The organism is Sphingobacterium bambusae (assembly GCF_033955345.1).
Taxonomy (GTDB): domain Bacteria; phylum Bacteroidota; class Bacteroidia; order Sphingobacteriales; family Sphingobacteriaceae; genus Sphingobacterium; species Sphingobacterium bambusae.
Map to the genome: position 1 here is coordinate 4,612,671 of NZ_CP138332.1, position 57,671 is coordinate 4,670,341.

A 57,671-nucleotide genomic window follows, 5' to 3' on the forward strand; every position below is an offset into this window, starting at 1 on the left:
CTGAAGAATGATTTCCGCTATACCGCACAACAGCTCTCGCCGCCTGATGTGGATGGCATGGGCTCTGCAGAATTTCTAGCCATCTTGGCGGAAGCGGCGGTGGAAGGTAGTGGTGGTGCGCGCTTTCCGACACATCTAAAATATAATATTGCGCCAGGGACGTTAGATACCCTTATCGTTAACGGAGCGGAGTGCGAGCCTTATCTCAGCGCCGACTACCTGCTGATGAAAACTGCCTGCGACAATTTGATGCGGGTCTTGCAGCTTGTTCAGCGTGTGTTGGCGTCACGCAAGATAGTATTTGCCATTGAGCGGCAACATCGCGAATTGGAAAAGCTGCTTCTACAGGCTGCAAAAGCCTTTAGCTTGACCGTCAGCGTAACCCTATTGCCCAATGCCTATCCGCAAGGGGGCGAATTGCAAGTGATCAAATCCGTTACCGGACTGGAAATTGCCAAGGGAACAATCCCAGCAAAGCATGGACTATTAGTGAGCAATGTGGGAACATTGTGGGCAATGCACGATGCCTTTTTTGACGGAAAGCCTTATACGGAACGCATAGTTACCCTGTCGGGAAACCGTAGTAAGACCTTGGGCAATTACCTTGTCAAAATCGGGACGCCCGTGGGGCACCTCTTGGTCGAGACGGGTAACGCTTGGGACAGCGATCGACATAGCGTTATTATAGGCGGGCCGATGATGGGCAGAGCTGCCCAAAGCCCTTTAACGCCTATCCACAAAGGAGTAGGAGGTGTGCTGTTGCTTGAACATACAAATCCCAAGGCGATGAACTGTATTGCTTGCGGCTACTGTGTGGATGTGTGTCCACAGCGGCTTATGCCTTTGGAGTTCGTACGGCATAATCAGGAAGGAGATCTCGCACAATTAAAATCTTATCACTTGGACGATTGCATCGCCTGTGGCGCCTGTGCCTATGCCTGTCCGAGCGATGTTCCTTTGATGTATCATATACAATCGGGTAAAGCTAAATTGCAGCAGGAAAGGAGGAACGGTCAGTCGTGAAGTTAAATCCGCATATTACACAAGGAAGCAATACGGTGCAGCTGCTGATGCTGGATGTGCTTATTGCGCTATTGCCGGTGCTATTCGTTGCTTGGTTAGCCTATGGGCAGTTGGCCATCGTTATTTTTGCTGTAGCCTCGGCAACGGCTATCTTGACCGAGCTGCTGTTTTCTGGCTTTATCCTCCATAGGTGGCGTAGCATATTCGATGGCTCGGCGCTGGTAACGGCTCTACTGCTCAGTTGCACCCTGTCGCCGTTAACACCTTGGTATGTCGTTGCTTTTGGAGCTTTTTCGGCCATCGTGTTTGGAAAGATTGTGTGGGGTGGTTTAGGTAAAAACCGCTTTAATCCGGCTCTCGTGGGACGTGAATTTATGAGCGTTTTCTTTTCTTCCATCATGCTTTCTCCGCATATCTGGACCACGGGCGGATTGGTGCATACATCTACGGACGTGCTTTTTCCGCAGGCTGCGGAGCGCTTTTCGGAAAGCTACATGCAAGGGCTCGTTTATAAAACCACCGGTGCTCTGGGCGAATATTCCCTATTGATACTATGGCTGGGAGGTCTTTACCTCTTGCTTCGCAAGCGCATTTCTTGGCATATCCCCTTGGCACTGTTGACTGTTTTTATCGGCTTGTTTTGGCTCGTTCCGGATGGAGATGATCTTTCTTTTTCCATGGGCGGACTGCTCCTCGGCACACTGTTTATGGCCACAGATATGCCCTCGAGCCCTACCAATGCACAGGGTAAACTGTATTATGGGGCGATGATCGGCTTGCTGGCCTTTATCTTTATTTTGGGCAATATCCGGTTTGAATACATGTCTTATTCCATACTGCTACTAAATGGCTTTTCCGATCGCATCAGTGCTACCTTTCGGCCTCGCGTTTGGGGCCACACCATCGATTGGAAGCAACAGGTGGAGTCTATCGTTATGCTTACCCTCAGCATACTGGCGGTTGGCTTGGCCATCCTTAGCCTGTATTATTACCAGCTGACCGACTACTTGGTCTATCTGTTTATTTTGTATATCATCTTTAAATTCAATTTCTCATTTCATAAAAAGGTAAATAATCCGGTTTAATTAATAACATATGAAAAAGTTTACGGCACTAATGGCCATAGTATTGTTCCTGTCTGCTTGTCAAGAAAAGGAAATCAAGCAGGTGGTTTATGAAGGCACTGCGAAAGAGGCTATTCTCGATAATATCCACTCCCGCCGTGCAATTCGGCAGTACACCGAGCAACAGGTCAGCAAGGAGCAGATCGATACGGTGATGAAAAGTGCTATTTTCGCACCCAGTGGCTTGAATAAGCAACCTTGGGAAATACGGGTGGTGCAAAACCCGGATATCTTGAAGGAAATCAATCAGCGTTTTCTAAATTTCGCAAAGGGCAAGGAATTTCAAGGTAGTGCTGCACGTTACCGCGAGGCCGATTTCAGTATTTTTCACCATGCACCAACGCTGATCGTGATCGCAACGGACAAGGCTAATCCCGGAGCAAAGCTTGATGCCGGTATCGCGCTCCAAAATATCTTGCTGAGTGCGCATGCGATTGGCTTGGGTACCTGTCCGCTGGGTACCTTGGTGGCGACCATGAACCTGCCCGAGAATCAGGATATCCTGAAGCTCCTTAATATTCCCGAAGGCTATGAAGTAACGATCAATGTTTCCTTGGGCCACCCTGCAGAAAGCCCCGATGCACCCATCCGCTACACGGAGAAAGTGAAGATCATAGAATAATAGAAAAAGCGTGTCTGTGTTTCCAAAACACAGACACGCTTTTTAGGATATAAAGGTACACCGCTACGTTAACGGAGTAGCCCTGCACGCTGGAGTAGGGCGTCCACCTGTGGTTCTTTTCCGCGGAAGCGTTTGTAAAGTACCATCGGGTGCTCACTACCTCCCTGCGACAGAATATGATCCTTAAATTTGCCAGCTACCTCTGCGTCGAAGATGCCTACTTCCTGAAAGTAAGCAAAGGCATCGGCATCCAACACCTCCGCCCATTTGTAGCTGTAGTAGCCTGAGGAATATCCACCATTGAAAATATGGGAGAACGAGGGACTCATGGCATTTTCCTGTACGTCTGGATAAAACTGCGTCGAGGTAAAGCAGGTCGTCTCAAAGGCTTTTACGTCGGTAATTGCACGAGGATCGGCGCCATGCCAGCCCATATCCAAGAGCCCGAAGCTCAGCTGCCGTAATGTAGCCATTCCTTCCAAAAAGGAAGCCGAAGCTTTTATTTTTTCAACCAAATGCATAGGGATAGCTTCATTGGTTTCGTAATGACGGGCAAATAAGGCCAAGGCATCTTTTTCGTAACACCAGTTTTCCATGATCTGGCTAGGCAGCTCAACAAAGTCCCAATATACGGAGGTGCCCGAAAGGTTGGGATAGGTGGTATTGGCGAGCATGCCATGCAGGGCATGTCCAAACTCGTGAAATAAGGTCGTCACCTCGTTAAAGGTTAACAAAGAGGGTTTTGTCGCGGTGGGTTTCGTGAAGTTACAGACGATGGACACATGCGGGCGCTCGTCTACGCCATCTTTCCGAAATTGCGGCTTGAAGGAAGTCATCCAGGCACCATTTCGTTTTCCCTTGCGTGGAAAAAAGTCAGCATAGAAGACAGCAACAAGCTTTCCTTCGTCGTCGCTTACTTCGAAGGTATGCACTTCATCGTGATACTTGTCTATCGTTTGTACCTCGGTGAAGTGTAGCCCGAATAGCTTGTGGGCTACCGTGAATGCACCATTCAGCACTTTTTCCAGCTTGAAATACGGTTTCAGCAGTTCGTCGTCTAGGTTAAACTTTTCCTGTTTCAGCTTCTCGCTGTAGTAGGCGCCGTCCCATTTTTCGAGCTGCTCCAATCCGTCGATTTTCTTGGCAAATGCGCTAAGCTCTTCAAACTCCTTTGTCGCGGCAGGTTTTGCCTTTGCCAGTAGGTCTTGCAAAAATGCATTTACCTTGTCTGGGCTTTGCGCCATGCGCTCTTCCAATACGAAATGGGCATGGCTGTTATATCCCAATAGTTGGGCGCGCTCGAAGCGCAGTTTGACGATGCTTAAAATATGTCCGCTGTTGTTGTGTTCATTATCCAGAAAGGCCTTGCTACCTGCCGCTAAGCTAATCTCCTTGCGCCTTTCGCGGTTGTCTGCGTAGGTGACAAAAGGGATGTAGCTTGGATAATCTAAGGTAAATATCCAGCCCTCTTTGTCCAAGGATTCGGCAAGCCCCTTGGCCGCTTCAATGGTGCCTTCCGGCAGCCCCGCCAAATCGTTCTCATCCGTTAAATGCAGTTGGTAGGCATTCGTCTCTGCCAATACGTTTTCGCCGAATTTTAACTTGAGCACGGCAAGCTCGGCGTCGATTTTACGCAGCTTCTCCTTTTTGTCTTCGTCCAGTAGCGCGCCGTTGCGTACAAAGCCTTTATATGATTTTTCCAACAGGGTGTGTTGCTCCGCTGTAAGGTCTAACGAATCTTTTTTGGCATATACGGCTTTTACTTTTTCAAACAAGTCAAGGTTGAGGTTGATGTCGTTGGCCAGTTCGGAAAGCTGTGGCGCCACTTCCTGCGCGATGCTGTCCAGCTGATCGTTGGTCTCTGCCGAGTGCAGATTAAAAAATATAGACGATATACGATCCAGTTCCATACCCGAGTAGGCCAAGGCCTCGACGCTGTTGGCAAAGGTCGGTGCCGAAGGATTGTCGACGATGGACTGTATTTCTGATTTGGCCTTTGCTATAGCTTGCGCAAAGGCTGGAAGATAATCTTCCGTTTGTATCTGTGCAAATGGAGCGGTATCATGTACCGTGTTAAATTGTTGATTTAATATACCCATAGGTATAAAAATACGTTTTTTTATGCGCGTTGCACAGCCTATTTTTCAGGCGAGGTATGCGCGCTGCCATTTTCGTTGAAAAATGATATTCCCGTTATAGATCAGCCCTCGCATCGTGCCTTCTTGGTTAGGGCTGCTTTTTGAAATCCGTTGGGCTATATCCTGTCTGACTTTTAAAAAATTTTGAAAAACTGGCGTGGTCGTAAAAACCGAGCTCGTAAGCAATTTCTTTGGCGCTGCGGTCGGATACCTTCAGCAGTCTTTTAGCTTCTAGTAGGATCCGATCTTGGATGATTTTTGAAGCGGGAACCTTGCTGTACTTTTTGCAGAGCACGTTGAGGTAGTTGGCAGATATATGGAGTTTATCAGCATAGTAGGATACCGCTCTCGCGGTGCGGTAGTGGCTTTCGATAAGTTGTACAAATTTTGTCAATAGCGGATGTACGCTAGGGTGGTCGTGCTTTTCGGCTTCTCCCGCAAGCAGTTTGCTGACCAATAGACCAATCACCTGGCAGCGTAGGTAAAGCAGCTCCCAGTAAGTTGGTTTTAGCGCTAGCTCAGCTTTGATGCAGAGAAACTCATGAAGCAGGGTTTGCCAAAGATCGGTTGGTAGGTTCAGCACGGCAGCTTGCTGTTGTAGAACGGGAACACGATACCAAGGAGATACTTGTTCAAAAAGATGGTGACTCAGCATCAGCTGATGAACGATGGTGTCATCCGAAAAATCCCATTGATGCACCTGATGAGGGAAGACCAAATGCAGTTGATAGGCCTGTATCGGATAATCAACAAAGTCTACTTGGTGCTGCCCCGTTCCTTGTTCAACAAGCAGCATAATAAAGAAATCGTGCTTATGTGGACTGTCTATCTGCCTTGCGCCGCGGAGTTCGTGGAAAAGAAGAGGGCTGTCGTCGCTCGCAATAGGATTGAAACGGTTCATCGCTAATGTGGGAACATCAACTTCAGGAACTTCTTTTAACCTCGATTTTCTCATGCGATCTGCTTTTGTTTATATCGTATTTTGATAGCCTAAAATACGATATAAACAATGCAAAACAGCTTACAGTGATAATTTGCTTTGGATAACCGCTTAAAACTGTTCTTCAACAAGATCCCTATTGACCATCGCTCCGGTTAGATTACCCGTGTAGACGGCTGTAGCGACGGAACGCATCATCGATGAATTATCTCCGCAAGCATAAACACCATCCACATTGGTTTTCTGCATACCATCTACCTTAATGTAGCCATGCTCATTTAAGGCACAGCCGAGTTGTTGGTAGATATCATCCCGCTGCTGGAAGGGAACGGCCGCGTACAGCGCATCTACAGCAAGTGTCTCTCCATTGGATAGTTGCAGGCTGTGTATCGTTCCGCTCTCATGATCGATGGCGTTGATACCCACATCCAGCAAGGCCACCTCATTGCGATGTAGGGCAGCGAGTTGCGTGTCGTTGAAATTTTTGGGCGAGCTAATCAGTGTAAGCTTGTCCGTGAGGTTACGCACCATGCCCGCCAGATGATACGCTCGATCGCCCTCCGCTAAAATAGCGGTCGCTTTTGCCCGAAACTCATAGCCGTGGCAGTAAGGACAATGGATGGCTGTTATTCCCCAGCACTCGGCAAAGCCAGGAATAGCGGGAAGCAGATCGTGGATGCCGCTGGCTAGAACCAGTTTTTTCGTTCGGAAAATTTGACCCTCGGCCAACGTTACCGAGAATCCGTATACTTCCTTGTTTACCGTTATTGCCCTTCCATCCAACCAAGAAACACTGGGGTAGGCCAATACCTGCTCTTTAGCTATCGCGGCTATTTCTTTGGGCGTATGGCCATCATGCGTCAAGAAATTATGCGAATGGGGCGTTTGCCTGTTACAAGGTTTGCCATCATCGATGATTAATGTATGACGTAAAGAACGCCCCAATGACATTGCTGCAGCTAAGCCTGCATAGCTTCCGCCGATAATCACGGCATCCAATATTGTTTCTTCGATCATGGGTTTTGTGCTGTTGGTACGGCTCAAAAATACATGCTCAAATTACAAGTTGCAATAGTGTTGCGTTTGTATTGACTCTTATGGCATTTTAATGACTTAAATTGTTATTCTAAGTCGCTCATTTATTCTAACCGTCGTCTTTCCCATCGAAACTTTCCAACTCTTTATTTAATTCTTCCAAAAGTTGTTTGTACTGCCAACACTTAAAAAGCAATTTGTACTGTGTCCAACTCAATTGTGCACGCAGTGCGTGCACATTCTCAAATGTTCGGTAAAACTGTCTGTAAAGGTATATTCAATATCGCATGCTAAGGCGTCGCTATTCTTTTTCGTCTATAATGACCCACTGGCCGCATCAAAAAACACTTAGACGTTACTTGTTTCAATCTCTTGCTGAAAAATTATTTTAAAAAAAATGAATTTTTAGAAATCCAAGCACAAAGTATCCTCGTAAGTAGGGTTAAAGAATGATTATAAACATAAAAATAAAAAGGTTATGAAAGAAACAACCTCTACTAATGAAAACTTGACTGCAGCGGAACAGCAATTGTCAAGTAAGCAACTTCAACGAAGGAATTTTTTGAAGCTTGCAGGCGCAGGTGCTGCCGGCGTTGCCTTTTTGGGCATGGTTGGTTGTAGTAAAGATGATGACAATGGCCCTGATCAAGGGGGAGATGGATTATATTTTGGGAGTGGGGACATTGCGATCTTAAACTACGCCTATGCCTTGGAGCAACTTGAGGCAGCGTTTTACATTGAACTGGCTAATAAGCCTTACACCGGCATCACCGACTGGGAGAAAACGCTTTTCACCGATATTCGGGATCATGAAATTGCGCATCGTGAATTTTTCAAAGCAGCCTTGGGCACCAACGCCATCGCAAACTTAGAGTTTAACTTCTCTGCTGTAAATTTCTCTAGTCGTGAAAATGTACTGGCCACAGCGAAGACTTTCGAGGATCTGGGCGTCTCAGCCTACAATGGCGCAGGCTGGTTGATCAAGAATGAAGCTTATCTAGGGCTTGCCGGAAAGATTGTTTCCGTAGAAGCGCGTCATGCTGCGCTCGTACGCGACTTGATTAGCAACGGTAGTTTCGCCAACGACGAAGTTGTCGATAGTAATGGCCTAGACGTGGCAAAAAGTCCGACCATCGTGTTGCAGGCTGCTGCTCCATTTATCAAGTCGAAAGTGGACGTGCGTGATTTACCAACCTATTAGTTTTATCTTAAATTTTAGACGATCATGAATTTATTCAATATATTCGATTCCATCACGCAAGTAGATCCTGAATTCAACGAGCGTGTTAGTCCTCGCCGCGACGCCATCCGTAATATGATGTCGTTTGGCAAGAAAGTTTCTTTGGCGGCTATGCCTTTTGTGTTGAGCGACCTTTTTAAGAAGGCTTATGGCCAAACGCCTACTGATGTAAATGGTGTTTTAAACTATGCGCTGACCTTGGAATACCTAGAGGCTGAATATTACACTATTGGCGCTTCTACATCCGGTTTGGTACCTTCGGGGCCACCTGCCGGCGCTATTGCCACTATCCGCGATCACGAGGTTGCTCACGTGGCCTTCCTGAAGCAAGTGTTGGGCAGCAATGCGGTAGCAAAACCTACCTTTGACTTTACAGCAGGCGGTGCTTTTTCTAATGTATTTTCCAACTACGATACGTTTTTGGCATTGGCGCAAGCATTTGAAGATACGGGTGTGCGTGCCTACAAAGGGCAGGCTGGCATATTGAAAGGAAACCAAGTGGTGTTGACGGCAGCCCTACAGATTCACTCGGTAGAAGCCCGACATGCTTCGCACATTCGGCAGATGCGCCGGGCACGCGGCGGTGCAGCAGCCAATCAAAAACCATGGATTACCGGCGCCAACGATTCTGGAATCGGGGCGGCAGTAGATCCGATCTATGCAGGTGAAGATAATAAAGTACAAGCAAATGTGGACATTACCACACTGAATGGCGTAAGTGGCAAGCTTTCTGTTGCTGCAGCAACGCAGTCTTTTGATGAGCCTTTGACTGCTACAGCGGTGCTCGATATTGCAAAGCTTTTCATAAAATAAGATTTGATGGATAAGTGAAGGTTGATGTAAGCAGGCCTGTTCCGTAAGGAGTAGGCCTTTTTTGGCTCCATCCCGATAAGTGTGTAATCACAGTTTTTCAAGTTTTCTAACTATTGTAAAAATTCATACTTTGTAGATAGAAAAAAAATGAAAAAAGAAAAACACATTACCGATGATTTATTGAGCCAGTTCAGCACAGGAGAGGAATTATTCAGCTTTTTAGGCGAGCTCCAAACCAGAGGTATCGAAAAGCTTTTAGAAGCCGAGCTCGATGGTCACTTAGATTATGAGAAAAACGAAAAATCGGACAACCCGAATTTCCGGAACGGGCATACAAAAAAGACGATCAAGTCCAAGTTTGGAGAATCGGAGATCAAGGTTCCCCGAGATCGTGATGCTTCATTTGATCCGATCATTGTACCAAAGAGACATAACATGCTTGAGGGGATAGAGAAAGTTGTTATTTCTCTATATTCTCGGGGGATGAGCACGACAGATATTGAAAACCAAATATTGGATATCTACGACATCAAGATATCCCCGACTGCCATCTCCAGAATTACCGATGCTGTTAACCAGGATATTGTGGCCTGGCAGAACCGACCGTTAGAGCCTATATACCTAGTGGTCTGGATGGGCGGCATTGTTTTCAAGGTCAGGGAAGGCTCCAAGGTGGTCAATAAGACCATTTATCTGGCTATTGGCCTACGTCCCGACGGACATCGAGAAATCATGGGACTATGGTTGGGGAAAAACGAATCTGCATCCTTTTGGCTAGGTGTATTGACCGATATGAAATCGCGCGGAGTAGAGGATGTGATGATTACCGCCACAGATAATCTCAAAGGGTTCACCGAAGCTATTATCAGCGTGTTCCCGCAATGTCAAACACAGATATGTGTCGTACACCAAGTTAGAAATGCCTGTAAATTTGTGCCCTATAAAGATAGAAAGCTTTTCGCAGCGGATATGAAACCGATTTATAATGCACCAAATGAGCAGGCAGCAAGGCTTGCCTTGCAACACCTTTCAGATAAATGGAAGCACAAATACCCTTATGCCGTGAAAGGTTGGGAAAACAATTGGGAGAATCTTACAGTCTTTCTAGGGTTTCCTCTAGAAATAAGAAAAATTGTGTACACAACAAACCTGATAGAGAATCTAAATGGACAAATCAGAAAATATACACGAAATAAGATGTCCTTTCCAACAGATGCAGCAATTACTAAATCTGTATTCCTGGCCATACAACATGCTACAAGGCAATGGACAAGACCACTAAAAAACTGGGGAATGTTGTACGGCCAATTTTGCCTTATATTTGAAGAAAGGATCTTGAAAAACTAAAACCCTTTTACACACTTTAAGGGATACTGCCCCTTTTGTTTTAGTCCTTTTTGAAGTGTAAGAAACGCTTATTGTTGCTCATTTACGCCGCAGCGATAGCGTTGGAAATCGTTGCACTTTTCCAACGCACGTAAGCTGGATGCTAGGTGAAGCAGTCTGCCTGCATATGCAGTAGACAGAAAACTTATGGGAAATGCCTCGACTGCATAGTGAAGTGCCTCGACTGCATAGTGAAATGGCTCGATTGCATAGTGAAGTGCTTCAACTGCATAGTGAAATGCTTTAAAACCCTTTGCTTACAGAATTTTTCAGGTGGCAGCAGAGGCAAAACTTATGGGAAATGCCTCAAATGCATAGTGAAATGGTCCACTTCACAAGTGAAGTAAGCCATTTCCCAAAAGAAATAAGCATTATACTATCGTAAAGATGTTTTGTGAGCAGCCTTTCCGGGCTATGGAAAGGCTGTTTATGGGGTTAAATATTGCCGATAACGTATAGGTCGCTGAGCGTCGGAGCCGGTTTACCACCCTCGTCTTCCAAGGTGATAGCGAAGGCCTGCGCGTTCGGAATATTATTCATTTTGTACAAATTGTCTGCGGAGGCCAAAGGCAATAGGCCGGCATCTACAGGCTGTCCATCTACAATGGCCCAAAGTTGGTATTGTTTGCCTGTTGGCGCAGCAGGCAACTTATCGGCCGTTAAATAAACGCTTGCATTTTTGGTATCCCAAAAAACAACAGCTTTCAGCTCTGGGAATTTCTCGACGCCAGCTAAGGCTACCGTTTTCACGCTAGGTCGTTGCAACATTTCCCAATGGCTATTGGCAGCGCTCAAAAGCGTCTGTGCCGAGTCACGTTCGGCAATACTGCTGGCCAATATATCTTCACTTTCTCGTTTCTGTTGAAACAGCAGAATGTTTCCGCCTATGCTCAAGGCAAGTAATACTGTCGCGGCAATGGCCAAGGTTTGGTTGTCGCGATGAGCAGGTAGCTTTACTACTTTTTCCTCGATTTTCGCTGGCTCGGCCTTCGGCGAAGAGGTTGCTGTAAAATCGCTGTTGCCGATCATAGGCTCGTCCGCTACGGGCTCCAAGTTTTGCGGGTTCTCGGCTATTTTTGCCCAAATCTGATCTCTCAGATCCGGCGCCGGACTAACGGCCTGCGACTCGGTAAAATCTTCCAACAGCAGCTGTGCATCCAGGATTGCCTGTTGCACTTCAGGATGCTTTTGGCGCACGCATTCCAAGATGCTTGCTTCCTCTTCGGTAGCAAGGCCTAGAACGTAGGCTTCAATAATCCCTGATGATATGTATTCCTTGATATCCACAGCTATTGTTCATTTAATATTCCACGAAGCTGCAGTAAAGCAGCCCGAATTCTTGTTTTCACCGTTCCCAAAGGTATCTGCAGGTTGTCTGCAATTTCCTGTTGGGTATAGCCTTCGTAATAGGCCATCTGCACTAAACGTTGCAAATCGGGCTTTAACTTGCCCAGCACGTTATTCATCCCAATAAAATCTACACGTTCCATTTGATTCATATCCGCATATAGATGCGTCTCAGCACTATTTACGATATCTGGAAGCGATTGGTTTTTTTGTTCGTTCTGAACACGCTTCGATTTTATATAATCGATGGAGGTATTTCGCGCAATATTGATCATCCAGGTATATAGGCGCCCTTTTTCATGATTGAACAATTCCACATGATTCCAAACTTTTACAAAAATATCCTGTATAACTTCATCCGCATAGTTCTTATGCAGGACGATTCGGATGACCACGCCATACAATGCTCCCGAATAATTATCGTAAAGATAATTAAACGCACGCTGATCTCTTTTCTTCAATAAAGATATCAGGTCGTCTTCGGAAAGGTAGTGTATTGGACTCAATCAGTTACGTGTTTGCATCAAATATAATGATTTACTACAATAAAAGATCATAAAGTGATTTTTTATTCTTTTATCAATCCATTGTTTTTTTTCTCTCGTAGATAAAATAAAAAATCATGAAGCAGTATGTATATCGCTACCACTATCTAGCGATGGCTCTTGTAGCCATGCTAATAGCATCTCAACCAAGCGCTGCACATGCGCAGGGTATGAAAAATCCTTACTACAGCAGGACGGATACCACAGAGCTGCAGGTGAGTAATGCAGTATGGAAGAAAATATTGCCGAAGGAGCTGTATCTCGTGGCACGAGAAGGGGCTACTGAACAGGCTTTCACCGGAGAGTTTACGGATTTTGATGGCATCGGAACCTATTACTGTGCGGTATGCGGTAATGCGCTCTTCCGGTCGACGGCGAAATTTGCGTCGACCTGTGGTTGGCCCTCTTTTTATGAGCCGTTGCGCGACAGGTCGGTATATTATAAAGACGACTACAGCCATGATATGCATCGGATAGAGGTGCGTTGTGGGCGATGTGATTCTCACCTAGGCCATGTGTTCGATGATGGGCCGGTAACAGGAAAACGCTATTGCATGAATTCGGTGAGCTTGCATTTTGAACCGGATAAAAAAGAAATAAAATTCAAAAAATAAAACCAAGAGAAGCAAAGCATCGTAAGTGCATACAAATAACAAACATAAAATATCAACAACATGAAAAGAACATCAATTTGGGCCGCAGCCCTATTCGCCTTAGCCCTATCGTATCAAACAGGTGTTGTCAAAGCACAAGAAAAAACAGTGGTAGTAGGTGGTGCACCTATGTATCCGTCTAAGAATATCGTCGAAAATGCAGTCAACTCAAAGGATCATACCACACTGGTAGCTGCTGTTAAGGCCGCTGGATTGGTAGAGACACTTTCGGGTAAAGGACCATTCACGGTGTTTGCACCTACAAATGCCGCTTTTGACAAATTGCCAGCAGGAACGGTAGAAACATTGGTTAAACCGGAAAACAAAGCAATGCTTACAGGGATTTTAACCTACCACGTGGTAGCTGGAAACCTTAGCGCCGAAGATCTGTGGAAGCTCACCAAGAAAGGAAAGGGAAAAGCGGAATTGACAACTGTGCAAGGTGAAAAGCTAACGCTATGGACCAAGGGTGATAAACTATATGTCCGTGACGCAAAAGGCAACGATGCTTTGGTAACTATTGCGAATGTGCATCAATCCAACGGGGTGATCCATGTGATTGATACGGTCTTAATGCCATAACTTTAACAACAATGTGTAATTCTTTAGTTCCCCGCACTGAAAAGTGTGGGGATTTTTTATTTAAATAAGTATATTTATAAACTATTTATGTGTATTAATGTTTATTATTAAACTTGTTTTTTATGCGGTATAAGTTGTTAAAGGATGTCGTTGATTTATTGGGGCAATTTGAAGACGAAGCTTCGGCGGCTGGTGCACAAGCTGATATCGAGGATTTCAAGCTTTGGTTGGCCAAAAGCGCGCATAAAAGTGACGCGAAAATCATAGAGCCGGATTGGGAGGGTAAAAGTGAAGGACGATCTGCCGAGAGTGTGATCAGTACGCTATTTGTGCATCTTAATAGGTATGCAAAGATGTATTCGAAGGCAGCAATGCAGGGCTCTTTATTCTCTACACAGGAAGAATTTATCTATTTGATCAACCTTCGAGCCTTTGGCCCGATGGCAAAAATGGAGCTGATCAAGCGTAACATTCAAGAGAAACCAGTGGGTATGCAGATTATCCATCGGCTGTTAAACCAAGGCTGGGTAGAGCAACGCAATTCGGAGCTGGATAAGCGCAGTAAGATCATTGCTATTACCGAAAAGGGGCTGGGCGCATTGGAAATACAGATGCCCAAGATTCGACAGGCTACGCAGATCGTTACTGGGCGTTTGGTATATGAAGAGAAGCTGGAGCTTATTCGGCTTTTAACCAAGTTGGATCATTTTCATAAGCCAATTTTTGCGTCTAATGTGCTGCCTGCGAACCTGTTGGATATGGTATCCGAAGAATATTTAACAATTAATAATTAGTTCATGGCGAATAAGGTGATCATCATCGGATCAGGTTTTTCAGGGCTATCGGCAGCCTGCTACCTCGCTGCGGCCGGCTATGAAGTGGAGGTCTTTGAAAAAAATGCACAGCTGGGCGGACGGGCACGGCAGTTTACTACAGCAGACGGATTTCGCTTTGATATGGGACCCAGCTGGTACTGGATGCCGGATGTGATGGAGGACTTTTTTCGCGATTTTGATCAGCGGGTAGACGATTTTTATAACCTATTGCCGCTTAATCCGCAGTTTGAAATGGTGTTTGCGGAAGATAGTGTTGCGGTGCCTGCGGGCATGGCCGAGTTGCGCAGCCTTTTTGAAGAAATCGAGCCTGGATCTGGGCAGCAGTTCGACCGCTTTATGGAGGCTGCACGTTTTAAGTATGAGGTAGGGATGAAGGATTTTGTGACCAAGCCCTGCCATTCTTGGTGGGAATTTGTCGATCTAAAGATTGTTAAAAGTGCGCTAAAGCTCAATTTGTTGACGGACTTCCGCAAGTATGTGCGTCAATATTTCAAGGATCCAAGGCTGGTGGCGCTGATGGAGTTTCCGGTTATCTTCTTGGGCGCAGCGCCAAAAGATATCCCTGCAATGTATAGTTTGATGAACTATGGCGGCTACGGTTTAGGCACTTGGTATCCGGAAGGTGGTTTTGTGAAAATTATAGAAGCGATGGTCACCGTGGCCAAAAATTTAGGCGTAACGTTTCACGTACAACGCCCAGTAAAGCGTATCCTACTAGAAGGCGGGCGTGCAGTGGGTGTGCGGCTTGATGATGAAACCCAATATTGCGATATCGTGGTTGGCTCGGCAGATTACCAACACGTGGAGAGCCTCCTGCCCATGGATGCGCGCAATTATCCGCTTTCTTATTGGGAGAAGCGGACATTTGCGCCGAGCTGTTTGATATTCTACTTGGGTTTTCAGACCAAGATCCAGGAGCTTAAGCACCATACTTTATTTTTTGAAAACGAGTTGGAGAGGCATGTTGCGGATATATACACACATAAAAAATGGCCCGAACAACCCTTGTTCTACGTTTGCTGTCCATCGAAGACCGATGCAAACGTTGCTCCTGAGGGATGTGAGAATGTGTTTCTGCTGATGCCAATTGCCACGGGATTGGCCGATGGGGAAGAGGTGCGCGAAGAATATTTCAGGCAAATGATAGCACGGCTAGAAAAACATACCGGCAGCCAAAATTTGGTAGACAGCATCATCTTTAAACGCAGCTATTGCGTGCAAGATTTTGTGCAGGACTACAATGCCTACGAGGGAAATGCCTATGGCTTGGCAAATACGTTGAAGCAAACAGCTGTTTGGAAGCCATCTATTCGAAACAAGAAGGTGGAGAACCTTTTCTATACAGGACAGTTGACGGTTCCGGGGCCGGGCGTGCCCCCGGCCATTATATCGGGTAAAATTATAGCACAGGAAGTTATTGGTAAAAAAGATCTCAGTCATGAAGAAATTGTTTGATGAACTCGCGTTTCACGTCAGTAAGGAAACGACGAAAAAGTATAGTACCAGCTTTTCGTTGGGTATATTGGCTTTGGAAGCTTCCATTAGGCCGGCGATATATGCCATCTATGGATTCGTAAGGCTGGCCGACGAAATTGTCGATAGTTTTCATGGCTTTGACCGTGCCGTGCTGCTTGAGCGCTTAAAAGATGAAACCAACTATGCCCTGGAGCACAGAATATCTGTCAACCCTATTTTGCAATCTTTTCAAGATACCTATCATCGTTATGGCCTGCAGCGGTATTTGGTAGACCGATTTTTGGAAAGTATGGAGATGGACCTGCATAAGATTGATTACAACGACGCACGATATAAGCAATATATTCTGGGCTCGGCAGAGGTTGTAGGCTTGATGTGCTTGCATGTGTTTGTTGGGGGCGATAGCGAAAAATACACGGAATTGAAGCCCTACGCTATGAAATTGGGATCAGCCTTCCAAAAGCTCAACTTTCTGCGCGACATGCGCGATGATTATTGCGCGCTAGGGAGAACCTACTTTCCCAATGTAGATATGGCTTGCTTTGACAACGATACCAAAGAGACCATCGAGGCCGATATCGCAGCGGAATTTCGCGAGGCCTTGGTTGGCATAAAACGATTGCCTTCCTCTTCGAAATTTGGGGTGTATTTGGCCTACCGCTATTATCTATCGCTGTTTCGGAAAATTAAAGCAGCATCGGCACAGCGGATCCTGCAGGAACGCGTGCGGATTCCCAATGGACGCAAGCTGTCCCTCATGATGAGTAGCTATGTGCAGTACAAAATGGCCATCCTGTAATCTTTCCTATCAAACTGTTTTTTATCATGGTATATACGCTTGAACGTACCCAGTTTTTTAAATGTAGCTTAGAAGAAGCTTGGTCTTTCTTTACCAACCCACATAATTTGGCCACCATTACCCCCGATGCGCTGGATTTTAAGGTGCTGGATACTTTTGATACCAACGAAATTTTCGAAGGCATGTACATCAACTATCATGTGCGACCACTTTTGGGTATTCGACTATCTTGGCGAACAAAGATCATGGAGGTGATCCCACAGCGTAGTTTTGTGGACATGCAAGAAAAAGGACCGTATAAGCTATGGCGGCACCGCCATGAGTTCTTTGCCGAAGATGGCGGTGTGCGTATGACGGATAGGGTGGAGTATGAGCTTCCTTTTGGTATATTGGGCACCTGGGCACATGGACTTATCGTGAAAAACAAGCTTAGAGAGATATTCGATTACCGCTACAAGACACTTGAAAAAATATTGAACGATGCACATTATAATTAACATACTGATTGTGCTGGGGGTTATCATCCTCATGGAAGGATTCACTTGGGTAGTGCATAAATATGTCATGCACGGCTTTATGTGGCGTTGGCATGCCGATCATCACGATCCGAAGCATGCCAAGCCATTGGAGAAGAACGACTATTTCTTTGTGGTGTTCGCCCTGCCCGCTATTGCGTTGCTGTATATCGGCACACTACAAGGCTATTCCATTACCTTTTACATCGGTTTGGGCATTGCGCTCTATGGGATGGCCTATTTTTTTGTGCACGATATTTTTATTCACCAGCGTATTCCGCTGTTGAAGCAAACGAAAAACCCCTATTTAAAGGCTATCCGTCGCGCGCATAAGCAGCATCATAAGCACGTGACCAAGTATGATGGGGAATGTTTCGGTTTCCTGTGGGTACCGGTACAGTACTTTAAAATGTATTTCAATAAAAAGTAAAGCATGGAAGCATACACTTATCTGTTGATCAATTTCTTCACTATCATTATTTGCTTTATTTTCTCCTTTCACCCGAAGATTAAATTTAACAGGTATTTCTGGGCCTTTCTGAAAGCAAGTAGCTTGGTTGCGGTGTTCTTTGTCGCTTGGGATATCTGGTTTACGGCGCATGGGGTATGGTGGTTTAACGATCGTTACCTCCTGGGATTTCGAATCGGAGGACTGCCGATCGAGGAGATTCTCTTTTTTATCTGTATACCGTTCTCCTGTGTGTTTACCTACCATTGCTTGACCCGCTTTTACGATTTGGAATGGTCGCGCAGGGCATCTTCGCTATTTTCTATCACATTTGTGCTGCTTTGTGTGGTGTTGGCCATCATATCTTGGGGGAAAATCTACCCCTTTGTTACTTTTGTGCTGACCGCCGCTACCTTGGTTTACTTGATGGCCGTTGCGAAGATACGCTGGTTGGGGCGGGCTTCTACCCTATACGGGGTATTGCTTATCGGTTTCTTCTTAGTAAATGGGGTGCTCACCGGGACGGGGCTGGAAGAAGCGGTAGTAAATTATAATCCAGATCATTTTTGGGGAATACGGATATTGACGGTGCCCGTCGAAGATGCCGTTTATGGGTATAGTCTGTTTTTGTGGAACATTTATTTCTTTACCCTGTTTAAGAAGCACGAAGAAGTGCCGCAACAGGCGTTGGAAACAAGATAATATAATTATTGATGAAAGATAAAGTAACTGTTTTTTGGTTTCGTCGGGATTTGAGGCTGTCGGATAATAAGGGCTTGAGCGCCGCTCTACAGAGCGGTTTTCCGGTTTTGCCGATCTTTATTTTTGATCCCAATATTCTAGAGAAACTTACTGATAAATATGACCGACGGGTAGACTACATCCATCAGGCGCTGCAAGCGCTACAAAAAGATCTTGTTGCCAAAGGTGGGGATATCCGTGTGTTCCATGCCGATCCATTAGAGGTTTTCAAGCAGCTGCATAAAGACTACGAAATAGCTAGCGTTTATGGTAACCGAGATTATGAACCCGAAGCAATTAAACGGGATGAGGCTGTGGAGCGTTGGTTGAACTCGAAGGATATCCCCCTCGTAACGGCCAAGGACCAGGTGATATTCGAACGTAACGATATCTTGAAGGCCGATGGTACGCCTTACAGCGTGTACACGCCCTACAGTCGCAAGTGGAAGGAAAAGTTGGAGGATAAGCATCATCGGGCGGCTATCATGAAAACGGATCATTTGTTGCCACTGGATAAAAAGCAACTACCCAGCTTGGCGTCGATCGGCTTTGAAAAAACAGATATGCGCTATGAAAAACCGCAGTTGGACGCGGGAATTATTGATGATTATGGAGAACAGCGCGATTTTCCGGCAAAGGATCATACGACCCGCTTGGGGATTGCATTACGATTTGGTACCATTTCGGTGCGTGCCTGCGTGCAATTTGCGCTGAAACATAACGCTACCTGGTTGGGCGAGCTCATCTGGCGGGAGTTTTTTATGCAGATTTTGGCACATTTTCCACAGGTAGTAAAGCAAAGTTTCAAGCCACAGTATGACCACATCGCGTGGCGCAATGACGAGGATGATTTTCAGCGTTGGTGTGCTGGTGAAACGGGCTATCCCTTGGTCGACGCGGGTATGCGCCAACTGAATGAAACCGGATTTATGCATAACAGGGTACGCATGGTGGTGGCCAGTTTTCTGACCAAGCATCTGTTGATCGATTGGCGATGGGGAGAGGCATATTTTGCCGAGAAGTTGCTGGATTACGAGCTATCGTCCAATAACGGTAATTGGCAATGGGCAGCAGGCTGCGGTTGCGATGCGGCGCCCTATTTCCGGATTTTCAATCCTAGCGAGCAGACGAAAAAGTTTGATAAGGATTTGGCGTATATCAAAGTTTGGAATCCTGATTTTGAATCGTTAACCAAAGAACCAGTGGTGAAGCATGAATTCGCACGCGAGCGTGCTTTAAAGATATACAAAAAGGCTTTGGACAAAAATAGGGAGGGCTAATAGTGAAAAGAGATAACGTGATATTGGTCGATCGTCAAGACCGCGCGATCGGCGAAATGGAGAAGATGCAAGCACATCGAGAAGGGGTGCTGCATCGCGCATTTTCTATTTTTATATTTAACGGTGCGGGGCAGATGCTGATTCACCAACGGGCAGCCAGCAAATATCATGGCGCTGGTCTATGGACGAATGCCTGTTGCTCGCATCCACAAATGGGAGAAGGCTTGGCGGCAGCAGCAGCCGAACGCCTTGATTATGAGATGGGCATCCAATGTGCCCTAGCATGGACGTTTTCCTTTGTCTATTGTGGAAAGGTGGAAAATGATCTTATTGAACATGAATTTGACCATGTTTTTGTAGGCTTGTTTGATGGCGAGCCCAAGCTCAATAGCGGGGAAGTGGCGCAATATCAATGGATCGATATGGAAACCTTAAACGAATGGATCGCTACTTCACCCGAAGACTTTACCATTTGGTTTAGAGAGGCGCTACCAATGCTGCTCGAAGAGATGTCGAATAGCTTAGGTGTTTAGCGCGATCGCTTGCTGGAAAGCTACCGAAGCAGCCTTTTATAGTGCTTCGTTAAACGTAGCGTTCTAGCAAAACAAAAAGTATGGCCAACAGGGCGGGCAGGGCTTGCACGAAAAATATCTTTCGCGAGGCGCTCAGCGCACCATAGATGCCGGCTACAGCAACGCAGCCCAAAAAGAAAAGACGAATGTTGCTGCTCCATCCTGCGTCATCGATGAAAAACGACCAGATTAGGCCCGCAGCTAAAAAGCCGTTGTAAAGGCCTTGGTTTGCCGCCAATCCCTTGGTCGGTGTAAAAAGATGGTCGGGAAGTGATCCTTTAAAGGTTTCGCGACCTTTGGTTTCCCAAGCAAACATTTCCATCCACAGAATATAGATATGCTCCATGGCGACAAGCGCCGTACATACAAGTGCTAAAATGGCTATCATAACTTTTCATTGATAAGTGTATAAATATACATACAAAACATCGGTTTGATGGATATGTTGCAGAATTCTTGTGCAGCCGTTAGGATCGATCCTTGATGAGTAGCGTCGATGGGATAAACTTCAGCCAAGGATTTTTTGTGTCAAAGAGCTGCTTCCAACTTTCCGTGCTCAAGAGGATGAGGTCTTGGTTTGTGAAGAGCGCTTGGTTGATATCGATGTTTTCCAAACGGCTGATGTGATTAGGTGCGACCTGTTCAATCGATCGGATAAGTTCCAGCGTCTCGGTACTTTTGGATACGAGTTTTTGGCGGTCAATGATCATTACCTGTGCATTGGAGTTGTGGATAAATTTCTGCGCATAGCGGATCAGCTTGAGGTCGTGCTTGGTGAAGATGAATAGCAGGATATGGTCGGCCTGCTCGAATCCCTTGTCAAAGAACACGCCCACGGTGATACGTGATTTATATAATATCTGTTGGGTACTGTCCGAAAAAATAGAAGCCTCCAAAGGATTTTCTTTTTCCATCACGCGGTAGATTATTTTTTCGGGGTTGATGATGCGTGTGGTAAAGCCGAAAATTTTACCGAGCGCGCTTCCATCAAAGATGGATTGCCCCACGCCGATGAGCAGGAGGTCATAGTCGCCTTCATTAGCGATTTCTACAATCTCGCTTTCTAAGTTGTTGGACGCTTTGAAGATGCTGTTTATCTGCAGCTCTTGACGCTGTGCTTCCTCCCTGATCGGAGCAAAGCTATCACGCTCATATTGTGCTGCATTGAGCCGGTTTAGGTCGTTGGTGGGGCTTAGATGCACCGCGGTGATGGAGGTGCTGCGGTTCATCTTTCGGGTAAGCTCATGGGCTAGTCGGAGCAGATTGATGCTGCGCTCGGGATGTCCAAAGGCAATGAGGATATTGTATTTTCCCACGCGGATCACCTCGTCGGGAATGTTGGTATTCTTTGGCTTAAAGAGCTTGTCGATAAGGTTCAGGCTAGGGCCGGTCATGCAGGTCGTGACTAGAGCCATGATTACCATCATGGTAAATATCTCTGGCGTGAGCACGCCTAGGTCGTAGCCGATGTTGAGCACCACCAGCTCCATCAGGCCGCGAGTGTTCATCAAGGTCCCGATGGTTAAGCTATCTTTCCAATTTTGCCCCAGTAGCTTGGCGGCGACGCTGCTTCCGATCAATTTACCTACAATGGCCACCAAGATAACCGCTACCGTTACCTGCCACAGGTAGCGATCTTGTAGGATGCCTATCTCGGTGCGCAGTCCGGTGTATACGAAGAAAAGCGGGAGAAGTAACAGTAACGCCACGTCTTCCATTTTTTCGGTTAAGATATTTTTGAACTTGCTATTGTCCGGCATGATAGCGCCAGCCATAAAGGCTCCAAATAGGGCATGGATGCCAATTACCTCTGTTAAATAGGCACTCAGGAGTAGGTTGATGAAGAAAATGGCGACAATAGGTTTGCTTAAGGTTTCGCGGCTCGCATACATGTCGGCCACACGATGGAGAAAGGGGCGCACCAGCTTGATCATGAAAAAAACATAGGCTATCGCCATGGCGATGATGAAAATCGTTCCGGCAAGGTTTCCTGCTTTCACAATGGTAATAACAATCGCCAGAAGGCACCATGCGGTAACGTCATCGGCGGCGGCGCAGGTGATAACGAGGGTTCCCAGCTTGGTTTTTTGAAGATCACGCTCTTGGACGATGCGCGCCAATACAGGAAAGGCGGTAATGCTCATGGAAATGCCGATGAAGAGCGCAAAGGATGTGAAGTCTACCGTTGCTGGCGCTAAGCTGCTGTAGAGGAAGTAGGCAAGGGAAACACCAAGTACAAAGGGGATGATGATGCTGGCATGGCTGATTACGATAGCGTCATGCGCCCGGCGTTGTATCACTTTTAGATCCAGTTGCATGCCGATGATGAACATAAAGAAGATGAGTCCGATCTGGCTAAGAAACTGCAGGTTGTCTAAGGACTCCAAGGGGAGCAAGGCCGCTGCTATATTCGGGAAATAGTGTCCCAAGAAAGAGGGACCAAGGGTAATGCCGGCTATGATCTCACCGATTACAGTCGGTTGACCAACCTTTTTAAAGAACCAGCCAAAGAGGCGGGCGGTGAGGATAATCACAATAATCTGTAGCAGGAGCAGCGCCAAGGGATGTGTCAGGTTATGCTGCAAGGTGTTGATAAACTCGCTCCATGCTGATCCCGACAAGTTATCGGAGCTAATATTGCGACCGCTCTCCATAGCTTTGCCTCGTTGTACAATCCAGTAGATAATAGTAGCAAAGCCACTGATGGCTAACAGGTAGAAGAGTATGCGCTTTAAGGTTTGCATGAGCTAGTTTTTTATACGGTGAAGCCTGTTGTTGCCACTGCTTGAACAAGCGATAGCTGAAATCCGGTGCGGCGAAATAGTCTGTTTCATGCTGTTTGTTTATACCGATATTTTTTGCAGGAAATTGGTCTTAAATTTATCGCTCAGGCCAAAAGTCCTTGGCTGTCCATTATCCAGTTGTAGCGTGCTGCTGATCTCATCATGCGAAAAGGAGGAAACGATGGATAAGGCAATGAGTTCCTTTTTGTTGATACGGCAAAAGGCAGTCTTGGGAAGGGCTTCTTCCAAGGTTTGGAACGCTATATTCTTGAGGGTGATCTCTTGCCCGCTGCTGAGCAGGACTACTTTGTCGCGGCTGTCTAAGTTCGATGTGGTGATAAAGGCTATTTGGTTGAAATACAAGAGATACTTACCCTTATCGCTGTTGACCTGAATAAATAGCGGCTTTTTGTCGCCAGCCTTTTCCTGCCATAGCTTCGCCTTTGCGATGGCCTGGCGCAGGCGTTCCAGCTGCAGGGGTTTTCTCACGTAATCAATGGCCTGTAGGTCGAATGCGTCGGCGGCATATTCGTCATAGGCCGTGGTAAATATCACGGCTTTTCCTTGTAGGTACTGCACCAGTTCTACCCCTTTAATATGGGGCATTTCAATATCTGTAATCAGCACATCAAAATCGATCGACGTATATTCTGCCAAAAAATCGCGCGGATCATTGTATGCTTTGACAATTTCCACCTGTGGAATTTGCTCGCACAATAACTTGAGGTAGGATAGGCTCGGTAGCTCGTCATCGAGCAGCAAGCATTTTAGCTTTGTGTTCAAGTAAATCAATTTTTAGGTGAGCGATATAAACATCTCCTTCTACAAATTTATCCAATTTATAGTTGTCTCGGTATATAACATCCAGTCGGCGGGTCAACAGATCCGTCCCTACGCCTTGTCTTTCTTTTTTCAAGGGCGTCTTACTGGATATTTTGTTAGCTACGGTAAGCGAAAAGATGTTTTCTTTAAAAACAAAGGTAACGGAGATAAAAGAATTTGGACTTTGCAGATCGGCATGTTTGAATGCATTTTCGATAAGGTCAATACACAGCAGTGGAGCCATCAGTCGTTGGTCAAACAGAGGTTCGTTCTCGCGCATTTGTTTTTTTATCTTCAGATCGAACAATGGGCTCAGCTTGATGCGGTAGATCTCTATCAAGCTAAGTGCAAAGTCGATCTCTTGATGTGGGGTAACATATTTTTTCTTGCTCTCATAGAGAATATAGTCCAGAACGCTGGAGAGGGAATTCAAGGAATGGTAGGTTTGATAGGCGTGTGATTGAATGGTGTTGAGTACATTCTTGAAGAGGTGCGGATTCAACTTATAGTCCATTTCGGAAAGCTGCTGCTCATGTAGCTTGTTTTCGACGATGGACAACTGCTTTTGGAGGGCTTCAATATTTTTACGCTGTTTAATCCATAGGATCAAAAGTATGGCTATGATGGTTGCAACGAGGAAAATTGTTAAATAATAGTTGAAGGTTGTTGTGTCCGCCATATTTCCGGTGTAGATGATCAAAGCAACTAAAATACGGCATTAAATCGGGATATCAAGCGGATAAAGTACGCATTTGGAAAGGGGCGTTGTGGGAAATCGGTTGAGAAATAAAGAAGAAAGCTGTCAAAAAGATGTACCCTGTGTTATTGGTGCCTGTAGCGCGCTCTGTAATTTATCTGCAGAGTGCTAGTGGGCGCAGGATACGTACTTTCTGACAGCTTCTAAGGGCTACTTCTTTTTCGCAGGGCGTTTTTTCGGCTCGCTTTGTGCAACAGCTTCAAAATCGCGCGAGATCAACCGTTCGATAGCGTTTTCGATGCGCTCTCTGCCTTCGTCTTCGTTGATGTCTATGCCTGCAATGGTGCTACCGTTGTTTTTGGCATGTAAAGTAAGGTAGTAAATACCTCCCAATACAAGAGCCAATGTTGCGCGGATATCCACATCAGTACCTTCGAAGGTCGAGTCGATATGTGCCAACAGTTGGTTGCTCATATCTTCACGATCATCGGCTACCTTGCGAAGTAGCTTGTTTTTCATGCCCATCTCCCAGTGGATAATACGTTGGATCGACTTGTCCTTTAAAAAGGAGTCAAACTGAAGTTGCATCACCTCGTTTATAGCTGTTGAACCAATCGTTTCAGGTTGCTCTAGGAGCTCCGTAAGATGTGTTCTCGACTTCGCCGACCAAAAATCCTTCTCCAAAATGTATTCCTCGATCAAACCATCTAAACTACCAAAGTATAGATAAATCAATTTTGGATTGAGCCCAGATTCCTTCGCAATATTGGTAATCGTTAAGCCAGAGTAAGTGTATTTCTGCAAAACTTTCCCTACGGTTGCTATCAGTCTCCGTTTTGTTTTTTCTTTGTCCCGGATAGGTCCGGATACAACCTTCCTAGGTTTCTTCACAGGAAGAGCCTCGATAGGTTCTGTTACTTGGTTTTTTTTTCGTGCCATGGTAAGAATTACCTTTAATTGTGTATAGTGTTCGGGGGATAAAATTCATTATTTATCTTGAATATATCAAGTGATTGTTAATTTTTTTTTCTAGTTCTTGCGCTTGTCTAGCAAGGGGTTATAGTCTTTCACTTTTTAGTGAATTTTATTGAATAATTTTATAATGTCTAACCAAATTTTTGCTAAGGAGAATTGACCTTTATGATTTTATTTATGTGTTTAACCATATTGTCGTAGTTACTCTACAAAAAGTGAAAAATAGGGTCGGTATTCTTCCCTTTCTTTTGAAAAAATGTAATTCGTTGGTTGTCTTCCTTTTTGGCTGGTTTAACCACTGGCAAAGAAAAAGCTCCCTGCAAGAGGATGGAGCCTTTCGCAGGGAGCTTTTGTGGGGATGCTTGACGCTTAATGTAAGTTGGAAGTGTCTACTTTATTCTTTCCTTGTTTTATAAAAAGTACAAAAGGTACACAGACCAAAAACAGCACGCCGAGGTAGAGGAACACATCCATATAGGAGAGGATGGTGGCCTGCTTCATCACCGATCCTTCGATGAGTTGTTGTGCCTTAGCCAAGGCCTCGTTGGCTGAGAATCCCTTGCTCATGAAGGAAGCCTGCAGACCCTCTATCCGTTGCTGTACCTCAAAACGGGATGGATCGATATGCGATATCAGATCGACACGGTGGTGCTGGCTGTCTCGAGAAATAAAGGTGGTGATCAGCGCGATACCAAAAGATCCGCCTAGCTGTCTGCTCATGCCCGTGAAGGAAGCTCCTTCGCCGATAGCTTTTCCCGATAAGGTGGAGAGGGAAAGCGTCATGACAGGAACGAAAAGCAAGCCTAGACCAACTCCTCGGATAATGAGCGGCCAAAACATATGTTCGCTACCGGTATCGTTGGTGATGATGCTGTACATAAAGAAAGAGTAGCCAAAGAATATACATAGACCTAAGGCAACCATATATTTCTGGGGAACGCCTGCCTGTATCATCTTACCGATAAAAGGCATCATCAAGCCCGTCATAATGGAACTCGGAATGAGTAACATACCCGCATCGGTAGCCGTCCAGCCTAGGATAGACTGTGTATATATAGGAATGATGAAGGTGGAACCAAATAGACCGAACCCGAGGATAAAGCTCATGATGGTACCTATCTGCAGGTTTTTGTCCTTCAGTACACTAAGGTTGACAATGGGCTTTGCGTAGGTGAGCTCGCGCCAGATAAAGAAGAAAAGCCCAAGAAAAGATAAGACGGAGAGCACTACAATAGTTGGATCCTCAAACCAGTCGTCTTGCTGTCCATGCTCCAAAACGAACTGTAGGGAGCCAATGAACATAATCAAGAATACCATACCCCACCAATCGACTTCCTTGGCCGATTGCTTTTGGCCATAGCGTGGACTTTTTACGAGGTAGATGGTCATGATGGTGGCCAAAATACCCAGCGGTACATTGATATAGAAGATGTAAGGCCACGAGAAGTTGTCTACGATGTATCCACCCAGTGGAGGACCTAACGTTGGGCCTACAATAACGCCCATCCCGTAGATGGCTTGCGCCATGCTGCGTTTTTCCGGCGGGTAGGTTTCTGTCAAGATGGTCTGTGCGGTCACTAACAATGCGCCGCCGCCCATACCCTGCAAGAAGCGGAAGGCCACCAGTTCCCAAATGTTGTTGGCATTCCCACATAGAAAGGACGAAATGGTAAACAGGATGATGGAGGCCGCAAAATAGTTGCGGCGTCCAAATTGTTGCGATAGCCAGCTGGTCATCGGAATGATGATTACATTGGCAATGGCATAGGCCGTGATGACCCAAGCCACGTCGGTCAGGGTGGCGCCTAAGCTACCCTTCATATCGTTGAGCGCCACATTGACGATGGTCGTATCGACGATTTCCAAGAGCGCACACAAGATACAGGTGAAGGTAATCAGTATGCGTTTGAAACCGTATTCGACAAGATTATTTTGATCGGATAAAGGTTCCATAGTTTATTTTACATGAACATCTACGTCTGCATTCATTCCTGGTCTCAGCATAGCAATGACCTCCGGCTTATTGGCAGTTGTAAATGTTATTTTAACAGGAAGCCGTTGTACGGTTTTTACAAAGTTTCCGGTAGCATTGTCTGGCGGAAGCAAGGAAAACCGAGAGCCTGTAGCTGGCGAGAACGACTGTACCTCGCCTTCGATAATATCATCCGGAAAGGCATCTACTTTGATTTCTACTTTTTGTCCGGCTCTTATTTTGTTCAGCTGGGTTTCTTTAAAATTGGCTACTACCCAGGTCTCGCTGTTGTTGATAACGTAGAAAAGGGATTGACCGGGGTTGACAAACTGTCCGGGTTGTAGCTTGATGTTGGATACCTGCCCGTCTACAGCCGCTGTAACTACGGTGTAGGAAAGGTTAAGCTCAGCTGCCTTTAGCATGGCTTTGGCCTTTTCAATATTGGCCTGTGCCACGGAAGTTTGCTTGCTAGCCACGTCGGTTTTGCTCATAACGGCTGCCTTTTGGGAGCTGCTAGCCTTGCGTTGCTGCTGCAATACTTCCACTTGCTTGTCAGCTTCCAGTTTGGCCGTCAGTGCCTGCTCATACTGTTGTTTGGTGATCGAGTGGTTTTTGTAAAGGTTGGCATAGCGATCGAAATCGTTGTTGGCCTGCTTAGCGCGAATTTCGGCTGCTTCGATCGTTCCGGTATTGGAAAGTATCGTCGCATCCGAGATGGCTACATTGGCATTGGTAGCGAAGACATCCGCTTTGGATACCTCCAACGAGCTCTCGGCAACCAGCACTGCTGCGCGCGCCTCTTGCACACGTACCTCATAGTCTACCGGTTGAATGGTAAACAAGGTATCTCCTTTTTTAACGAGCTGGTTGTCGTGTACATATACTTGCTCGATGTATCCGCCCACGCGTGGTAGAATGGGCGTGAGGTTGCGCTCTACTTGTGCATCATCTGTGGTTTCGTGCGCTTGGCTGTGGTTGTATTTATAGATGCCAAATCCGCCGCCCAAAAGGACGACTAGTGCAAATACGATAATGAATTTTTTATTTGCAGGTTTTTTATGTTCTGTTGTCGTTTCCATGTTGTTATACAGGGTTATTTAATGTTGAAATGTCCGGTTGCGAGTAATAGGTCGTAATATTTTTCAATAAGGGTCGCTTCGCCAATGGCGAGGTTGATCTTGCTCTGTAGCTGCTGCACATCTGCCTCAAGTAGATCGTCGGTGTCGGCAACGCCATTCTCATATTTATCTTTCACGATGCGGTAATTTTCGTTTGACTGTGCTAGTGCTTCTGCGTAGAGGCTATTTTTCTTCTTGGCCAAGTTGACGTTTTCTTTGGCCTCGTTGATCTCGTTCCTGATCTTGTCGTTGGTCAGGGCGATGTTGTCATCGATATTGCTTAGCTGCTGCTGTGCCACGCGGATCTTCTTCTTGTTTTTATAGAGGGAGCCGATATCGTATGATACTCCTAAGCCTATGTTGGCCGCATTGGTCACGGTCACGAGGTTTTGCACGTGCAGCGCCGCGTAACCACCGGTGGCAAACAAGGTCGGGTGGTAGGCCGCTTTGCTAATCTTCAGCTGGTCTTGTGCCACATCCTTTTGTGATAGCAAAGATTTAATTTCGTTGCGCTCGGCATGATCTTCGACAAGCGATTCATCAACGGGCTGCACAGCGTCCAAGCTGATGTGCTCAATAACGGTATGCTCGTCAAAGCCCAGTAAGGTATTTAGTTGGTAGTTGATGACCTTCGCATTCTTGAGTGCCTCTTGATGGGCCACTTTAAAGTTGGATAGCTGCAATTCTGCTTTAAGCAGATCGTTGCGTGCGATGATACCATTCTGTTCCATCGCCTTAAAGTCTACCACTTGTTGCTCTGCTTTTTTGATATTCTCGGCAATGAGATCTGCCGTCTGTTGGGCTTGGTATAGACCAAGGTAAAGATGCACGGCATTTAACGAAAGATGTTCCTTGGAGGCCAAGCTTTCGTAGGCTGTGGCTTTCCAGCTGTCTTCCGCACTTTTGATACCGTTCTTGATCTTTCCACCCGTATACAACGGCATATTGATGGATAGCTGGCCAATAAACAGCTGATTGGTGGAGATACCCAAACCATCGCCAGAACCCATCGGCATCTTCAGATCGACGGTGGGATTGTTGATGGCCAAGTAAGTGCCCGAAATCTTGCTGTCCGGAAGACGGCTGTCCTTCGCCTCTTCGTACTTCAGTTGGCTGGTCTTTACTTGTGCATCCAACAATTTGGCGTTGGAGGATTGGCTGGCGGCCAACTGAATGACCTCTTCCAGTTCGAGATGTTTTTTCTCTTGTGCAAAGCCGAATACACTTGTCGCTAACAACAGACAAGTTGTACTCCAATATTTAATTTTCATATGTTAAAATAGCTTTCAGTATATATTTTAGATGTTTTGTAAGCTCAATTTTGAGGTATTCTTCGAAGCTCATCCCTTTCGGAATGTCAATAAACTCTTCTATGACCGATTTGTTCATCTTGAAGTTCAGGAAGGTGCCGATCATGCTGGTATGCAATAAGACGGGATCGTAAAAATGGAATACTCCTTGTTCTACACCGTAAGAAATGACCTCGCGTAGACACTGGATGTTGTGCCTGCGAAGCTCCTTAAATAGAATGGAGTAGGATTCCCTCTTTTTGTTGTTGGCTTCGTTGGTCAAAATTTGGTAGAGGTGCAGATCCGAAAATTTGGATTCTACATAATGTTCTACCATTTTCTCCAATCGTAGGAAAGCGTCCGCTTCGGTATTATATTGGCTGGCATCCAGTTTATAGGCTTCAATGCCATGTTTAATCAATACCTCCAACAGATTTTCTTTCGAATTGAAGTAATAGTTGATCATGGCCACATTGATTTGCGCACGCTGGGCGATGTCTCTCACGGAGGTCGCATCGAATCCATGCTGTGCGAACAGCGCTTTGGCAATGCCTATAATTTCCAGTTGTTTGTTGTTTAATTCCATGGGATGATTGAAATTTCGGGACAAAATTAAACAATTGTTTAATTTAAACAAGTGTTTAGTTTTTGGTCGGAATGAAGATTGCTTTGGGATGATAATTGCCTTGATTCGCTTTTGATTAGGATTGCCTTATTCGATTTAGTTGGTATTTAAGGGAATATATGCTAGCTTTAGATAGTAATCAACAGCCTGTTATATGCGGGCTATCTAAAACCTGATGTAGAATATGATGCTAGCGAAACATCTGTGGCCTTTGGTCTTCACCTTATCGTTTTTTTCAAGCGAACTCGTTTTCGGACAGCGGCAAAATAAGGCTCCTTTGCGTCCAAACTCTTATATGGAAGTGGCTATAGGCGATATTCAGGCCGAAGGTTGGCTTCGGCAGCAGCTAGAACGGATGAAAACCGGCCTAACTGGAAATCTGGATGTACGCTACCCAGAGGTGGTGGGCGCACGTAATGCATGGCTGGGAGGCGATGGTGATGCTTGGGAACGCGGTCCTTATTGGATTGATGGTTTGCTGCCTTTGGCCTATCAAACGGGCGATAAAGGATTGATCGCCAAAGCTAAATCTTGGGTAGAGTGGACCTTGCGCAACCAGCGGGAAGATGGCTACTTGGGGCCGCGACCAACAGCGCAGCCGCGACAGGCTGAGGCGGGTATACAACGCGAACCCTTGGCCGACTGGTGGCCGCGCATGGTGATGCTCAAAGTGCTGAAGCAATATTATGAGGCGACACAGGATAAAAGGGTGTTGCCGGTCTTGACAAACTATTTCCGCTATCAGCTACGCGAACTTCCGAAGACGCCACTGGATACTTGGACTTTTTGGGCCAATCGGCGTGGAGCAGACAACCTAATGATCGTCTATTGGTTATATAATATTACCGGCGACTCCTTTCTGCTTGATTTGGGTAACCTCATCTACACACAGACGTTTCCGTATGAGCGCGTATTCAACAATCCTATGCCCGAGAAACAATCGGATGTGGCGCACCTTTACCCGTTCAATGTGGGCAACCGCTATCCTTTCGATTCTGCGCTTATCGATCGTCTACATGTAGGGCAATTGCAAAGTTTTCACTGTGTTAATTTGGCGCAGGGAATCAAGACTCCGGTGATCTTTTTTCAACAAAATCCGGATCCGCAATATGTCGAAGCTGTAAAGCGCGCATTTATTGATATCGAGCGTTTTCATGGGCAGGCACAGGGCATGTATGGAGGTGATGAGCCGATGCATGGTAACGCTCCTACGCAGGGGATTGAGTTTTGCTCGGTGGTGGAGATGCTTTTCTCGTTGGAGAGCATGCTGCCCATAACAGGGGAGGTGGCCTTTGCCGATAAGATCGAAAAGATTGCCTACAACGCGATGCCTACTCAGGCAACAGATGATTTTGACTATCGACAATATTTTCAGACCGCTAACCAAGTATTGATCAGCAAGGCGAAGCGCAATTTTTTTGAAGATAATAACCATGCAGGAACCGATCAATGCTTTGGCCTGTTAACGGGCTATCCCTGTTGTACGGCAAACATGCACCAAGGCTGGCCGAAGTTGGTGCAAAACCTGTGGTACCATAGTGCGGATGGCGGTCTAGCGGCCTTGGTTTTCGGCCCTAGCACGCTGGAAACTACCTTGCCTACAGGTAGACGGGTGAAGATCAGCGAAACAACGAGCTACCCTTTTGAAGATCAGGTAACTTTTCAAATGGAGCTTAAAGGACAAACTGATTTTCCATTTCATATCCGTATTCCTTCTTGGGCCAAAGAGGCCAAGATTTATGTCAACGAGGTGCTGTGGACCGGCGATGTGCAAGCCGGCAAGATTGCTGTTGTGCAGCGGGTATGGAAAAATGCTGATCAGGTAAGACTAGAGCTGCCCATGCATATACATACCAGCCGATGGGCAGAGCAATCCATAGCCGTGGAGCGCGGTCCGTTGGTATTTGCGCTAAAAATAAACGAGCGTTGGCGGAAAGTTAGTGATGCCCAATTTGGTGACTTTTTTGAAGTCTACCCGCAATCCGACTGGAACTATGGTCTCTTGGAGAAAGCGGTACATGCTCCTGAAGCTAATTTTAAAGTAGAGCTACGGCCGACTGCAGAGACGGCTTATCCTTGGAACCTACAAAATAGCCCCATTTTATTGAAAACCAAAGCCAAGAAGATCCCGTCGTGGACGTTGTATAAAAACATGGCAGGGCCGTTGCCGATGCCCTATACCGAGACGAGTGGAGAAGAAGAGGCTATAACCTTAGTGCCCTATGGCTGTTCGACCTTGCGGATCACGCAATTGCCGATCGTACATTAGCAGGACCCTAGCGACCCGTAAAGCCATCCATCGGCAAAAGAAAATATTGTCTACTGTTATTTATAATTATTCTAAACAATATTGTACATTTGCAGACCTCACACAATGGAACAGGCATGGTTGGATATTCGGAATGGCGATAAGCAGCGTTTTATAATGCTGTACGATGCACTGTATGAGCCGCTGTTTCACTATGCGCTATCTCTGTGTAAAGATCGCGAAATGGTAAAGGAGTGTATTCACCTGCTGTTTTGCGAACTGTGGGAATCGCGCGAGCGGCTGCCGGAAGATGTGCGAGATCCCAAATTTTACCTTTTTACTTGGCTCAAGCGTATTGTTTTTAGGCAGTTGAAATCGGCACCGATCATGGTTTCGGACTTTGTTGAGGAACCGGCAGAGGAGTCTTTTGAGGACCAGCAGATTGCGATGGAACAGGCCTACGAAATGCAGCAGAAATTAAAAGAGGCTCTCGCAAAGCTGACCAAAAAGCAGCAGCGCTATATCGACCTCAAATTTTTCCAGAACAAATCGTATGAAGAGATTGCCGCCTTAGAAAATGCTGCTGTCCGTACGGTTTACAACGTTATTTACGAGGCTATAAAAAACCTTCGCGGGCAAGCATTCCTACTGCTGCTGCTTAGTGGAAGGCTTTGGTAAGCCAAGGTCTAATCGTTGTCGTAATAGCGCAGTTCTACGTTTTCATCCGGAAGAACCACGTGCTTGCGAAAGGTTAAGCCAAGTCTCTCGATTAGTTTCTGTGATGCGTAGTTGTCTTGCGTGGTGATGGCCGAGATACGCTTAACGCCATACCGCTCTCCAATGGTTTCTTTGAGATGAGCCGCTGATTCGTAGGCATAGCCTTTGCCCTCATAGGCTTCGAGAAACGAAAAACCAATATCCATCACATCCAATCCTTCGCGTTCAAAGATGCCTACAGCACCGATTTTTTCTTGGGTCTCGCGCAAAACAACCACATAGTTTCCAAAGCCCAGCTTATCAAATTGTGGACGGAAACGATTTTGTATATACTGCTCCGCATCTTCTATTGTACGGAGGTTTCGATCGCCAATAAATTGGATAAACTTAGGCATATTATACAGTTGTAAGAAAAACGCTGCGTCCTCACGCGAGGCCGGCTTCAAAATTAGTCGCTCCGTTTCAAAATTCTCCATTCTCTGATTTGTGCTTATATATGCTAAAGATATTGTTTTTCTACGCAGCTTTAGCATAGGCTATTATTTCTTCTTGTATTCGTTGCTCATTGTGAGCTGTCTCCGCAAAATTAGTTGGGTTTTTTTTAAATTAATTTATTGTAAATAAGTGTCTTGAGTTTTTATTTGAATTTTTTCTAAATAAAAACAGGTAAAAAATAAGGTTTTTCTACACTTCCCTATAAACACAGGCTGTATGAACATGGATAACCCAACTGTAGAAGAGCTGATCAGCGATCAATCGTTCATCGACTACTGTTTGCAAGACGACGTCGTTGCGACAGATCGATGGGAGCGGTGGTCGCAAGATGATCCGACACGTAAAAAGTTGCTTGATGAAGCCAAACAGCTGGTTATAGCGTTGGCCTCGCGGCCCACGGTAGAAGAGATATCTGTGGAAAGAGCTAGGCTGCTTAGATTTTTAGATCAGCAAGAGAGCACGCATCGACGACCCCTGCGCCGCCTAGCAACCCGACGTTGGATTGCTGCGGCGAGCATCGCATTGGCCGTAGGGTTGGGAGCGATATGGTACTTTCGTCGTCCCACGGCAGTTGACGAGGCTAGCGTGGCACTGCTGAAACAGATGGTGCCTGCCGGCAAACTCATGAACCTACGTTTGGCGGATGGCACAGAAGTACGGCTGAGCTCAACATCTACCTTTGCCTATCCGGCTGCTTTCTCGGATAGCATACGTGTGGTACAGCTGCAGGGCGAGGCTTTCTTTGATGTGGCACATGATGAGACAAAGCCCTTCATCATCCAAACGGGTGATTTCTCGATCCGTGTGCTGGGTACAGCTTTTAATGTGCATGCTTTTGAAGAGGATGGGCAGCTACAGGTTTCCCTCTTTCGGGGGAAGGTTGAAGTGTCTAACCAACAGCTGAAGCAGCTGTTGGAACCAGGACAGGCATTTGTCTATAATAAAGACCATAAAACATTTAAAGTCGAGCCCTTTGATGCTGATCGCGAGCGAGAACGTATAGAAGGTACCCTCTTCTTTGATAACGCGGATTTCCCCGAAGTAGCACGGCAACTGCGCCGCAAATATGGTATTGAGGTGCAACCGAATGAGGGTGTACATTTAGCATTTTCCGGTACCATACAACATGAAACCCTCGAGCAGGTGATTGAAAAGCTCAATTTTACAACGAATTACCACTTCCTACTAGAATCGAATACCCTTATTGTTAAACAAAAATAAAAAATGAACAAGTACGCCCGTGTATGTCTGACGCAAGCATGCACATTATTATTAACCGCCGTACTTTCGCTCAGTAGTTTTCATGGTTACAGTCAACAACTACTTCGTGTCGAAAGTAAGAATCAACCCCTACGCGCTGTTTTTGAACAGATCGAACGACAAGCCGGATATAGCTTTCTCTATGACGCAAGCCTCATCCACACGGATAAAAGATTGAGCATCACGCTGCAGGGAACCTTGCAGCAGGTGCTGCAACAGCTGGAAGATCACCTCGGGCTGGATATGGAGATTGCTGGGCGCAACATCTTGGTGGCCAAATCTGCTGTAGCCCAGTTGTCTGGGCGTATTGTGGATGAAGCAGGCCAACCATTGCCCTATGTATCCGTGTTCTTGAAGGAGCTCAATCAATACTATGTGACCGACAAGCAAGGGAACTTTCAATTTAAGTATGCGACGCAGCGCTTAAAGGACGCTCACCTTACGGTATCTATGATCGGTCGGCAAGGTAAAACTGTTGATGTCGACTTGCGTGGAGGAAGTAAAACCTTGCCTGCTATCAGCCTGCCGCTACTGAGCGTGGGGCTGGAAGAAATTGCCGTTGCGCCTCAGGTAAACAAAAATTTGGAAAGCAATAGCTCACTCTACATCAACCGTGAGGTAATTGAGCAGTCGGGTGCACTAAGCTTAAACGACCTCCTGAACCTTGTACCTGGCCAAAAGATTGCGCCGCCTTCCCTGCAACAGGTGCAACAGGCTAATTTGCGGGGCGCATCACTATCAACTGGCAATTCGCACACCCGAGATGCTTTTTCACTCAACAATTCCTTTGGTGTAGCCGTCATTATGGATGGGATTGCCCTATCCAACAATGCCAATATGCAGACACGAAACCCGGGACTTGACGGTATGGGGTCGTCCTATGTTTTTGGAGCATCATCGGGCCTTTACGGTAGTGATAATAGACTTAGCAATTATACTGGAGACTATACCTTTGGTGGTACCGATCTGCGGCAGATAGCGGTAGATAATATTGATAACATCGAAGTAATAGCGGGGATTTCCTCTGCCAAATATGGCGATATGACCAATGGTGCCATTGTTATCAACCGCATGGCGGGATATACACCTTTTACATTTAATGTACAGTTGCGCGACAATGCAACTTCTTATGGCCTGAATAAGGGCTTTCAAACCGCGAAACTCGGGGCATTCACCATTGGAGGTAATTTTACACGCTCTTTCCAAGACAACCGCGATAAGCTAAAATCCTATGATCGTATCGGTACAAACCTGATGTGGACAACCTCCGCCGGCGTCAATAGAGCATTTACCAATACCTTTGCCGTAGATTATGGCAAAAACCTCGATCGTGTCTTGGTCGATCCCGATGATCCTACGGCCAGCATGGTACGCTTCAAGTCGTCCAACTTTTCGGCCAGCAACCGAACAAACTATCGCGTGGAGAACAGTTTCCTGACCAACATCGGATTAAACCTGCGCTATAGCCAAAACTATCAAAATACCTACAAGGAGGAACATAAAAATGGTGCTTTTGTCGTGTATACCGATGCTACCGAGACGGGCGTTACCGAGGGTACATACGCGCCGGGAATCTATACCGCTGTGACCAATATAGAAGGAAAGCCCATCGATTTTTCTGCCCGTTTTGATCTTACAGGAGCTTATGCTACGGGCAGCATCATGCACACCCTCACGTTTGGTAGTAATTTTAACTACTCCAAAAATATGGGGCGCGGGCAGCTTATAGATCCTACACGCCCACGGCAGAATACATGGACATCTACGGGCAGCAGCAAGTCTGAGCGCTACTATGATTTCTCCATGATCCATGCACAGCAGCAATTGGGTTTCTACGTGGAAGATGTCTTTACAGCCTACTTGGCAGATAAGCCTTTGAACGTGCGAGTAGGTTCGCGGATGGACCTCTTCGAACGTTACCTTACTGCGTCGCCAAGGGCCAATCTGAACTATGAAATTACGCCCGATCTGCGCCTTGGCCTAGCCTATGGATTCGGTAGCAAAGCGCCTGCACTGGCACAGTTATATCCCGGCCCCTTATTTTATGAAATTCCCCTCTTTCAATATACAGCCGTGAACGATAATGGGGCAATAGATGAGGCCAACTCCCTGTATCTGCTTTATGTAGATCGGTATATGCCGGACAATTCCAACCTCAAGCCCTCATCATCCCAACAGTTGGAGTTTTCAGTGGCCTATGCCAAGCGTGGATTCAAATGGAACATCAACATTTATGATAAGCGGACATTTGGCGACATCGCTACCCGGGTAGACTATGAGACCATCTTTCTCGATCATTATACGGCCAATCCTGATGCTGCGGCCGAGTTGCCCTATATCATTGATGGCGAAAAACAATATCGGTTAACAAGACGAACTTTTGCCAACGGCAGAAAGACCGTGAACAATGGGGTAGAGCTATTGCTTTCTACACCGAAGTGGGATGCCATACAGACATCCTTCAATATACGCGGCGGTATTACTCGTTCTACCTACTATCCGCTGGAGGGAACGTCTAACCAACAGATATTTACCAACCCCGGCACCGATCCTGGTTACGCTACAGTAGGGATATACCCCTTGCTTGCGCGCACCACTTGGTCTAGCAATGCGGCCCTTACCAGTAGTACGCATATTCCATCGGCCAAATTGCTGATAAACTTTGTCTCGGAATTTAACATATTGAACAAAACGAATACGAGCGAGCGTGACGGTATACCTATTGGCTACTACACGGCCGATGGTACTTATTTCCCGATTAATACTTTTGATGAGAGTAACGCGAACTACGCGCATCTTTTGCGGCCGTTAGAATTGATCAACAATCAGAATCAGCCCGGCGTTTATACAAATTTCCACCTCAATATTTCCAAGGAAATATCCAAGCGGCTAACGCTAGCATTCAACGTATACAACGTTTTCAACTATCGTCCGCAATACGTACGGTCAGACAATACATTGATTATCCCGAACAGCAAACCTACCTATGGTGCGCAACTTCGCTTAAAATTATAAAGACATGCATAAGCTTACTATTTTTAGATTTCTTTTCTTTGGCCTACTCATCATGCTAGGAGGTTGCCAAAGAGATGTGTTTCCAGAGAATAAACCAGTAGATATACAGATTAAAGCCAGTTTCTTGAGTGAAGAATATGGCGCTAAGCTACCGTTAGATAGCATTGTGGTGAGCGTTTTTGATCCAGAGGGGCGGTTGGTATTTCGGGATTCACTACAGCCCGAGGGTACTTTTAGTGTGAAAAGCCTCGCGCCAAATGCTTATACGTTGCAAGCTACGGCCGTGTTCAAGAAAGAATACTTTAATGATCTTTTTGATCTCGATGAAGACTTTGATGTATCCTTTAGCTCACAGGCTACCCGCTTTGAAATCAACGAAAGCTCCAGCAAAGAATTTGAGCTGGGCTTGCTGAACGGAAGTTACGGCGCGCTGGTCATTAAGCAAATTTACTATGCGGGCTCGCATGCCACTCAAGGTGCTAGTTTTCGTGATCAATTTATCGAGATATACAACAATTCAGAGATTGTGCAATACGCCGATAGCTTATACATAGCGGAGGCATTTGGTGCGAATAGTAAAAGTACGAATTACGTCTACCTGCCCAATAGCATGCAATATGATTGGAGCAAATCCTACGGCATGCCTTCTAACATCAAAGCCAATGAAGATTATGTATACGCAGCAACGATACTGCGCATACCGGGCAGCGGCACTGACTACCCGATTTTGCCCGGAGAAAGCATTGTGTTGGCGGCCACAGCGGCGAACCATAAATCGCCCTATCAAGGAACGGATGGTAAGACGATTTCCGTTCAAAATCCAGATCTAACAGTGGATTTGAGTCAGGCTGATTTCGAAGCACACTACGCCACCGAAGAGGGCGTGACGCGGCCACTGGCATCTGACGTGGATAACCCCAATGTACCCAATGTCGTGGTGGTAAGGCGTAGCAATGGCACAGACCTCATCATGAGTCAAACAGGACAGGATAGTTGGATTATATTTAGGGATGCCGGTATGGGGGAGGTCAAAACTTGGAAGACATACGACCGTCCGTATACCGATGGTCGGGTAACGACTGCAGGAACGTATGTACAGATACCCGTAGCAAATATCATAGATGCCGTGGAATTACAATCCTCTACATCGACCCAATATCCCAAACGGCTAAATGCAAAAACCGATGCCGGCTTTATCGCCGTAACCGGTGGACAGCGCTCTTCCAATTCGGTAATCCGTAAGACAAAAGAAATCGTCAACGGCAGACGCATACTGAAAGATTCCAACAATTCTACCGAAGACTTTACCTCTATGAAGGCCGCACCGAAGGGATTTGCCGATTAGAAGCTTATTATCTAGCAGTTCAATGAAAAAGCAATATATTATCTATACAATAGCACTTGTAGCAACACTGTTCTTTAGCAAAGGGCATGCACAGGAAAACGACACGCGGGACAGTTTACAGCGCAAAGTTCGTTACTTCTCAGTCGATAACCCGATGTGGCTCAAAGAATCTGTCGAGGCTCGTCAGACCCTTTTACAGCTTGGCTATGGCACACAGGCGGGAGACTATCGTGCGGCACAGGATGCGCAAAAAGCACGAAACATCAATTTCAACAGCGAAGGTAGCGTGACGGTTAAAGACGTTAGGTTATGGGGGCGCTTTGCCTATAGCAACACGATCGAAGACAGCACACGCTTTGGCCACAAGACACGCCACAATCCCTCGTCGCCCTGGTACTTCGGTTCATATGGATACAACCACTACGAGCGCACGAACTACAACATCCAAGCACGCGGACAGCGGTACTTTGCCAAAGATAGATTCTCCGTATTCGGTGGGCTTGATTACCAGATCGGAAACCATTTCAGTAACAATGACCCGCGAGGCAATATCGATGAGATTCAGGTAAACGGCAGGTTGGGCTTGAGTGCCAAGCTGGGCAATACAGTAGAACTGGGCGTGGAAGGACACTACGGCTACGGACAAGAAAATGTCGAAATTGCATTTCGGGATGATCAACGCGCACTAGTGGCGGTAGAATCGCCCTATCTTAACTATATCGTTCGCGGCTATGGCTGGAAGCTCGAAGATTGGCTGCTGGAAAAAGATATGAACTACCAAAACGATATGAAGCGTTATGGCGGCGCGCTTTACCTATCTTGGCAAAGTGATTTAGGAAAGTTTTATGGTAAGGCACAGTATGGCGAGGAGGAGCAGGCATACAGCCAAGTGTTGCGCAACCAATCGCGCAACAACGCTTTGGATGACTACCGCCTCAAGAAGCTCAACTATGAATTATTGTGGGATTTGCGACGGGATAACAAACGCTATATGGCGCATCTTAAATCCGCAAACAACCGGGGGAAGGACAAGGTTATCGAGAGTGGAAATGCAGCGAATTATGCTTATCAATATGATGCGCACAGCTTGAATCTTTCTTACCAAGTGCTGCAGCAACGTTGGCAGCAGCTCTACGAAGCTCGTGTGGGTTTGACAAATGAGGTGCGCCGCGATGGAGGCATCAGTGCTACTTTTGATTACAGCCGACTAGACCTTAGCCTGTCCAGCCTGTTTACCTATCAGCTAAGCGCTGAACAGCATATCGAGTTGGGGCTGTCCGCATTATATAGCCAAAATACGGCCATGCACTGGAGCCTACCCGCCATCAACGAAAACATTTTCCATCAGTACGTCTTCTACCATGATATTATCTATAACCAAGCAGATACTTGGGGCGGGAGGGTACACCTAGGCTACAGACAGCCGTTGAACAACAAGAACTTTTTACGGCTTACGGCAGATGGGGGCTATACGAAAGCCGTCAACCTGCCCGAGTTAAGCCGCACGACGCTGTCGCGTCCAGAAACCGAACGCTACGATATGCGTGTAACACTGGCGTTTGGCTTTTAGGTCATATGCTACAAAAAAGAGAAGAGAGCAGGTGAAAACAAAAAAAATCATAGCGGCATCGGTTTGCACCATGCCGCTATTTATCCTATCCTTTATATCGCAGACGATAGCGGATTACAGCTTGGCGGAACTTCGGCGCTTATACAGCAGCGGTAATGCCGCATCGTGGCCAGCGCCGCATATTGATGAATCTGTAAAGCCTTATTTTAAAGAAATTGGCGCTTTGCCGGCTGTCAGCTATCCGGATTACAATCCCTACAGCAAGGAAAAGGCACAGCTGGGTAAGCTGCTATTTTTTGACCCACGGCTGTCGGCCTCGAAGCAGATTTCCTGTGCCAACTGCCATGAACCACAGTTGGGTTTCGGTGATGGAAAAAGTCTAGCGAATGGACATGGGCGCCGTGTGGGTAAGCGTAATGCGATGACGCTCTACAATGTGGCGTTTTACAACAGTTTTATGTGGGATGGCAGAGCCCAGACCTTGGAAGATCAGGTGTTGCTGCCCACGCAGGACCACGTAGAGATGGCTACTTCGCTGGATACCTTGGTGGCGCACGTACAGGCGATAAAGGGCTATGGCCACTATTTCGAGCAGGCATTTGGAAGCCCCGAGGTCAGCTTATCACGCATACAGTATGCCTTGGCAACCTTTGAGCGCGGCATTGTGAGCTACCCCAGTAAGTTTGATCGTTTCATCAAAGGCGACGCAAAGGCGCTAACAGACCAAGAACTTAGCGGATTGCACCTGTTTCGAACCAAGGCGCGCTGCATTAATTGCCACCACAGTGCTTTGTTCTCAGACAATCGCTTCCATAATGATGGGCAGGCGCTTTACGGAAGTCGGCAGCAGGACTTTGGACATTACCATCTCAGCGGGAAACAGGAGGATATCGGTGCTTTCCGCACGCCCTCACTACGTGATGTAGCACTCACTGGCCCTTGGATGCATCACGGTAATTTTCCCACGCTGCGCGATGTGGTGGAGCTCTACAACCTCGGTAATCCGGCGCCTATTCAGCGGCACGTTAAAGTGGATGAAAGCAAGCGTCCTATCCCTTCGCCCTTGCTCCAAAAGCTGTCGCTAGACAAAGAGGAAGTAGATGCGGTACTGGCCTTTCTGCAGACGCTGAGCAGTGGCACACAAAGGCGAATGGCGCATCCTGAACTCCCTGATATGGAGTAGACTAGCGCCCCATTGTTGAGCGAAGGTAAAAATAAAGGTGTTTGCAAAGGGGAAGCATGCAGGCTGCTGAAAAAGGAATTACCTTTGGGCGCAAAATAAATAGGCCTTTGTCTGCTGCTGTGGAAGCGGATGCTGGCGACGATTGGATGAACATGCGGATATTAGTGGTTGAAGACAACGAGAGGGTGTCTACCGTTTTAAAAAAAGGCTTGCTTAGTCAAGGCTATCAGGTGAATCTTGCGGCTGATGCCGAGACGGCCCTAAAGATGGTGACGCTGTTGGAATACGATCTGTTGATCGTAGACATCATGCTACCGCGCATGAACGGCATAGCCCTGAGCAAACGATTGAAAACGGATTTTCCGAAAACTCCTATTATCATGCTGACGGCGCTCGGGCAAATCGATGAAAAAATTGCTGGTTTTGATGCCGGCGCGGATGACTATATGGTGAAACCCTTTGACCTTCGCGAGCTCTATGCACGGGTGGCGGCGGTGTTACACCGAAATCGCGAGTTTAATGCCGGTGTGCAGGCAGACCATTTGGAATATGAAGGATTGACCATTGATCTGCGGAGTAAAGCTGTGCTGCGCGAAGGGCGATCAATCAAGCTGACACCGAAGGAGTTTGACCTCTTGGCTTTCTTTATGCGGCATCCGGATACGTTGTTGGAGCGCGAGGAGATTGCGCGCAATGTGTGGGGAAAAAACTTTGATACGGGTACGAACTATATCGATGTTTATATCAATTATCTACGCAAGAAAATGGACAAAGATTTTATCTCCAAACTAATTCATACGCGTTCTGGACATGGTTTTATGCTATCTAAAATGCCATGAAAATAGCCTCCCGCACCGCGCTCGTGTTTACGCTCTTCTCGGCGACGATACTCTTTCTCTTTGCTTACAGCATCTATTTTCTATCCGAACGGAATAGGGAAGAGGAATTTGTGGATCGCCTGCGTTATAAAATTACTTGGCGTGCAGAATTTATCTTCGACGCACAGGTCAATGAATCACAAATACGACACATCCACGAACAAAACAAGCGCTTGATTAATGAAGCACAGATTACTGTGTTTGACGAAGATTTCAAGCTGCTCTTTGCCGACTATGGCGAAGAGCCTTATGACATTGGGCTGCTTAGTGATGTATGCACGAAAAATTACCATACATGGAGTAAGGGCGGACAGTTGTATATGGCCTTACATTATCCGTTTCATGGACGGAAGTACTACATGATTGGCCATGCCTACGATCAAACCGGTCATGCCCATATCCAAGGGTTGCGGCATATGCTGATCAGCATATACGTTATCGCGATTGTGGTTATATTCTTTGCTTCTTTCTTTTTTGCGCAATATATACTACAACCTATCAAGCATATCATCAACGAGATTCGAGATGTGTCGGAGCACAACCTCAGTAAACGCGTGTATTATCGAAAGGCTAAGGATGAGCTTTCAGAACTTATAGACACCTTCAATGACACCTTTAACCGTTTGGAACGCTCCTTCAATAACCAACGTCATTTTGTATCCATTATATCGCACGAATTTCGTACGCCCCTTGCCGCGATGATCGCTGAACTGGAATTGGCCAAAGAACTGAATACTGATGTGGAGGAATACCGAAAATCGGTAGATACGGCACTCGCCGATGCCAAGGAAGCCAGCCTGTTGTCGGCGGCGCTACTGGATTTTGCACGCTCCAACTATGATAGCTCCCAAGTGAGCTTCTCGGAGCTTCGTTTGGACGAGATATTGATTGATGCTAAACTACTTGTCTTGGAAAAAAATAAGGATTATCGAGTCAGCGTGTCCTTTGATACCAGTACTGGAGATGACGATCAAGAAGAAATTTTGGTGTTTGGCAACGCGTACTTGCTTAAAATAGCGTTTGCGAACTTAATCGAAAATGCCTGTAAATATAGCGCGGATAAACATTGTTTGACACGTATCATGTCTAACGGTGAAACCGCCTCCGTAGCATTTGTTGACCAAGGCGTTGGTATAGAGCCTGCGGAATTGCCCCTTATCTTTAATCTTTTTTACCGCATTGATGCTACCGCCTCTCAGGCGGGACACGGGATTGGTCTTTCTATTGTGCAGCGTATTGCGGATATGCACAAAGGGAGGCTCACGGTAGATTCGGTAATCCATAAGGGATCTACTTTTACTTTTCAACTGAACCGTATTCCTTAGCGCGATCTAACTCGGGGATAAGGCTTTTTATTTATTTTTTTTAAACACTTTTTAAATTCATACAGTTTTTAGTTGAATTTGTGTGTTTTTTTAGTTTTATATTTTAAGGTTGTCTTACAGTTTTCTTGTTTGCTATTACCTTCGTGATCTGAACTTTTAGCCTCAATCAATGGGGCGCCTTTCTTTTTCTAATACTTTTCTAATAATTCCACTTTTGCATTCACGGTAGTTTTGTCTTAACAAAAAGAACAACAATAACAGACAGATTATCATGAATAGAAAGCAGCTGCTTGCAGCGTTAATGTTAGGCATTGGTGCTGTTGGTGCGAGCAAGGCACAGACCAATGATTTTGGAAATCCAAAGTTGGTACATTTTCTCAATAAAGAGCATACCCGTTTTATCAGTTTTAGTGGCTATGCCGAGCTCTGGGCTCGATACAGCCAACTGAACCCAGGAAGCTTGGTCAACAACGAAGAGGTGGGAAGCGTTTCAGATCTCTCCTTGCGCCGAATACGTGCTAAGATGACCTATAAACCTACGGAACACCTGTATTTCGTGTTGCAGATGGGGCCAACGAATGTGAATGTCAATAGCAAGACAAACACTTATATGGACCTGCTGGATGCCTATGCGGAATATAGCTTCAGCCCTAAAATTGCTTTTGGGGCGGGTCGTTCTACCTGGCGTGGTCTTTCTCGGTTTACAACTGGTCCGCAGGCCACCTTGCTATACGACCTGCCGCTCTATGCGACCTCCAATACCGGTGTCACGGATATGGTGGTTCGGGAGATGAGCGCCTATATCAAAGGTCAGTTGGGTCGCTTTGACTACCGCTTGGTGCTGGCCGATCCATACACAGCCAGCATGTCCGATCCGCAGCTGAACAAAGCAACCTTTAGTAAAAATGAAGCACAGAAGGATGTTTCCGGATATTTTCGCTATGCCTTTTTTGATAAAGAAAGCAACGAGACGCCCTTCAATGCGGGTACTTATTTAGGCAAAAAGAAAGTACTGAGCCTAGGAGCCGGTTTTGAATACATGCACAACGCGCTTTGGCATGCGGACGCGACGCAAGCGGTACATCAAGATGATATGAAAAGCGTCGCTATCGACCTTTTCTACGATGCGCCCTTAAATAAAGAGAAGGGAACTTCGATCAGCGCCTACGGCATGGCGATGCACAATGATTATGGCCCCAATTACCTACGGTTTTCGGGGACCAACAATCCGGCTACGGGTGTGGCGGCAGCGAATGCCAGTCTCAATGGCGCGGGTAATGCGCTGCCTACCGCCGGAACAGGTAACACCTTTTATGCGCAGCTAGGCGGTACGCTGCCTTATTTCAGCGAGAAGAACCATAACATACAGCTGCAACCGGCGGTGTCTGTACAGCTGGCCAATTACGAGGCGTTAAAGGACAATAGCGCTATTTATGACGCCGGTGTTTCCTTACTTTTTCATGGCAATAGCAGTAGGCTCACTTTTGATGCCCAAAATAGACCGATTTACACGTTAAATGCAGCCAATGAAGGGGTGGTGACGGATCACAAATGGGCCTTTGTCCTTAAATATAGAATAGATTTTAATTAACATAATATGAAAAGAAAAGATTTCATCCAAACGCTAGGAACAGCTAGCGTACTAGGCTTGGCTAGTTCCAAATTGATGGCGGCATCTGGCATCAAGAAAACAAAAAAAGTGTACTTCCATTACCTGCTTTTTTGGCTCAAACCGGGGCTGTCGGAAACAGAAGTGGCAGACTTTGCCCAGTTTTTTGAGGGTCTGAAAAAGCTTCCTTATGTAAAAAATGTGCGTTATGGGAAGCCGGCAGCTTCCAGCCCGCGCGCAGTGCTCGACAATAGTTTTTCCTACAATGCGTCCATGGAATTTGACAGCCTAGAAGAGCTCGAAGCCTATGGTAAACTGCCCGCACACTTGGCACTCGTAGCCAAATACAAGCCTTACCTCGAAAAGATGATGGTACACGATACGGTTTTTGAAGGATAATAATACAGTGAATAATAATACAATAAGAACAATAATAAAGATGAAAATGCAATCTAAAATTTCTATGCTTCTTGCCTGTTTAGCATGTAGCGTATTGACCGGTAAAGCACAAGAAAATCACGGTAAAATTACCGCCGTAAAAGTGGAGGAGAGCGAGGGGAGGATGCCAGCCATCCGTCTTATTAATAATGCCGACGGGAGTTGCACCTTCGAAGAAGGATATATACCTACTTTGAAACATGCGAGTACAACTACTTTTTGGAGTAGTAACAAAACGGAAGATTGGGAGAAAAATGCACACCCTGCCCCTAGAAGGCAATATGTTGTTACCCTGAAAGGAAAAATCCGTTTTAAAGTCAGTGATGGTTCCACATTTGTGATCAAGCCCGGCGTTATTCTGCTTGCTGAAGACTTGAAAGGTAAGGGCCACAGCTGGGAAATGGTGCATACCAAAACATGGGAGCGCTTGTACATTCCGATCACCGAAGGGGCAGACGATTTGTTTGTCGCCAAACTGGACGACTAAGGTCATCGATTACTTCTTGCAGATCCGGGCTATGCTTAGCCCGGATTTTTTTTGTATTTTGCAAGGCAACTAAAATAAATCTAACATGCCACAGAGCCGATCAACTAAAACGTTTTCTCTGCAATTTATTCTGCTTACCTGTCTCGTTTGCTACAGCTTATTTTGTGTTGGGCAGCCAGCTACAATAAAAGGCGATTATCCTGATCCTACAATCATTTACAGCAAGGGCAAATATTACAGTATAGGCACATCCAGTGAGTGGGGGCCACATTTTCCGATTTACGAATCCAATGATCTTCGGCAGTGGAAACAAACCGGCTTTTTGTTTAACGAAACACCCGACTGGGCACAATCGTCTTTTTGGGCGGCCGAGTATTTTTATCATGAGGGCTTATATTATGTTTATTATTCCGCAAAACGAAAATCGGATGGTGTCTCTTGCATCGGTGTAGCGACTTCAAAGTTCCCTGATCGTGACTTTGTGGATAGGGGTATTGTGGTGGACTATGGTAGTGAGTCTATTGATGCATTTGTGGTTCGTGAAGGAAAGGATCTTTATATGACTTGGAAAGCTTACGGCCTAGATGAGCGACCGATTGAACTGTTAGGAAGCAAGCTTTCCAGCGATGGTCTGCGTTTAGAGGGCGAGCCGTTTTCTTTGTTGATGGACACGGCACGAGTGGGCATCGAAGGGCAAAGTTTTCTGAAAAACGACGGCTACTATTATATGTTTTATTCCGCAGGTGCCTGCTGTGGCGTTAACTGCGATTACCATGTGAAGGCTGTACGTGCTAAGAACATCAAGGGACCATACGAACATGTGGGAACGAAGGTACTGTTAGGAGAAAATAACGACTGGAAATGCATGGGTCATGGTACCTTCGTCGAGGGAAAAGATGGACAGCTTTACTACCTGTTTCATGGCTACAGCAAAACCGGTACAACGTATACCGGGCGGGAGGGACTGTTGGCTCAACTCGATTGGGCTGATCAAGGTCAACCAACTTTTACTTTTCTGCCTGCGACATCAAAGGAGACAACAGAGAAAATGCATATTGATTTTCGTAAGAAAAAGCCCGTACAGTCCTTTTGGCAATGGGACTTTCGCTATGCTTCACCGACGATAAACTATGGGAGGGCAGGATTGGAATTGAGCGGCCATAGTGCAGCGGATAACCCAACGGGTGTGGTGCTTGCTTGGCGCCCCAGCAGCCTGCGTTACAGGTTAGAAACGGTGGTTGATCTTGGTAGCAGTAGTGTCGCCGCGGCCAAAGGACTGGTTATCTACGGGGATAAGGATCGATCTATAGGATTAAGTGTCAAAGGGAATACGGTCGAATTTTGGCGCATGGACGGAGGCAAAAGGCAGCAGCTGGCTACTGGGACTGTACCCGTAGAAAACGGAACGCTACATTTGCGCTTGGAGCTATGTGAAGGGTTGCGCTGCAGAGCTTACATCGGGCAGGAAAACCAATGGTCGGAAATAACGGGGAGCGATGCCGCGCTGGCTGTAGTCGATGGGCTTTCGCCTTGGGATAGAAGTCCGCGACCGGGTTTGCTCTTTCACGGTAAGGAATCGGAAAAGGCCGTATTTAGCGATGTAACGCTTACTTCCTATTAAGGCATATAGGCCTAGCAAAACAAAGTTCTATGTTGAGCAAGACTACGTGGTTTTGTTAAGGTCGAAATGCGGGTTGAGGATGAGTCCTATAAAATTGCCCCAAGGATCGCGGACGGTAGCCACAAAGATACCTCCTCCGACTTCGTTTGGGGCTTCTTCGGTTAGCGCACCGAGCGCTAGAAAACGATTGTACGTAGCTTCTATATCATCTACGCCCCAATAAGCAACAACGCTGTTGTTTTTGTGCGCGGCCACTGTGTTGTCTGGCTGCAGCCCCAGTTCGTAGCCAGCAATATCGAAACCTACATAGAATGCTTCGTTAAAATAAGGTTCGGTGTTGAAGGCTTTGCTATACCAACGGGTAGCTTCCTCAAGATCGGTTACCTGATAGATCGTGGTGCGTAAACCTAATATATTGTTTTTCATATCGTATTAACGGATGGTGTAGGGAATTGTTTTTGCTTATATTCTCTAATATTTTACTTATCTTTTGCAGGAAAATTGGAATTATCGCAGCATGAAAAACTTGTTATCTATTCTTCTTATGCAATTACCTGTAGCACTGTTGGCGCAAGATACGCTTTTTTTTGACGCGGATTGGAACGAGACATCGGTAGAAAACCATGTCTATTATCGACTGCTGCCGCAGAAAAAGGTAGGCGAGCTGCTGTTTATCCAAGATTATTACAGAGGGGGAACCTTACAAATGCAAGGCTATGCCTTGGCTTCCGACGAGCAAAGCTATGTGGGGGATGCCTATTGGTATGACGAAGCCGGTTATGACCAATCTACCAAACAATCGTTGAACCGTAGCACGGTGAAAGAACTACGCTACTATCACCCGGATGGTAGTCTTTGGAAGATACAGCACTATGGCGCCGACGGACGTATACAGCGTGTTCGCGTGTATTGGCAAGATAAGGTACTAGCGGCAGGCAAAGTTTCTGCCGGCAACCGCTATAGCGGACATTTCAGTCCGACGACACCCGATCGCTATTACGACGATGACAGCAACGGACAAGAGGTTCTGGAAGAAGTGGCACCGCTTTCACTGGAATCAGAAACAGGAGAGAAGGCAGCAGAAAAAGTAGCTTATACCGAGACGACCTATTGGATGAATGGACAGCGGGCTACCGAGCAGCAGTTTGATCGGTATCACCGCTTACAACATACCAAGCATTGGGATATGGAGGGCAAGCAGCTCAGCACATATAGCTTTGAAGAAGCTGGTACGCGCTTTACCTACTACACTAAAAATGGATTTGCTACCGCCGTTGAATTAATGGAAGAGCGAGAGGAGGGCGAACAGACGAGAAGGACGGTCAGTAACTTTTCTCGCGATGGAAATTTGCTGAGCAAAAGCCTTTTTGTCGATGGCTTGGTGCAGGAAGTTGTTAGTTATCAAGATGGGAAATTATCCAGCACACAAAAATATCGGGATGGTGAGCCCTTTGATGGACTTTTCGTGAATAACCAGGGGGTACGCGCCACCGAATATAGAATGGAGCAGGGAGAAATAGTGGGAGAGATGTTAACTAAGGACCATTTGACGGATACGGTTTTTGCAAAAGGAACCTATCGAGAAGGAAAGCCTTTTGAGGGCTCTTTTTTCCTTACAGATGATACCTACCAGCTACTGCGGTATCGCGAGGGTAAGCAGGATGGTTGGCAAACGGATTACGCTGATTACGTTGGACTGGAATTAGGCGAAGAATATGAGATGAAAGCAGGCGTCAGGGACGGCGTTAGTAGAACCTATCGTGATGGAGAGCTGCTTTTTGAAAGCGTCTATCGTAACGGTGCGGTGTTCAGCGGTACGGTGCTGGAGGGTAACCAAGAGCTTACATACAGCAAGGGGAACTTGGAAAAACGGGTGACCACAGATAGCCGTGGATTAGTGGGCATCACAAAAATCGAAAATTTTATGGACAAACAGCCAACGAGCGTTGTATACAGTGATTTTACAATCGAAGAGAATCCACAAGAAAGCTACACAGGTACCTATCGTGATGGAAAACCGTATGATGGATATTTTAAATTGGACACCTTGGTGGATGATATTGCTTTGGTGAGTTATTTTGAAAAAGGGAAACTACAATGTAAATACTCCTTTGAATTGCTTGAGCAAATGGAGAATTATCTCCACTACACTTACATGCTAAAAACAACCTATGATAAGGGGAAGGTTATAGATGGGCCGGAATACAGGTTGATTGGCCGCGAGCGCCTCTTAACAAGCCATTATGAACAAGGCGAGCTACAGGCCTTCGATGTTAATCTGTTTGCTATGCATTATTTCAATAGGATATCAGCGAAACTCGAGGGGCAGGAAATCCTGCTAACGGAGATGGCTGCGCCGTTGCAGCTTAAGGCCTATGTAAAGGGGGGCGATATCGTTGCGGATTTGATGCGCGACGGTAAAACACTCAAAAGCAGTCGTACAATCCGTGAATTAGTCGAAGGAAGTGCCCATTCTCTTACGCAGTATTACCTAGCGGATAATCAGATAAAAACCTATATCGCGGCAGCGGATTTGGGCGAAGAGCTATTAGACGGTGATGACGAAGGGCAGGATACGGAACAGTCCTTTGTGCGACGGGTGTTTTATCTTTTTCCGATCCAACACTCGAACGATCTACGGGCTGTTTTCAAGCAGCTCTACGAAAACTTTCAACAGGAGCACTTCAATCGCGTTTTTGAAACAAGTATCAATGGAGCGTATCCCGTAAATGAAGAGAACTTTCTGACGATCTTGCAATACGATGCGGTGGGCAAACCGCTTGATGGTATTCGTTTGCAAACGCAAAAGGATGGAAAGGTGCTGGCCGAAGCGTGGGATCAGGGTAAGATTAAAGAAACAAAACTATTTGATTCTATGGCTGATCTACTACAAGACGATAGGAAAGTCTTTCGGGCGCTGGAGTATCGTTTGCTTAATGAATAAGCAGCTCTAAACTGTCCTATTTTGTATGAAAGTAACATGTTTGTAGCGTTTCGACTACAAATTGTTTAAAATATTCATTTTATTTTGAAATTAGGATAGGATTCTTATTTTTGTATGATCTTGTAAATCAATGTGGAAACCTTTATTTGCTGTTTTGTCTTAAAGGAATGTAACGTCGACCTAGCGCATTGGTAGGCTAGTAGACTGTCGTTACAGCTCATGATATTGTATTTTGGTTGATTGGCCTCGGGGAAAGGCCGGACGGCTCCAGTCTTTTGACGGAGCCGTTTTTTATTGATTTTCTTTATTAGGGAGCGAGCTTATACTGCGCTACAAATTGGTTCTTCGCCTCCGCAAATACGCTATCTGCTTGATATACGCTTTGGAAAAGCGCTTGTTTGTTGCGCGTGAGATCCATCAAACGGTCTTGCGCTTTCACTTGCTCGTCACCGCGCGCTTTCAACAATATGGTTTGTTGTTCGATTTCCTCTTTCGCATAGCCATAAAGATCTTTTAGTGCCGTGTAGTATTGTATCGAAGCTTTCTGTAAGGCCGGACCGCGTTTGAGATCTTCAGCGGGTAGGGATTGTATCCTACTAATGATGCTGTCAAACTCGATTTGTTGCTTTCCATTAACAAGCAAAGCGCTGTCAAAGTTATTGTTGATCATATGTTCCAGCTTTTGTGATTCGCTTCCTTTTTCTCCGATCAACATATCGCTGGCTACACGTTCTTGTTGATCGATTGTATCCAAAAATTGTTTGGCAGACCGGTTCTCGCAGGACTGTAAAAAGATAAGCAGCACAATGCTTGCACTGATATAGATTAGATTTTTTTTAGCCATAGCTGTATTTCCAATTGCAGACCCAAATTTACAAAAAGTAGTACAAAAACCTGACCAAGCTATCTATAATACGATCAGTGGGAAAATGAAAGAAAAAAGCACTCTCCCAAAAGCAAAACATTTGGAGGAGTGCAATGAAATCTAGCCAAGCTTTTTTAAGCTATATTGAATCAGTCTACTTGTAGTAGAGGATACACGCGTACATAATCAACTTCAAAGGTGGCAGGTAGTGCACTGTCGTCGATGCCTTTGGCACCTCCCCAGTTGCCACCAATCGCGAGGTTGATAAGCCAGTGGAAGTGTTGATCAAAGGGCCAGGCTTCGAAACCTGTGTGCTCGTTTTCAACATGAAAGATCTCCACGTCATCGACAAATCCTTTAATATAAGTAGGTGTCCAATCTACGCGATAAAGATGGAATTCATCAGCTGCAGCGGAGATCTTCGTGCTTGCTGTCTTTTGTGTGTTAATGGAATGATGATAGGCCTTACTGTGTGTCGATATATGGACAACGTCCTGATCATAGCCGACATGTTCGAGGATATCGATTTCCCCCGAGTTGGGCCAACCGCCATACTTCCAATGGGAGGGGAGCATCCAAACAGCAGGCCAAGTGCCCCTTCCAAGGGGAACTTTAGCTCTCGTTTCAAAGCGTCCATAAAGGAAATCGCCTTTTCCCTTACTATGCAGGCGCGTAGAGCTGTATGCTTGATCTTTTCCAACTGTTTTATGGGCGGTGATTTTCAGCAACCCATCGCTTACCTGCACGTTCTTTTCATCCGCTTCGGTATAATATTGCAGCTCGTTGTTTCCCCAGCCATTGTATGGAGAGCCTACGTCATAAGACCATTTACTCGTGTCGGGCATGCCCGCTTTCTCAAACTCATCCGCCCAAGATGTGGTCGTTGCAAAGCTGTAGGGCTCTTTCCACGGTTTGGTCGCCTGCGTTGTAGATGCGCCTACGTAAAACGGGATATTCGCGGTGGCGACTTTGTTTTTGCCGTCCGATACATAAGCAAAGATGCGGTATGCGCCTTCTTTTTGTGGTGTTGTGAGGGTTGCCCTATCAAAATTATCCGCCTGTACAGCACTTAAGATAGCTTCGGGTCTGCCTTCGCTATCACCACCCTCTTTCAAGTCCGTACTTTCGTGCAACAACTCCCAGCGCGTGGTCAACTTGTCGTGATTAGGGTCATGTACAAGCAACTCCAATGCGTAAGGTTTATTCGGAGAAAGGTAAATCATGTCCTGTGCTTTTCTGCCATCCAACTGAAAACTTTCGAGCTTCGGCGCTCTGTTTTTCGGATAGTTGCCCGTCCATAGATATTCCATAACATCGACCACTTCATTTTCCTCGCCAGCTTCGGTAAAAAGGCCATACCAAGTGGGGGTACGCTCTTGCTTTTGCCCCCATAAGAACACATAAGAACCCAAACATTGTTTGTCCTGCGCGATGGAAGCTTCATACCTGCTTTTATAGACCTTAGCCTTTTCGCTGCTGCTCTCTTCGATGGACGCCTTCCAAGGGGTCTGTAAGCCCTCCCAATGGCCAGTGGGACCCCATTCGGTTACGATATAGGGTTTTTCCCAACCTACCGTTTTGATCTGTGCCGGCACGTCTGCCAGTCCGCCATATACCTGCACCGAGAGCATATCCAGCGCTGGGCATTTCGCTTTGATCAGATCAATTTCCTTTTGATTGATGCCGGCAAGCATGGTGGTCACCAAATGGTTTGGATCTACTTCGTGGATCATCTGTGCAACAGCATTCACCGCATCCCAAACTTTGGGATTGCTGTAATGTAGGTTCAATTCGTTGCCTATACCCCAAGCTAGCAATGCGGGATGGTCTTTGAACTGTATAATTTCTTGGCGTACACGTGCCAGTTGCTCTTCAACGGCCTTGGTATCGTTGTAGTCAAAGCCGTGGCGCTCTGTGCCCATGCGGATGCCTAAAGTCACCGTTTGCCCCAGTCGTTGCGCCTCGTCCAACAGTTGTGCAGCACCGTCGGTACTCCATGTGCGGATGGAATTTCCGCCCTTTTGCTTTAAACGGTCCATGTAGTTGGTGCCGCCGGCTCCTTTGATAAAGTAGGGCTTTCCTTTGCGCTTTATGCTGTAACCGGCCGCTGTTTTCACGATCTCGACTTTTATAGGCTTCGCCTGCTGCGCCTTGGAGGTAAACCCCAGGAGCAACAGGCAAACTATCGTTGATAAAGCGATTGTGTTTTTCATCATTGTTTTATGGTTTTTAAGCACTATCTAAAGTTGCTATTTGCATCGATTTGTGTTTGTGGGATAGGAACAGACTCGCTCTGTCCGGGTACGAAGCGTGCTCCAAACACCTGTTGTGCACGTCCGGTGCGCACCAAGTCGTTAAAGCGCTCGCCCCACCATTCACAGGCAAACTCTGCTCGACGTTCGTCAAGTATCTGATCCAGTGTAACGCCTTGTATGGGAGCCATCTGTACGCGTTGACGCACGAGGGCAAAGGGCTCATCACCATTTTGTCCTTTTCTTACCTTGGCTTCAGCATTCAACAGTAACGCATCTGCATAGCGCAAGATACGCACATTGTTGTTGGCACCATATTCCATTCGGCCTTCGGTCATTTGGTTGGCAGGAAGATAGGCTTTCCCATTAAAGTGTTTGATTCCGAAAGTGTTTCCGTAAACTCGGTCTCCACTTGGCGTTTCCTTGAAGGTGGCCGGATTACCATCGATACCGCAATCTAAGATAGTGGTTCGAAGGCGCACGGCATCGTTACGATTGGTCAAGAAATCGACAATATTTTGCGACGGAGGAATCCATCCGGCGCCGGATATGGCGCTGCCACGTTGGTCGCCGGCAGGCCCTTGCCAGCGAAAGAAGGTACCCCAATCTACGCCCGGACGAACGATATCGCCGACAGGCAGTCCGAAGTCGGAATACTGCAACTCGAACATGGATTCATTGCTAAGCTTTCCGGGAAGCTTGAACAACTGATAAAAATCGGGGTATAGCGAAAACTTGTTGCTCGCGATAATCTGGTTGGTGGCGTCCAATACCTGATCCCAATAGGGGCTTGCATTGTCGTTACCGGCCAGGTCGGCAGCGGCTTTAGCCTTCAGTAGTAGTGCCGAATATTTGGTTACGGCGCCAACATGCTTGGACTGATTGGGTCGCGCATCTTCTAGATCTTGGATACAGATGTCCATTTCGGCAATGATAAACGTTCGCACTTCGGCAGCGGTACTTTTGCCTATGGTGGTGAGGCGCGCGATATCGCCACTGTCGGAGAGGATGGGCACATCGCCAAATAGGCGGGATGCCATCAGGTGGGCGTAGGCACGCAGAAAGCGCACTTCCGCCTGATATTGGCGGTTCAAGGCCGCATCTTCGGTATTTGCGGCTGGGATATTTGCCGCGAAAAGCTCCAACTCCATTAAGGCATTGTTTGCGGATATGGCCAAGCTATAGTAGCTTATCCACGACTGGTTTAGGCCCCAATAAGACTGTATAGTTACATCGCGTTGGAAATTCTTGATGGCCATAAGTTCAGGGTTGTCATTAGCGTTTGGCGCGGCCTGCAAGTAGTCGTCATCGCGCATGCAGCGGATGGAAAGGTCTATCCAATGGACAAGATTATCGTCGGAAGCGGCGCGATAGACGCCGGATACTGGCGAATACATTAAGGCGAGGTTGCTGTAGTTGATCTCCTCGGAGCGTTGTTGATTTTCCAAGGGTTTATCCAAGAATTTTTCGCAGCTGCTCATGAGTGTTGCGAAGCCTAGGCAGCTACTGATTATGATATATTTGAAGTTTTTCATGTCTGTTCCTTTTGATAATTAAAAGCTTAAACGTAATCCCAAACTATAGGTCGCCGAAATAGGGTAGACGTTTGCATCGTATCCCATACCGGATATTTCAGGTGTAAACCCATTGTAGCGGGTGAAGATGGCAGGTCTATCCGCCGTTGCGAATACGCGGATAGGCATCGACTCACCCAGGTTAAAAGAATAGCCCAGCTGTATATTTTGAATGCGGAAATAAGCGCCACTTTCCACGAAGAAGGAGCTCGCCTGTAAGTTCCATGAAGCAACGGTTCCTGCCGCCGAGGGATATGTGTTCGAACTACCTTCGCCTGTCCATAGTCCTTCGATAAAAGCTGCATCGGCATTCATCTGTGGGTATTTACGGCGCATGGCTCGGTTGAGGTTATGTATTTTGTTACCAGCAACGCCTTGAAGGGCGATGTTCATATCGAATTTTTTGTACTGGAGGCCAATGTTGAAACCATAGGTTAGCTTGGGCAGGTAGCTACCGAGGTTGATGCGGTCTTCTTCATCCAGCTCTCCATTTCCATTTTGATCTTTATAACGCAGATAGCCGGGTTGGATAGCTGACCCCGGGTTCAGCTCGTTGTAACGGCTGGCGATAGGATCAGCATCGATCTCGGCCTGTGTTTGGTATACGCCAGCCACTTCGTAGCCATAGTAATAGTTGAGCGGCTGTCCTTCTTCCACGCGAGATGGAAATTCTGCGGCCCATTCTGGGAAACCGTTCATTATATTGGCTAGTCCCCCAAGGTCGGTGACGCGATTTTTCAAAGTTGTCACGTTGACGCCTAGATTATAGTCCAACTGCCCTACTTGATCTTTCCAGTCTAAGCCAATTTCCCAACCGCTGTTGGCGACACTGCCCCAATTTCCATATACTCGATCCCACATGAAAGGAATAGGACGGCTGAAGGCTAGGTCGTGTGTCTTGCGATGGTAATAGTCTACCGTACCGTGCAACCTATTGTTCAACAAGGCGAAGTCTAGTCCACCATCCCATTCTTCGACCACTTCCCAACGCACCTGCGTGAAGAAGCGCCCCACGCGGTAGCCCGGCACACGAGCACCATAGGTGGAGCCGATACTTCCAAAGATGGCCGAGTTGTTGTTGCCTGAATTGACGATAGCATAGCCAGCGTTGGGCTGTATACCGTCATTTCCAAGTAGGCCCCAGCTTCCGCGAATCTTCAACATATCGAACAGGGACTGGTTTTCCATAAATTTCTCACGGCTAAGCACCCACCCCAAACCTACAGAAGGGAAGTAGCCCCATTTGGTTTGGTACTTCGAGCTGCCGTCGGCACGGAAGGTGGCCGTCAGCAAGTATTTGCTATCGTAATCATAGGTAGCACGCGTAAAGGCCGATACGCCGGAGTTGCGAGTACCGCCTTCACCGTAGCCCGTAGCCGAGCCTATACCTTGTGCGCCTTGGCCGACATACCAGAACTCTTCGGCAGCAGGCACATCATTAGCCGATAC

Annotated in this window: 50 protein-coding genes (2 of these 50 cut by a window edge); 30 read left to right on the forward strand and 20 right to left on the reverse strand. The window is 46.4% G+C overall.

Annotated elements, in window-relative coordinates:
* The 3 genes in view from rsxC to SCB77_RS19140 are tightly spaced (at most 10 nt apart) and all read left to right on the forward strand, a layout consistent with a single transcriptional unit that may run on beyond the window.
* Positions 1–1,023, forward strand: partial view of an electron transport complex subunit RsxC gene (gene rsxC / locus SCB77_RS19130; RefSeq protein WP_320183604.1) — the 3' portion only. Its footprint begins 252 nt before the window's first position; only the last 1,023 of its 1,275 coding nucleotides appear in the window; its start codon lies off the left edge, out of view; the stop codon is at positions 1,021–1,023.
* Positions 1,020–2,108: an RnfABCDGE type electron transport complex subunit D gene (locus tag SCB77_RS19135; RefSeq protein WP_320183605.1), complete on the forward strand. Its 1,089-nt coding sequence runs from the start codon at positions 1,020–1,022 to the stop codon at positions 2,106–2,108. Before rsxC ends, SCB77_RS19135 begins: the two co-directional genes overlap by 4 nt.
* A 10-nt stretch (positions 2,109–2,118) precedes the next feature.
* Complete coding sequence (locus SCB77_RS19140; RefSeq protein ID WP_320183606.1) at positions 2,119–2,769, forward strand: nitroreductase family protein; 651 nt, start codon at positions 2,119–2,121, stop codon at positions 2,767–2,769.
* 68 nt (positions 2,770–2,837) lie between these two features.
* Here SCB77_RS19140 and SCB77_RS19145 read toward each other — a convergent pair whose 3' ends face one another.
* The 3 genes from SCB77_RS19145 to SCB77_RS19155 form a co-directional block, all read right to left on the reverse strand.
* Positions 2,838–4,868, reverse strand: coding sequence for a M3 family metallopeptidase (locus SCB77_RS19145; protein WP_320183607.1), 2,031 nt, complete (start codon positions 4,866–4,868; stop codon positions 2,838–2,840).
* Positions 4,869–4,995: 127 nt separating this feature from the next.
* Positions 4,996–5,862 carry a helix-turn-helix domain-containing protein gene (locus SCB77_RS19150; protein WP_320183608.1) on the reverse strand — a complete coding sequence of 289 codons (867 nt, stop codon included), beginning with the start codon at positions 5,860–5,862 and terminating at the stop codon, positions 4,996–4,998.
* A gap of 96 nt (positions 5,863–5,958) precedes the next feature.
* A complete protein-coding gene (locus SCB77_RS19155) occupies positions 5,959–6,864 on the reverse strand; it encodes an NAD(P)/FAD-dependent oxidoreductase (RefSeq protein ID WP_320183609.1) in 906 nt (301 codons plus the stop codon).
* A 496-nt stretch (positions 6,865–7,360) separates the two neighbouring features.
* On the opposite strand from SCB77_RS19155, the gene SCB77_RS19160 reads away from it, so the two are divergent.
* The 3 genes from SCB77_RS19160 (at position 7,361) to SCB77_RS19170 (ending at position 10,282) form a co-directional block, all read left to right on the forward strand.
* The gene (locus tag SCB77_RS19160; protein ID WP_320183610.1) at positions 7,361–8,083 is read left to right on the forward strand and encodes a ferritin-like domain-containing protein; all 723 of its coding nucleotides are present in this window, start codon (positions 7,361–7,363) and stop codon (positions 8,081–8,083) included.
* A gap of 24 nt (positions 8,084–8,107) precedes the next feature.
* Positions 8,108–8,935, forward strand: coding sequence for a ferritin-like domain-containing protein (locus tag SCB77_RS19165; protein ID WP_320183611.1), 828 nt, complete (start codon positions 8,108–8,110; stop codon positions 8,933–8,935).
* A gap of 147 nt (positions 8,936–9,082) precedes the next feature.
* Complete coding sequence (locus SCB77_RS19170) at positions 9,083–10,282, forward strand: IS256 family transposase (RefSeq protein WP_320183612.1); 1,200 nt, start codon at positions 9,083–9,085, stop codon at positions 10,280–10,282.
* 474 nt (positions 10,283–10,756) lie between these two features.
* Here the strand turns inward: SCB77_RS19170 and SCB77_RS19175 are convergent, their stop codons facing one another.
* Both SCB77_RS19175 and SCB77_RS19180 read right to left on the reverse strand, forming a co-directional pair.
* A complete protein-coding gene (locus tag SCB77_RS19175) occupies positions 10,757–11,608 on the reverse strand; it encodes an anti-sigma factor (protein ID WP_320183613.1) in 852 nt (283 codons plus the stop codon).
* 2 nt (positions 11,609–11,610) lie between these two features.
* Entirely contained in the window at positions 11,611–12,174 is a 564-nt protein-coding gene (locus tag SCB77_RS19180; protein ID WP_320183614.1) for an RNA polymerase sigma factor, read from the reverse strand.
* Positions 12,175–12,290: 116 nt separating this feature from the next.
* On the opposite strand from SCB77_RS19180, the gene msrB reads away from it, so the two are divergent.
* From msrB to idi, 10 genes are all read left to right on the forward strand, one after another.
* Entirely contained in the window at positions 12,291–12,827 is a 537-nt protein-coding gene (gene msrB, locus SCB77_RS19185) for a peptide-methionine (R)-S-oxide reductase MsrB (RefSeq protein WP_320183615.1), read from the forward strand.
* Positions 12,828–12,887: 60 nt separating this feature from the next.
* A complete protein-coding gene (locus SCB77_RS19190; protein WP_320183616.1) occupies positions 12,888–13,448 on the forward strand; it encodes a fasciclin domain-containing protein in 561 nt (186 codons plus the stop codon).
* 122 nt (positions 13,449–13,570) lie between these two features.
* Positions 13,571–14,242 (forward strand): MarR family winged helix-turn-helix transcriptional regulator, encoded by a 672-nt coding sequence (locus SCB77_RS19195; RefSeq protein WP_320183617.1) that lies wholly within the window; start codon positions 13,571–13,573, stop codon positions 14,240–14,242.
* A 3-nt stretch (positions 14,243–14,245) separates the two neighbouring features.
* Positions 14,246–15,739: a phytoene desaturase family protein gene (locus tag SCB77_RS19200; protein WP_320183618.1), complete on the forward strand. Its 1,494-nt coding sequence runs from the start codon at positions 14,246–14,248 to the stop codon at positions 15,737–15,739.
* On the forward strand, positions 15,723–16,559 hold the full coding sequence (locus tag SCB77_RS19205) for a phytoene/squalene synthase family protein (RefSeq protein WP_320183619.1): 837 nt from the start codon (positions 15,723–15,725) through the stop codon (positions 16,557–16,559). Before SCB77_RS19200 ends, SCB77_RS19205 begins: the two co-directional genes overlap by 17 nt.
* Before the next feature lie 26 nt (positions 16,560–16,585).
* Positions 16,586–17,056, forward strand: a complete 471-nt coding sequence (locus SCB77_RS19210; RefSeq protein WP_320183620.1) for an SRPBCC family protein — start codon at positions 16,586–16,588, stop codon at positions 17,054–17,056.
* Positions 17,040–17,504, forward strand: coding sequence for a sterol desaturase family protein (locus SCB77_RS19215; protein WP_320183621.1), 465 nt, complete (start codon positions 17,040–17,042; stop codon positions 17,502–17,504). Before SCB77_RS19210 ends, SCB77_RS19215 begins: the two co-directional genes overlap by 17 nt.
* 3 nt (positions 17,505–17,507) lie before the next feature.
* Positions 17,508–18,224 carry a lycopene cyclase domain-containing protein gene (locus SCB77_RS19220; RefSeq protein WP_320183622.1) on the forward strand — a complete coding sequence of 239 codons (717 nt, stop codon included), beginning with the start codon at positions 17,508–17,510 and terminating at the stop codon, positions 18,222–18,224.
* An 11-nt stretch (positions 18,225–18,235) separates the two neighbouring features.
* Positions 18,236–19,543 (forward strand): cryptochrome/photolyase family protein, encoded by a 1,308-nt coding sequence (locus tag SCB77_RS19225; protein WP_320183623.1) that lies wholly within the window; start codon positions 18,236–18,238, stop codon positions 19,541–19,543.
* A gap of 2 nt (positions 19,544–19,545) precedes the next feature.
* On the forward strand, positions 19,546–20,076 hold the full coding sequence (idi, locus tag SCB77_RS19230) for an isopentenyl-diphosphate Delta-isomerase (RefSeq protein ID WP_320183624.1): 531 nt from the start codon (positions 19,546–19,548) through the stop codon (positions 20,074–20,076).
* 49 nt (positions 20,077–20,125) lie between these two features.
* Here the strand turns inward: idi and SCB77_RS19235 are convergent, their stop codons facing one another.
* The 9 genes from SCB77_RS19235 to SCB77_RS19275 all read right to left on the reverse strand — a co-directional run bounded on the left by SCB77_RS19235 (position 20,126) and on the right by SCB77_RS19275 (position 30,357).
* Positions 20,126–20,503 (reverse strand): DUF1304 domain-containing protein, encoded by a 378-nt coding sequence (locus SCB77_RS19235; protein WP_320183625.1) that lies wholly within the window; start codon positions 20,501–20,503, stop codon positions 20,126–20,128.
* Between the two features lie 79 nt (positions 20,504–20,582).
* Positions 20,583–22,859, reverse strand: coding sequence for a cation:proton antiporter domain-containing protein (locus SCB77_RS19240; protein WP_320183626.1), 2,277 nt, complete (start codon positions 22,857–22,859; stop codon positions 20,583–20,585).
* 99 nt (positions 22,860–22,958) lie between these two features.
* Positions 22,959–23,681, reverse strand: a complete 723-nt coding sequence (locus SCB77_RS19245) for a LytR/AlgR family response regulator transcription factor (RefSeq protein ID WP_320183627.1) — start codon at positions 23,679–23,681, stop codon at positions 22,959–22,961.
* Positions 23,647–24,399, reverse strand: a complete 753-nt coding sequence (locus SCB77_RS19250; protein WP_320183628.1) for a histidine kinase — start codon at positions 24,397–24,399, stop codon at positions 23,647–23,649. The genes SCB77_RS19245 and SCB77_RS19250 overlap by 35 nt, the downstream gene beginning before the upstream one ends.
* A gap of 228 nt (positions 24,400–24,627) precedes the next feature.
* Entirely contained in the window at positions 24,628–25,356 is a 729-nt protein-coding gene (locus SCB77_RS19255; RefSeq protein ID WP_320183629.1) for a TetR/AcrR family transcriptional regulator, read from the reverse strand.
* 405 nt (positions 25,357–25,761) lie between these two features.
* Complete coding sequence (locus SCB77_RS19260; RefSeq protein ID WP_320183630.1) at positions 25,762–27,345, reverse strand: MDR family MFS transporter; 1,584 nt, start codon at positions 27,343–27,345, stop codon at positions 25,762–25,764.
* Between the two features lie 3 nt (positions 27,346–27,348).
* A complete protein-coding gene (locus SCB77_RS19265; RefSeq protein WP_320183631.1) occupies positions 27,349–28,443 on the reverse strand; it encodes an HlyD family secretion protein in 1,095 nt (364 codons plus the stop codon).
* Between the two features lie 14 nt (positions 28,444–28,457).
* Complete coding sequence (locus SCB77_RS19270; protein WP_320183632.1) at positions 28,458–29,753, reverse strand: TolC family protein; 1,296 nt, start codon at positions 29,751–29,753, stop codon at positions 28,458–28,460.
* Entirely contained in the window at positions 29,743–30,357 is a 615-nt protein-coding gene (locus SCB77_RS19275; RefSeq protein ID WP_320183633.1) for a TetR/AcrR family transcriptional regulator, read from the reverse strand. Before SCB77_RS19275 ends, SCB77_RS19270 begins: the two co-directional genes overlap by 11 nt.
* A gap of 223 nt (positions 30,358–30,580) precedes the next feature.
* Between SCB77_RS19275 and SCB77_RS19280 the strand changes: the two genes are divergently transcribed.
* Positions 30,581–32,665 carry a beta-L-arabinofuranosidase domain-containing protein gene (locus tag SCB77_RS19280; RefSeq protein WP_320183634.1) on the forward strand — a complete coding sequence of 695 codons (2,085 nt, stop codon included), beginning with the start codon at positions 30,581–30,583 and terminating at the stop codon, positions 32,663–32,665.
* Positions 32,666–32,770: 105 nt separating this feature from the next.
* Complete coding sequence (locus SCB77_RS19285; RefSeq protein WP_320183635.1) at positions 32,771–33,322, forward strand: RNA polymerase sigma factor; 552 nt, start codon at positions 32,771–32,773, stop codon at positions 33,320–33,322.
* Positions 33,323–33,330: 8 nt separating this feature from the next.
* Here the strand turns inward: SCB77_RS19285 and SCB77_RS19290 are convergent, their stop codons facing one another.
* Positions 33,331–33,837, reverse strand: a complete 507-nt coding sequence (locus SCB77_RS19290) for a GNAT family N-acetyltransferase (protein ID WP_320183636.1) — start codon at positions 33,835–33,837, stop codon at positions 33,331–33,333.
* Positions 33,838–34,072: 235 nt separating this feature from the next.
* Between SCB77_RS19290 and SCB77_RS19295 the strand changes: the two genes are divergently transcribed.
* The 11 genes from SCB77_RS19295 to SCB77_RS19345 all read left to right on the forward strand — a co-directional run bounded on the left by SCB77_RS19295 (position 34,073) and on the right by SCB77_RS19345 (position 48,587).
* Positions 34,073–35,077 carry a FecR family protein gene (locus SCB77_RS19295; RefSeq protein WP_320183637.1) on the forward strand — a complete coding sequence of 335 codons (1,005 nt, stop codon included), beginning with the start codon at positions 34,073–34,075 and terminating at the stop codon, positions 35,075–35,077.
* A gap of 3 nt (positions 35,078–35,080) precedes the next feature.
* Positions 35,081–38,131, forward strand: a complete 3,051-nt coding sequence (locus SCB77_RS19300) for a TonB-dependent receptor domain-containing protein (RefSeq protein ID WP_320183638.1) — start codon at positions 35,081–35,083, stop codon at positions 38,129–38,131.
* 4 nt (positions 38,132–38,135) lie between these two features.
* Positions 38,136–39,476, forward strand: a complete 1,341-nt coding sequence (locus SCB77_RS19305) for a DUF4876 domain-containing protein (RefSeq protein WP_320183639.1) — start codon at positions 38,136–38,138, stop codon at positions 39,474–39,476.
* Between the two features lie 22 nt (positions 39,477–39,498).
* Complete coding sequence (locus SCB77_RS19310) at positions 39,499–41,046, forward strand: DUF6850 family outer membrane beta-barrel protein (protein WP_320183640.1); 1,548 nt, start codon at positions 39,499–39,501, stop codon at positions 41,044–41,046.
* Positions 41,047–41,077: 31 nt separating this feature from the next.
* A complete protein-coding gene (locus SCB77_RS19315) occupies positions 41,078–42,229 on the forward strand; it encodes a cytochrome-c peroxidase (RefSeq protein WP_320183641.1) in 1,152 nt (383 codons plus the stop codon).
* Positions 42,230–42,270: 41 nt separating this feature from the next.
* Positions 42,271–43,068 (forward strand): response regulator transcription factor, encoded by a 798-nt coding sequence (locus SCB77_RS19320; protein ID WP_320183642.1) that lies wholly within the window; start codon positions 42,271–42,273, stop codon positions 43,066–43,068.
* Entirely contained in the window at positions 43,065–44,432 is a 1,368-nt protein-coding gene (locus SCB77_RS19325; RefSeq protein WP_320183643.1) for a sensor histidine kinase, read from the forward strand. Before SCB77_RS19320 ends, SCB77_RS19325 begins: the two co-directional genes overlap by 4 nt.
* A gap of 271 nt (positions 44,433–44,703) precedes the next feature.
* Positions 44,704–46,023, forward strand: coding sequence for a hypothetical protein (locus tag SCB77_RS19330; RefSeq protein WP_320183644.1), 1,320 nt, complete (start codon positions 44,704–44,706; stop codon positions 46,021–46,023).
* A 6-nt stretch (positions 46,024–46,029) separates the two neighbouring features.
* Positions 46,030–46,440: a Dabb family protein gene (locus SCB77_RS19335; RefSeq protein WP_320183645.1), complete on the forward strand. Its 411-nt coding sequence runs from the start codon at positions 46,030–46,032 to the stop codon at positions 46,438–46,440.
* 46 nt (positions 46,441–46,486) lie between these two features.
* On the forward strand, positions 46,487–46,966 hold the full coding sequence (locus SCB77_RS19340; RefSeq protein WP_320183646.1) for a cupin domain-containing protein: 480 nt from the start codon (positions 46,487–46,489) through the stop codon (positions 46,964–46,966).
* An 85-nt stretch (positions 46,967–47,051) separates the two neighbouring features.
* Positions 47,052–48,587, forward strand: coding sequence for a glycoside hydrolase family 43 protein (locus SCB77_RS19345; protein WP_320183647.1), 1,536 nt, complete (start codon positions 47,052–47,054; stop codon positions 48,585–48,587).
* Positions 48,588–48,629: 42 nt separating this feature from the next.
* On the opposite strand, the gene SCB77_RS19350 is transcribed toward SCB77_RS19345, so the two are convergent.
* Positions 48,630–49,013: a VOC family protein gene (locus tag SCB77_RS19350; RefSeq protein WP_320183648.1), complete on the reverse strand. Its 384-nt coding sequence runs from the start codon at positions 49,011–49,013 to the stop codon at positions 48,630–48,632.
* Between the two features lie 91 nt (positions 49,014–49,104).
* On the opposite strand from SCB77_RS19350, the gene SCB77_RS19355 reads away from it, so the two are divergent.
* On the forward strand, positions 49,105–51,531 hold the full coding sequence (locus SCB77_RS19355) for a hypothetical protein (protein ID WP_320183649.1): 2,427 nt from the start codon (positions 49,105–49,107) through the stop codon (positions 51,529–51,531).
* Positions 51,532–51,838: 307 nt separating this feature from the next.
* Here SCB77_RS19355 and SCB77_RS19360 read toward each other — a convergent pair whose 3' ends face one another.
* The 4 genes from SCB77_RS19360 to SCB77_RS19375 all read right to left on the reverse strand — a co-directional run.
* Positions 51,839–52,375 (reverse strand): hypothetical protein, encoded by a 537-nt coding sequence (locus SCB77_RS19360; RefSeq protein ID WP_320183650.1) that lies wholly within the window; start codon positions 52,373–52,375, stop codon positions 51,839–51,841.
* A 170-nt stretch (positions 52,376–52,545) separates the two neighbouring features.
* Positions 52,546–54,612: a family 16 glycosylhydrolase gene (locus tag SCB77_RS19365; protein WP_320183651.1), complete on the reverse strand. Its 2,067-nt coding sequence runs from the start codon at positions 54,610–54,612 to the stop codon at positions 52,546–52,548.
* Between the two features lie 20 nt (positions 54,613–54,632).
* On the reverse strand, positions 54,633–56,183 hold the full coding sequence (locus SCB77_RS19370; RefSeq protein ID WP_320183652.1) for a RagB/SusD family nutrient uptake outer membrane protein: 1,551 nt from the start codon (positions 56,181–56,183) through the stop codon (positions 54,633–54,635).
* 18 nt (positions 56,184–56,201) lie between these two features.
* Positions 56,202–57,671 carry the final stretch of a SusC/RagA family TonB-linked outer membrane protein gene (locus SCB77_RS19375; RefSeq protein ID WP_320183653.1) on the reverse strand. Its footprint extends 1,587 nt past the window's final position, so only the last 1,470 of its 3,057 coding nucleotides appear in the window; its start codon lies off the right edge, out of view — the gene reads right to left on this strand; its stop codon occupies positions 56,202–56,204.

Coding starts and splice junctions, on each gene's coding strand:
- SCB77_RS19140 (WP_320183606.1), top strand. CDS start 2,119: ATGAAAAAGTTTACGGCACTAATGGCCATAGTATTGTTCCTGTCTGCT.
- SCB77_RS19145 (WP_320183607.1), bottom strand. CDS start 4,868: ATGGGTATATTAAATCAACAATTTAACACGGTACATGATACCGCTCCA.
- SCB77_RS19150 (WP_320183608.1), bottom strand. CDS start 5,862: ATGAGAAAATCGAGGTTAAAAGAAGTTCCTGAAGTTGATGTTCCCACA.
- SCB77_RS19155 (WP_320183609.1), bottom strand. CDS start 6,864: ATGATCGAAGAAACAATATTGGATGCCGTGATTATCGGCGGAAGCTAT.
- SCB77_RS19160 (WP_320183610.1), top strand. CDS start 7,361: ATGAAAGAAACAACCTCTACTAATGAAAACTTGACTGCAGCGGAACAG.
- SCB77_RS19165 (WP_320183611.1), top strand. CDS start 8,108: ATGAATTTATTCAATATATTCGATTCCATCACGCAAGTAGATCCTGAA.
- SCB77_RS19170 (WP_320183612.1), top strand. CDS start 9,083: ATGAAAAAAGAAAAACACATTACCGATGATTTATTGAGCCAGTTCAGC.
- msrB (WP_320183615.1), top strand. CDS start 12,291: ATGAAGCAGTATGTATATCGCTACCACTATCTAGCGATGGCTCTTGTA.
- SCB77_RS19190 (WP_320183616.1), top strand. CDS start 12,888: ATGAAAAGAACATCAATTTGGGCCGCAGCCCTATTCGCCTTAGCCCTA.
- SCB77_RS19195 (WP_320183617.1), top strand. CDS start 13,571: ATGCGGTATAAGTTGTTAAAGGATGTCGTTGATTTATTGGGGCAATTT.
- SCB77_RS19200 (WP_320183618.1), top strand. CDS start 14,246: ATGGCGAATAAGGTGATCATCATCGGATCAGGTTTTTCAGGGCTATCG.
- SCB77_RS19205 (WP_320183619.1), top strand. CDS start 15,723: ATGAAGAAATTGTTTGATGAACTCGCGTTTCACGTCAGTAAGGAAACG.
- SCB77_RS19210 (WP_320183620.1), top strand. CDS start 16,586: ATGGTATATACGCTTGAACGTACCCAGTTTTTTAAATGTAGCTTAGAA.
- SCB77_RS19215 (WP_320183621.1), top strand. CDS start 17,040: ATGCACATTATAATTAACATACTGATTGTGCTGGGGGTTATCATCCTC.
- SCB77_RS19220 (WP_320183622.1), top strand. CDS start 17,508: ATGGAAGCATACACTTATCTGTTGATCAATTTCTTCACTATCATTATT.
- SCB77_RS19225 (WP_320183623.1), top strand. CDS start 18,236: ATGAAAGATAAAGTAACTGTTTTTTGGTTTCGTCGGGATTTGAGGCTG.
- SCB77_RS19235 (WP_320183625.1), bottom strand. CDS start 20,503: ATGATAGCCATTTTAGCACTTGTATGTACGGCGCTTGTCGCCATGGAG.
- SCB77_RS19240 (WP_320183626.1), bottom strand. CDS start 22,859: ATGCAAACCTTAAAGCGCATACTCTTCTACCTGTTAGCCATCAGTGGC.
- SCB77_RS19250 (WP_320183628.1), bottom strand. CDS start 24,399: ATGGCGGACACAACAACCTTCAACTATTATTTAACAATTTTCCTCGTT.
- SCB77_RS19255 (WP_320183629.1), bottom strand. CDS start 25,356: ATGGCACGAAAAAAAAACCAAGTAACAGAACCTATCGAGGCTCTTCCT.
- SCB77_RS19260 (WP_320183630.1), bottom strand. CDS start 27,345: ATGGAACCTTTATCCGATCAAAATAATCTTGTCGAATACGGTTTCAAA.
- SCB77_RS19265 (WP_320183631.1), bottom strand. CDS start 28,443: ATGGAAACGACAACAGAACATAAAAAACCTGCAAATAAAAAATTCATT.
- SCB77_RS19270 (WP_320183632.1), bottom strand. CDS start 29,753: ATGAAAATTAAATATTGGAGTACAACTTGTCTGTTGTTAGCGACAAGT.
- SCB77_RS19275 (WP_320183633.1), bottom strand. CDS start 30,357: ATGGAATTAAACAACAAACAACTGGAAATTATAGGCATTGCCAAAGCG.
- SCB77_RS19280 (WP_320183634.1), top strand. CDS start 30,581: ATGATGCTAGCGAAACATCTGTGGCCTTTGGTCTTCACCTTATCGTTT.
- SCB77_RS19285 (WP_320183635.1), top strand. CDS start 32,771: ATGGAACAGGCATGGTTGGATATTCGGAATGGCGATAAGCAGCGTTTT.
- SCB77_RS19290 (WP_320183636.1), bottom strand. CDS start 33,837: ATGGAGAATTTTGAAACGGAGCGACTAATTTTGAAGCCGGCCTCGCGT.
- SCB77_RS19295 (WP_320183637.1), top strand. CDS start 34,073: ATGAACATGGATAACCCAACTGTAGAAGAGCTGATCAGCGATCAATCG.
- SCB77_RS19300 (WP_320183638.1), top strand. CDS start 35,081: ATGAACAAGTACGCCCGTGTATGTCTGACGCAAGCATGCACATTATTA.
- SCB77_RS19305 (WP_320183639.1), top strand. CDS start 38,136: ATGCATAAGCTTACTATTTTTAGATTTCTTTTCTTTGGCCTACTCATC.
- SCB77_RS19310 (WP_320183640.1), top strand. CDS start 39,499: ATGAAAAAGCAATATATTATCTATACAATAGCACTTGTAGCAACACTG.
- SCB77_RS19325 (WP_320183643.1), top strand. CDS start 43,065: ATGAAAATAGCCTCCCGCACCGCGCTCGTGTTTACGCTCTTCTCGGCG.
- SCB77_RS19330 (WP_320183644.1), top strand. CDS start 44,704: ATGAATAGAAAGCAGCTGCTTGCAGCGTTAATGTTAGGCATTGGTGCT.
- SCB77_RS19335 (WP_320183645.1), top strand. CDS start 46,030: ATGAAAAGAAAAGATTTCATCCAAACGCTAGGAACAGCTAGCGTACTA.
- SCB77_RS19340 (WP_320183646.1), top strand. CDS start 46,487: ATGCAATCTAAAATTTCTATGCTTCTTGCCTGTTTAGCATGTAGCGTA.
- SCB77_RS19345 (WP_320183647.1), top strand. CDS start 47,052: ATGCCACAGAGCCGATCAACTAAAACGTTTTCTCTGCAATTTATTCTG.
- SCB77_RS19350 (WP_320183648.1), bottom strand. CDS start 49,013: ATGAAAAACAATATATTAGGTTTACGCACCACGATCTATCAGGTAACC.
- SCB77_RS19355 (WP_320183649.1), top strand. CDS start 49,105: ATGAAAAACTTGTTATCTATTCTTCTTATGCAATTACCTGTAGCACTG.
- SCB77_RS19360 (WP_320183650.1), bottom strand. CDS start 52,375: ATGGCTAAAAAAAATCTAATCTATATCAGTGCAAGCATTGTGCTGCTT.
- SCB77_RS19365 (WP_320183651.1), bottom strand. CDS start 54,612: ATGATGAAAAACACAATCGCTTTATCAACGATAGTTTGCCTGTTGCTC.
- SCB77_RS19370 (WP_320183652.1), bottom strand. CDS start 56,183: ATGAAAAACTTCAAATATATCATAATCAGTAGCTGCCTAGGCTTCGCA.